The organism is Chitinophaga sp. CF418 (assembly GCF_900142925.1).
In the GTDB taxonomy this organism is placed as follows: Bacteria; Bacteroidota; Bacteroidia; order Chitinophagales; family Chitinophagaceae; genus Chitinophaga.
Map to the genome: position 1 here is coordinate 346,030 of NZ_FRCN01000007.1, position 57,671 is coordinate 403,700.

The 57,671-nt window shown below is 45.6% G+C and carries 40 protein-coding genes and 1 tRNA gene (1 of these 41 running past the window's edge); 17 read left to right on the plus strand and 24 right to left on the minus strand.

The window, feature by feature from the left end:
- Positions 1-28: 28 nt before the first annotated feature.
- Positions 29-112: transfer RNA gene (locus F3I09_RS17565), tRNA-Leu, on the minus strand.
- A 309-nt stretch (positions 113-421) separates the two neighbouring features.
- Here F3I09_RS17565 and F3I09_RS17570 point away from each other — a divergent pair.
- Together F3I09_RS17570 and cysQ are read left to right on the plus strand one after the other, a co-directional pair.
- On the plus strand, positions 422-1,267 hold the full coding sequence (locus tag F3I09_RS17570; RefSeq protein WP_149696331.1) for a universal stress protein: 846 nt from the start codon (positions 422-424) through the stop codon (positions 1,265-1,267).
- A gap of 55 nt (positions 1,268-1,322) precedes the next feature.
- Complete coding sequence (gene cysQ, locus F3I09_RS17575) at positions 1,323-2,093, plus strand: 3'(2'),5'-bisphosphate nucleotidase CysQ (protein WP_223233279.1); 771 nt, start codon at positions 1,323-1,325, stop codon at positions 2,091-2,093.
- Here cysQ and F3I09_RS17580 read toward each other — a convergent pair.
- The 10 genes from F3I09_RS17580 to F3I09_RS17625 all read right to left on the minus strand — a co-directional run bounded on the left by F3I09_RS17580 (position 2,090) and on the right by F3I09_RS17625 (position 13,009).
- On the minus strand, positions 2,090-3,097 hold the full coding sequence (locus tag F3I09_RS17580; RefSeq protein WP_149696333.1) for a hypothetical protein: 1,008 nt from the start codon (positions 3,095-3,097) through the stop codon (positions 2,090-2,092). The two genes, cysQ and F3I09_RS17580, sit on opposite strands and share 4 nt — an antisense overlap.
- Positions 3,084-3,581, minus strand: a complete 498-nt coding sequence (locus F3I09_RS17585; protein WP_149696334.1) for an ATP-binding protein — start codon at positions 3,579-3,581, stop codon at positions 3,084-3,086. Before F3I09_RS17585 ends, F3I09_RS17580 begins: the two co-directional genes overlap by 14 nt.
- Positions 3,582-3,931: 350 nt before the next feature.
- Positions 3,932-4,201 carry a zinc ribbon domain-containing protein gene (locus F3I09_RS17590; protein ID WP_149696335.1) on the minus strand — a complete coding sequence of 90 codons (270 nt, stop codon included), beginning with the start codon at positions 4,199-4,201 and terminating at the stop codon, positions 3,932-3,934.
- A gap of 18 nt (positions 4,202-4,219) precedes the next feature.
- Positions 4,220-5,341, minus strand: coding sequence for a hypothetical protein (locus tag F3I09_RS17595; protein ID WP_149696336.1), 1,122 nt, complete (start codon positions 5,339-5,341; stop codon positions 4,220-4,222).
- 76 nt (positions 5,342-5,417) lie between these two features.
- Positions 5,418-6,179, minus strand: a complete 762-nt coding sequence (locus tag F3I09_RS17600; RefSeq protein ID WP_149696337.1) for an SDR family oxidoreductase — start codon at positions 6,177-6,179, stop codon at positions 5,418-5,420.
- A gap of 282 nt (positions 6,180-6,461) precedes the next feature.
- Positions 6,462-7,148: an ABC transporter ATP-binding protein gene (locus F3I09_RS17605; RefSeq protein ID WP_149696338.1), complete on the minus strand. Its 687-nt coding sequence runs from the start codon at positions 7,146-7,148 to the stop codon at positions 6,462-6,464.
- Positions 7,149-7,155: 7 nt separating this feature from the next.
- Positions 7,156-8,409 carry an FtsX-like permease family protein gene (locus tag F3I09_RS17610; RefSeq protein WP_149696339.1) on the minus strand — a complete coding sequence of 418 codons (1,254 nt, stop codon included), beginning with the start codon at positions 8,407-8,409 and terminating at the stop codon, positions 7,156-7,158.
- Positions 8,406-9,488, minus strand: a complete 1,083-nt coding sequence (locus F3I09_RS17615; protein WP_149696340.1) for an efflux RND transporter periplasmic adaptor subunit — start codon at positions 9,486-9,488, stop codon at positions 8,406-8,408. The genes F3I09_RS17610 and F3I09_RS17615 overlap by 4 nt, the downstream gene beginning before the upstream one ends.
- Before the next feature lie 126 nt (positions 9,489-9,614).
- On the minus strand, positions 9,615-11,765 hold the full coding sequence (locus tag F3I09_RS17620) for a molybdopterin cofactor-binding domain-containing protein (protein WP_149696341.1): 2,151 nt from the start codon (positions 11,763-11,765) through the stop codon (positions 9,615-9,617).
- Between the two features lie 197 nt (positions 11,766-11,962).
- On the minus strand, positions 11,963-13,009 hold the full coding sequence (locus tag F3I09_RS17625; protein ID WP_149696342.1) for a lysylphosphatidylglycerol synthase transmembrane domain-containing protein: 1,047 nt from the start codon (positions 13,007-13,009) through the stop codon (positions 11,963-11,965).
- Between the two features lie 394 nt (positions 13,010-13,403).
- Here F3I09_RS17625 and F3I09_RS17630 point away from each other — a divergent pair, with 394 nt between their 5' ends.
- Positions 13,404-15,131: a GMC oxidoreductase gene (locus tag F3I09_RS17630; RefSeq protein ID WP_149696343.1), complete on the plus strand. Its 1,728-nt coding sequence runs from the start codon at positions 13,404-13,406 to the stop codon at positions 15,129-15,131.
- 31 nt (positions 15,132-15,162) lie between these two features.
- On the opposite strand, the gene F3I09_RS17635 is transcribed toward F3I09_RS17630, so the two are convergent.
- The 10 genes from F3I09_RS17635 to F3I09_RS17680 form a co-directional block, all read right to left on the minus strand.
- Positions 15,163-16,641 carry a TolC family protein gene (locus F3I09_RS17635; protein WP_188133851.1) on the minus strand — a complete coding sequence of 493 codons (1,479 nt, stop codon included), beginning with the start codon at positions 16,639-16,641 and terminating at the stop codon, positions 15,163-15,165.
- Between the two features lie 5 nt (positions 16,642-16,646).
- Complete coding sequence (locus F3I09_RS17640) at positions 16,647-19,694, minus strand: efflux RND transporter permease subunit (protein WP_149696345.1); 3,048 nt, start codon at positions 19,692-19,694, stop codon at positions 16,647-16,649.
- Entirely contained in the window at positions 19,691-22,894 is a 3,204-nt protein-coding gene (locus F3I09_RS17645; RefSeq protein ID WP_149696346.1) for an efflux RND transporter permease subunit, read from the minus strand. The genes F3I09_RS17640 and F3I09_RS17645 overlap by 4 nt, the downstream gene beginning before the upstream one ends.
- Before the next feature lie 15 nt (positions 22,895-22,909).
- Positions 22,910-24,031 (minus strand): efflux RND transporter periplasmic adaptor subunit, encoded by a 1,122-nt coding sequence (locus F3I09_RS17650; RefSeq protein WP_149696347.1) that lies wholly within the window; start codon positions 24,029-24,031, stop codon positions 22,910-22,912.
- 6 nt (positions 24,032-24,037) lie between these two features.
- Positions 24,038-25,240 carry a 6-bladed beta-propeller gene (locus F3I09_RS17655; RefSeq protein ID WP_149696348.1) on the minus strand — a complete coding sequence of 401 codons (1,203 nt, stop codon included), beginning with the start codon at positions 25,238-25,240 and terminating at the stop codon, positions 24,038-24,040.
- A complete protein-coding gene (locus F3I09_RS17660; RefSeq protein ID WP_149696349.1) occupies positions 25,227-25,832 on the minus strand; it encodes a hypothetical protein in 606 nt (201 codons plus the stop codon). The genes F3I09_RS17655 and F3I09_RS17660 overlap by 14 nt, the downstream gene beginning before the upstream one ends.
- A complete protein-coding gene (locus F3I09_RS17665; protein ID WP_149696350.1) occupies positions 25,829-27,025 on the minus strand; it encodes a 6-bladed beta-propeller in 1,197 nt (398 codons plus the stop codon). The genes F3I09_RS17660 and F3I09_RS17665 overlap by 4 nt, the downstream gene beginning before the upstream one ends.
- 145 nt (positions 27,026-27,170) lie before the next feature.
- Positions 27,171-27,599, minus strand: a complete 429-nt coding sequence (locus F3I09_RS17670) for a hypothetical protein (RefSeq protein WP_149696351.1) — start codon at positions 27,597-27,599, stop codon at positions 27,171-27,173.
- Between the two features lie 103 nt (positions 27,600-27,702).
- Positions 27,703-28,956, minus strand: a complete 1,254-nt coding sequence (locus tag F3I09_RS17675; protein WP_149696352.1) for a hypothetical protein — start codon at positions 28,954-28,956, stop codon at positions 27,703-27,705.
- Positions 28,957-29,071: 115 nt separating this feature from the next.
- Positions 29,072-30,574, minus strand: a complete 1,503-nt coding sequence (locus F3I09_RS17680; RefSeq protein ID WP_149696353.1) for a hypothetical protein — start codon at positions 30,572-30,574, stop codon at positions 29,072-29,074.
- A 1,251-nt stretch (positions 30,575-31,825) separates the two neighbouring features.
- Between F3I09_RS17680 and F3I09_RS17685 the strand changes: the two genes are divergently transcribed.
- The 6 genes from F3I09_RS17685 (at position 31,826) to F3I09_RS17710 (ending at position 43,461) form a co-directional block, all read left to right on the plus strand.
- Positions 31,826-34,951: a TonB-dependent receptor gene (locus F3I09_RS17685; protein WP_149696354.1), complete on the plus strand. Its 3,126-nt coding sequence runs from the start codon at positions 31,826-31,828 to the stop codon at positions 34,949-34,951.
- A gap of 20 nt (positions 34,952-34,971) precedes the next feature.
- A complete protein-coding gene (locus tag F3I09_RS17690; RefSeq protein WP_149696355.1) occupies positions 34,972-36,531 on the plus strand; it encodes a RagB/SusD family nutrient uptake outer membrane protein in 1,560 nt (519 codons plus the stop codon).
- A gap of 63 nt (positions 36,532-36,594) precedes the next feature.
- On the plus strand, positions 36,595-38,598 hold the full coding sequence (locus tag F3I09_RS17695) for an alpha-galactosidase (protein WP_149696356.1): 2,004 nt from the start codon (positions 36,595-36,597) through the stop codon (positions 38,596-38,598).
- 20 nt (positions 38,599-38,618) lie between these two features.
- A complete protein-coding gene (locus F3I09_RS17700) occupies positions 38,619-40,802 on the plus strand; it encodes an alpha-galactosidase (protein WP_149696357.1) in 2,184 nt (727 codons plus the stop codon).
- Between the two features lie 36 nt (positions 40,803-40,838).
- Positions 40,839-41,858 carry a GntR family transcriptional regulator gene (locus tag F3I09_RS17705; protein WP_149696358.1) on the plus strand — a complete coding sequence of 340 codons (1,020 nt, stop codon included), beginning with the start codon at positions 40,839-40,841 and terminating at the stop codon, positions 41,856-41,858.
- A 4-nt stretch (positions 41,859-41,862) separates the two neighbouring features.
- Complete coding sequence (locus F3I09_RS17710; RefSeq protein WP_149696359.1) at positions 41,863-43,461, plus strand: solute:sodium symporter family transporter; 1,599 nt, start codon at positions 41,863-41,865, stop codon at positions 43,459-43,461.
- Positions 43,462-43,659: 198 nt separating this feature from the next.
- Here the strand turns inward: F3I09_RS17710 and F3I09_RS17715 are convergent, their stop codons facing one another.
- Entirely contained in the window at positions 43,660-44,640 is a 981-nt protein-coding gene (locus F3I09_RS17715; RefSeq protein ID WP_149696360.1) for a GlxA family transcriptional regulator, read from the minus strand.
- A 252-nt stretch (positions 44,641-44,892) separates the two neighbouring features.
- Here F3I09_RS17715 and F3I09_RS17720 point away from each other — a divergent pair, with 252 nt between their 5' ends.
- The 3 genes from F3I09_RS17720 (at position 44,893) to F3I09_RS17730 (ending at position 48,545) form a co-directional block, all read left to right on the plus strand.
- Complete coding sequence (locus F3I09_RS17720; protein WP_149696361.1) at positions 44,893-45,783, plus strand: dienelactone hydrolase family protein; 891 nt, start codon at positions 44,893-44,895, stop codon at positions 45,781-45,783.
- 30 nt (positions 45,784-45,813) lie between these two features.
- Entirely contained in the window at positions 45,814-46,416 is a 603-nt protein-coding gene (locus F3I09_RS17725; protein ID WP_149696362.1) for a class I SAM-dependent methyltransferase, read from the plus strand.
- A gap of 173 nt (positions 46,417-46,589) precedes the next feature.
- Positions 46,590-48,545, plus strand: coding sequence for a KUP/HAK/KT family potassium transporter (locus F3I09_RS17730; RefSeq protein ID WP_149696363.1), 1,956 nt, complete (start codon positions 46,590-46,592; stop codon positions 48,543-48,545).
- Between the two features lie 163 nt (positions 48,546-48,708).
- Here the strand turns inward: F3I09_RS17730 and F3I09_RS17735 are convergent, their stop codons facing one another.
- On the minus strand, positions 48,709-49,512 hold the full coding sequence (locus F3I09_RS17735) for an N-acetylmuramoyl-L-alanine amidase (RefSeq protein WP_149696364.1): 804 nt from the start codon (positions 49,510-49,512) through the stop codon (positions 48,709-48,711).
- Entirely contained in the window at positions 49,509-50,705 is a 1,197-nt protein-coding gene (locus F3I09_RS17740) for a hypothetical protein (RefSeq protein ID WP_149696365.1), read from the minus strand. Before F3I09_RS17740 ends, F3I09_RS17735 begins: the two co-directional genes overlap by 4 nt.
- Positions 50,706-50,866: 161 nt before the next feature.
- Between F3I09_RS17740 and F3I09_RS17745 the strand changes: the two genes are divergently transcribed.
- From F3I09_RS17745 to F3I09_RS17760, 5 genes are all read left to right on the plus strand, one after another.
- A complete protein-coding gene (locus tag F3I09_RS17745; protein ID WP_149696366.1) occupies positions 50,867-54,937 on the plus strand; it encodes a glycoside hydrolase N-terminal domain-containing protein in 4,071 nt (1,356 codons plus the stop codon).
- 262 nt (positions 54,938-55,199) lie between these two features.
- Positions 55,200-55,694 (plus strand): hypothetical protein, encoded by a 495-nt coding sequence (locus tag F3I09_RS34435; RefSeq protein WP_223233280.1) that lies wholly within the window; start codon positions 55,200-55,202, stop codon positions 55,692-55,694.
- A 93-nt stretch (positions 55,695-55,787) separates the two neighbouring features.
- Positions 55,788-56,312 carry a hypothetical protein gene (locus F3I09_RS34440; protein ID WP_223233281.1) on the plus strand — a complete coding sequence of 175 codons (525 nt, stop codon included), beginning with the start codon at positions 55,788-55,790 and terminating at the stop codon, positions 56,310-56,312.
- Positions 56,313-56,392: 80 nt separating this feature from the next.
- Positions 56,393-56,974 (plus strand): TetR/AcrR family transcriptional regulator, encoded by a 582-nt coding sequence (locus F3I09_RS17755; protein WP_149696367.1) that lies wholly within the window; start codon positions 56,393-56,395, stop codon positions 56,972-56,974.
- Positions 56,975-57,275: 301 nt separating this feature from the next.
- Positions 57,276-57,671, plus strand: the 5' end (the start) of a protein-coding gene (locus tag F3I09_RS17760; RefSeq protein WP_149696368.1) for an efflux RND transporter periplasmic adaptor subunit. Its footprint extends 747 nt past the window's final position; 396 of the gene's 1,143 nt are visible here — the first part of the coding sequence; it begins with the start codon at positions 57,276-57,278; the stop codon falls past the right edge of the window.

Below are 57,671 nucleotides of genomic sequence, written 5' to 3' on the forward strand. Positions count from 1 at the left end.
TAAGTCAAATACTTACAACCTTTCAGTGTGCCCAGAACAGGAATCGAACCTGCACTCCGTTGCCGAAACAAGATTTTGAGTCTAGCGCGTCTACCAGTTCCGCCATCTGGGCAAGGCAACTGTCCTTCAGTTGCGGGTTGCAAATGTAGCTAATTTATTCAAAATACCAAATATTTTTTATACTCCGGCTCCGCCAGCCAATGCCCATTCCCGGGCCGCAAAACATATTATTAAAATCCCCCATCTCCAGACTTACCTTATAGCCCCCGCACTTCAATCATTACCCCCAATGACCAGCATCACCTTTTAAAACCATCTATATAAGTACCTTTATATTCGCTATAGTACACGAAATCGCCTGAGGCCGGCCGAGGCGGGTGTACGTAGTCGAAAACTATTTGATCGCCATAAATCCGTCGATATGAAAACAATATTAGCACTTACTGATTTTTCTGAATGTGCAAATAACGCAGTTAATTTTGCAGTACAGTCTGCGAAAATACTTCCCGCAGAAATTATCCTGCTTCATGCCTTTAATGTGCAGTCCGACCTTTATACGGAGTATGTGGGATTGGAAAAGGAATTTAACAATTCACTTCATGACGATGCCAGTAAAAAATTACTGGATATCAAAACAAGTATTGAAGAAACTGAGCAGGTTACCGTAAGCACCAAACTATTCAAGGGTACGGTAAAAGACGCTGTAGAGGAAGCTGTTGGCGTGACAGACGTTGATCTTATCGTAATGGGCGCCATGGGGGCCAGTTGGTTGAAAGAGAAGCTCTGGGGCAGTACCACTGCTTCCATCATCGGCAGTACAGACGTACCTGTTATGGCAGTGCCTCACGGATACGAATGGAAGAAGCCCGAAAAGATGTTGCTGGCAACAAATCATTTTGAGAAAGAACCTGATATATTAAATTACATCTTTGAAATGGCAGATTTGTACATGGCCCGGTTACAGGTGACTGTATTTACAGGCGAAAGTGAGAAAACCGCTTCTTCTCTGGCGCATTTCCGCAATATACCCAAGTATGAAAAATTGCTGCAACGCCACTATCCTGAAGATACACTTACTATCTCACATCTTTATGGACCAGAGTTTGAGGAAACGCTTCAGAAATATATAAAGGAAAAAGAAATAGACATATTGGTAATGATCACTTACCAAGAGGATGAAGGCATCTGGAGCAGGTTATTCCATCCCAGCAAAACAAAAAGTATGAGCTATCATACCTCGATTCCATTGCTGGCTATACCTGCATGAGGAATATTTTGTATTTTTAGTTCATATTAGATCATCAGTTTCAAAAATATCATCGTTGAAAGAATTGCTTGAGCTAGCAGAAAATGCAGCGATCGAGGCTGGAAAAGCAGTCATGGATGTGTATGACTCCGCCGGATTTCACGTGGAAATGAAGCAAGGCGAAATGCCGGTGACAACAGCCGACAGGCTTTCGCATGATATCATCACCAGGTGTCTCAAAACTACAGAACTGCCGGTGTTGTCTGAAGAAGGCAGGGATATTGCGTATCAGGAAAGAAAGGACTGGGACTATTTTTGGCTCATAGATCCTCTGGATGGTACAAAAGAGTTCATTAGGAAAAACGGCGAATTCACCATAAATATAGCCTTGATGTTAAAGAATAAACCGGTGGCAGGTGCTATCTATGCACCCTCCAGGGATCTTTTGTATCTGGGTAGTGAAGATACTGGTGTTTATAAATATGAACAGGGTGAAAGGGTGGAATTTGCACTGTCGACTCAAAGACGCAGTATGAATGATCTGCTGGATATGCGGGAAATAACCGCTATTGTTTCCAGATCCCACTTGTCGCCTGAAACAAATAAGTTCCTCGGGCAATTTTCAAATGTCACCGATACAACAATGGGCAGCTCACTTAAGTTCATGCTGCTGCTGGAAGGCAAAGCCGATATTTATCCCAGGTTAGGACCAACGATGGAGTGGGACACGGCTGCAGCACATGCCATTTTAAATGCCTCAGGCAGGGGAGTATACCAAATGGATCTGCAATCAGAACTTGATTATAACAAACGGGAGCTGACAAACCCGTTCTTTGTCGCATTTTAGGCCAGTTGGCTAACATAATGTTCCATTAAGCTGAGATACTTTTCAGTTTGCGTCAGGCATTCTTTTTTTGTAGTGATATCGGCAGCACTGCCGGCCCTTAAACTATTAACTTTTGCCCTGACATTAGCCCGGTAACTTTTATAATAGATAAAAAGCTGCGCTTCTTCCTGCGTTCTCATGGAAGGGAAAATACTGTTGTAGCGTTTAATGAACAGATTTGACAGGTCCTGCCTGTGGGAAGCATCCAGGTCCATACATAGGAAAGCAACCTCATTCAATACATCAATCTGCCGGAAATTATCATTGAATTCAATGCAGTCAAAAGGTTGAGGTGTAGATAGCAGAAAGATATTTCTCGTGTGCAGATCACCGTGACAATCCCTGAAAAATCCTTCATTCAGTCTGTTCTGTAATAATGACCTGCATTTCTTCATAAATATATCCGAAGCGTTTATTGCCTTTTCAATAATAGTATGACAATGCTTGTCAAGGTTTTCGCTTAAAAAAGGTTTAACTGTTCCCAGGTCATTAAATTCCTGCTGAATTTCCATGACATCCTTTTCGTAAATAATGTTTGTCTTTTTATGAAATGTGGCGATCTTTTCTGTCAACCGGATAATATCATCAGTAGTTACTTTATTGTCTGCCAACAATACATCCATTTGCAGGCTTCTGTCGATCTTCCGCATTTTTACCGCAAAATCAATTATATCACCTTCCTTTTGACCAATGGAATAGCAGCCTGAATTTACTATTACAGGGACTACATCCAGATATATATCTTCGGTAAGCCTTTTATTTAGTGATACTTCCCTTTCGCAGTAATATTTGCGCTTCTGAAGGGTGGAGAAGTCAAGGAACGAATATGTAATCGGCTTTTTGATTTTATATACATAATGCTCGCCTATCAAAACCCATGATATATGTGTTTCAATAAGGTCGGGCCTTATATGTAGCAACGCGTACTCCTGCTCAATTAGTTTATCAATTTCATTTTTTGTCATCTTGCAGATGGATGTAATCAATTGCTCGTTGTAGCATATCTGTTATGTTTTTATCGGTTGACTGCAATATCAGGTGTTCTCTCTCCAAAGGTTCCCACTGGGCCTTTACAATATGGTAAACTTTAAAATCAGCTTCGCTGTCCTCTCTCTTCTGTTGTAATCTTTCCTGTATCAAAGCCTCCGGTGCCTGTACTTCAATGAAAGTAATGCCGTCTTTTGCTTCCAGAATGAATTTTCTTCTGATATCCTTCCTGTAAAAAGTCCCATCTAGTACGATATCTTTCTTTCGTTGTACGGCCGCTTGCATTTTTTGTAGCATTTCATCATATACCGATAGCTTTTCGTCCGTTGAATAGGTTCTGGTGTTGATCATGGCTTTTCTAAGTCTGTCGGTATTGATATACATTGCGTTGATGGAAGTTGCCAGCCGTTCGGCAAAATAACTTTTCCCTGAGCCTGGTAGCCCCATAATAATTATAACCATAGGTTTAACTATTTCCCGAAGTAAAGAGAATTTAATGAACGGATCAAATAAGAATTGTCGATCACTTTACGCAGGGCTACCACCTGCTATTTCCGGGAGAGCCGTCGGTATGTTCGGATCCTTTACAGGAGTGATTTCAGGCTTGCCCGGGCGATACTGGTGGAAGAGATTTGTCGTTATTATTTTCAGACATTTATAAAACAGGTTAGAACGCAACGCTATGTATGCAAGGCTATTGATGAGGTCCTCCAAGGAAAGACCATATCCTTACCCTCCCAAGCCGCGGCCCAGGGGTGTCAACCTCAAAAGTAATGCCCGGGTATGAAACGGTAGCGCCGCATCGGCCCGCCTTAATAATTAAGGCCGTTCCGCCAGCGTTTCAGGTGGGGAAGGGTGTTAACGGCCATGGAGATAACATCCTGTCCTATATGCCGCTTTTCCATTTCAGTTTTAACTACAGTCCGCATTTCATCCAGCGTCATATTCGGTGTCGTGAATGCGCCGTTCTGATAGCAGTACTTACAATATTCCTTACTGGGAGATCCGTCTTTTTCAGTACCGGCCATTGCTGGATCATCAATCGGCATGCTGCAGCTTTGGCAGAATTTTGCTGTATTCATAATAGTGATTTTATATAATCAGTATCTTGTGATGAGAGAAATGTGCTCGTGCTCATCCAATGCGCCATTGTTAACAAATACTATATCCCCGCCTTTTTCTATAGCAAGTCTTAATACCTGGTCAACAGCGTCTATTACTATATGGTGTGCCTTCTTGCTTCCTCTGAGGTGTAGCTTACCGGTTTGGTCATCAATGAAAGCCGGACAGGTATAGTCTTTCTCAACTATCAGCCGGTAACCGCGGCCTTCATTGACAGCGGCCCAGACATCCCTCATGCCGTCCACCGCATGATGTTGCCATTCTTCCTGTATCAGTTGTAACATAATTGATTGTTGCTTTTCGTCTATCCATGACTTTACTGCTTGCCAAACGCGTTTTTCAAGCGTTTTTACAGCTACATTTGAGTAATTGCCATTGACAGTGGTTATAATATTCTTTTGATGGGCACTTACATCCTGCAACATGGAAATATCCTTTTGAGGCCCCACCACTACTAGAGGCAAATCTCCAAGGTAGGAAGAGAGCAACTGATCCGTCTCGCGGTAAAAGCTCTTCACACGATTGGCCTCATTAGTGGATTTATCCCCCTCAAAGCCTTGTACAGCCGATTGCCCGGAATGGAAACCGGCTTTTGCTGGTTTGTTGTATTCGTAATCATCATGGAAATGCCGGGGGAGTACACCGTCATTTACTTCCTCTAAGCTGTTAAGACGGCCCTTGTAACACTGGACTGCTTTTTCATTCACATGCAGCACCATGTAGCTGATGGCATAATGCTCCAGGTACAATAATTCCCGGACGGAAAAGGCGTCCCCGATATCAACCTTTTTCTGCACGGGGAAAAAGAACTTGACCAGTTTGCTGTAACCAGGAGATACATAAAACCCCAGCCCTTCAGCCGTAAGATCATAATGCTGGTCAAAGTCATCCAGCAATGCCCGCAGGGACTCCAGCAGGGGCGCTGCCTCCTTCGGATACATATTTTGCAGGAAATCGTCTGCTTCCTGAATAGCATTTCCTGCGATCAGTAACGCAGCCTTTTTGTCGAGGGGACCAGTTTCCTGCAGCGATACTATGATAGTCACATAAGGTGCATTTGTCCCTTGTTGTTGCATAATGCTTAATTCGTCTTTTGTCATAGCGTTTTGATTTGATAATGGTTAGGTAAAGTGTGTTAGGTGTCAGTACAGTTTACGGTCGGCTACAATGCTGTGGTCAGGACGCCAGCCATCCTCCGTCGACTGTCAATGAGTGACCCGTTACAAAAGACGCAGCGTCAGAACACAACCAGACAACTGCCTCCGCTACCTCTTCCGGTTCACCAAACCGGCCAACTGGCTCCATTTCGATGAAACGTTGTTCCGCAACCTTGTCTCTTCCCGTGATCCTATCCACCATGGGCGTCCGTATAACCCCGGGACATACGGCGTTTATTCTTATACCTTGTTTTGCATTCTCCAGTGCGGCAGTCTTGGTAAGGCCTATTACTGCATGTTTGCTGGCTACATAGGCCCCCAGATTAGGAAAACCGATAAGTCCGGCTACTGATGCACAGTTGACAATGGCGCCCTTTCCCCGCCGCTGCATATGAGATAACTCATGTTTCATACAAAGCCAGACGCCGGTAAGATTTACTGCCAGCACCTTCTCCCAGTTTTCCTGGGTACACTCATGAGTAGCAGCTGAAATGCCCTCTATGCCGGCATTGTTGAAAGCAAAGTCCAGTCTGCCATAAGTACTGAATGTCTTATCTATGAGCGTCGCAATATCAGCCGCTTTTGACACGTCGCATGGTACAAAAATGGCTTTGCCTCCCATGGCAGCTATTTCTTTCATCGTTACCTGTTCCGCGTCCTCAATTAAGTCTGCTATAACTACACTGGCACCTCTCTTTGCAAAAGCAATAGCAGTTGCCCGGCCTATACCAAAGCTGCCTCCTGTTACTAATGCTACCTGTCCATTGAAGATCTTTTCCATAAGAGTTTATTTTATTATGTTAAGGGAAAATGGCTCCGGCAGAGAACCGGAAGAGAGCAGTAATACTTAGTGATATCAAATTTATGCTTAGGAAAACTTGCAGCCAATGACAGGTATCAATGCAAATGATAATGAGAGTCATTTGATGGCGTATATAGGATCGCTTACTTTGTAATTGTCCGATATATTCATGAAAAACAGATAGTGTGATCGTTAAGAAACCGCAGAGGAAGGAGGAACGGATACTCGGCAAGCTGACATAACACCTGTTGCCATAGTCACCTAATGGACATCAGGTATGATTTTCCCATCTTCCATTTGTATTCTCCTGTGCGTACGGGCAGCAAATTCCTGGTCATGCGTCACAATCAGCAGGGTCTGCTTATACTCTTCAGCAAGCTGCTTAAAAATGTCAAATACCAGCTCACTATTTTTCTTGTCAAGATTACCCGTGGGTTCGTCGCCCATGATGATACAGGGATCGTTGATCAGCGCCCTCGCTATAGCTATACGTTGCTTCTCACCTCCCGACACCTGGTTGGCTTTCTTATTGGCCAGTTTCTCAATCCCAAGCCTGGTCAGTTTCTCCATGGCGTGATGCTCCACTTGCTGTATAGGGTACCTGTTCAGCTTCAGCCCGGGTAACATCACATTATGCAGTACACTGAATTCATTAAGCAGGTAATGGAACTGAAATACAAACCCGATTTTCTCATTGCGCACCCTGGCTAGCATGGCCTCCGGCCTGTTGACCATCGATACATTGTCGATCAGCAGTTCCCCTTCGTAATCAGTATCCATGGTCGATAGTATGTACAACAAGGTCGACTTGCCGCAACCAGACTTACCGGTCACCGTTACAAACTCTCCCTTATTAACCTTGAAATTAATGTCGCTCAGCACCTTCACATCAACCGGATCGTGAAAGTATTTATTAATATTGCGGGCTTCAAGAATGATGTCTGCCATACTTATGTTATTTACCCCTGATGATAACAACCGGATCGATCTTACTGGCCTTCCTGGATGGCAGCCAGCCGGCCAGGTAAGTGGATATGAGAGAGAAGGCGCCGCCAATGCAATAAATGAACGGATCATAACTCACCGGGTAAGTTTTCATAGTAGGTAAGGAGGTAGCATGGAAAGGTAACTGGTCTATTGCCAGCGACAACAGAAATCCCAGTATCAAACCCGCCAGCCCTCCGAAAATGCCAATGCTCATAGCAATAAAGATGAATATCCTTTTCACATCACGACCGGCAAAGCCTGTAGCTTTCAAAATAGCAATGGAATCCATTTTTTCATAGATCAACATGTTGAGTATATTATAAATACCAAAACCGGATACCGTAAGCAACGTAATGCCTACAGCATAAGAAATGAGCGACCGGATAAAGCTCCCCGTTTCAAATTCCGAATTGAGCGTATCTATATCCTGGGCACTGGTATTGAAAAGACGGCTGTACTCCCGTGCCAGGATAGGCGCCATGGTACTGTTCTTCAGCCTGATCTGTATGTCTGTAAGATAATTACGCGTCTTGCCCAACAGCTTCTGTGCCGTTGCCAGGGAAGTAAAGCTTTGCACTTTATCGAAGTCCTGGATACCCGATTGCCATAGTGCTACTACTTTCAGTGGAAATCTTTCTCCCTCCGGCGTTGTGAGTTGCACCATCTCGCCCACATTAACAAGGAGGTTTTCTGCCAGGGCTTTACCAAGAATAATGCTGTTGGGCACTTTCTCAAGCGAAGAAGCATCGCCCTCCACAATATAGTCCGCGAAATGCAATAACGCACTTTCCTGGTATTCTTCAATACCATTTACCGTAGCTGTTATATCGATTGTTCCTTCATTAAAAAAAGCCTGCATGACTATCTTGGAAGCAACTCCGGCAACCCGTTTATCTCTGCGCAACGCTTCCAGGATAGCAATGCTGTTATAAATTTCCTGCCGGTGCCCGGTCGCTTTAATGGAGTGTATAAAATGGTGATCTGAGTGATAGTCCGGCGACAACTGGACAGGCTGAATGGCCGCCGGTTTAATTTCATTATACAGGCGTATGTCGGGCGTACGGTTCAGGAACAGGGAATCCATCATCTCATTGAGCCCCTGCATAAATCCCAGCAGCGCTACAAACATGGTAATGCTGAAAGTAACGCCGATAGCGGCGATGAATGTTTGCCGCCATCGCGCCAACAATAACGACCTGGCAATACTAATGAGTAGTTTCATGGCGCAGGTTTTAAGATGAGATCGTTCACCGTTAAGCCCTTGATGATCTCTACTTTCTGATAATCCATCAGTCCTGTAAAAACTTTCCGCTTTTCCCCGCTCGCCAGTAAAACATAATTCCCCTCCAACAGGCATGCACGTGGGATAACGAGCGCGTTCTCTTTCTGGGCAACTATGATATTAGCTTCACAGGTTAGATTGGGATATAGCACAGGAGGCGGTTGCAGGAATTGTGCCTCTACCGTGAATGTCTTCGACCGTTCATGCATAAATGGTTTGACCTTTGTTACTATCGCCTGGAACAGCTGCCCCCGGTAACTATCCATGGTGATAATAATTTTCTGTTCGGGTCTTATACGCGCAATATCGTATTCATCAACCTGCAATTCCAGCAGAAAAGAAGAGGCATCGCCAATTACAGCAATAGGTTGTTGTATGTTCACCATTTCTCCCTCTTCGACCAGAATATCATACAGCTTGCCGCTGTACTCACTTTTGATTGTATAATCGCCGACCTGCGACTTCGATATCTCCAGGTTCTTTAGCGCTTGTTTTTCTCCGAAGCTGATCTCCCGTTTTAATTCTGCATAGCGAAGGCGGGCAGCGTCGTAATTGTTGCGAGAGGTCTTCCAGGCAAGTTCGCGTTGCTCCAGCTCATTGCGGCTGCCTATCTGTTGGGCCCAAAGATTGCGCTGTCGCTCCAGCTGTATAGCATCCTGTTCCAGCTTCATCTTCGCAAGGTCAATATTTAAGCGCAATTCCGCGATCCTTTGGGAATTGGCTGTCTGTGCAGCATGCTCCGCCGCAATACGGGCGTTCTCTGCCTGTAACTGTGCAGTAACACCCGAAAGTTTCAGTATAGCCTTACCCTTGTCAACCAGATCTCCTTCCTTTACTATCCATTTGTCAGCTATCCCATTGACCCGGGAGAAAACTTCATACTGATTGCTGCTTTTTACGATGCCCGAAGCATATACGGATTCAGTGATGTTTTCGAGAACAGGCGTTGTTTTTTCCTCCTGCCTTTTACAGGAAATACCTATGAAAAGTAAGCTCAGCAGAAGGAGAGGATATTTCATAAACGAAACATTGTGAGTCGCAACTATCTTCCTCAAATTAGTGTTCAAAAAGCAGTCTCCCAATGAGTCTGGTCAATATACCCGGTGATGATCATCATTTAAAAGGGCGTTTATTCTTACCTGTAATTAAACTTCCTCCAGCCTGAACGGCAATTGACGCACCCTTTTCCCCGTAAGATCAAAAATCGCGTTACACAACGCCGGTGCAAAAGCCGGCAATCCAGGCTCACCAACACCCCCAGGCTTCTCATCGTTCTCCATAATATGCACCTCAATTTCCGGGATTTCATTGATCCGCGGCATAGGGTAGGAGTGAAAGTTCCTTTCCACCGCCTTCCCTTGTTCGAAATGTGTCGCATGATTCAATGCTGCACCCAGTGCCATGACGATACTCCCTTCCACCTGGGCACGAATAATATCAGGATTTACATACCAGCCGCAGTCGATCAGTGCAAACACTTTGTCAATTTTGATGGTTCGGTCCTGCTGCCTGGATACTTTCACCACCTGACCTACCATACTGCCAAAGCATTCTGTAATCGCCACACCCCAGCCATCGTTCTTTCGTCGTGCCTCCCAGTTACTAATGGCGGCTAATTTGTCTACCAGCGCCCGATACCGGTCAAATGTAAAATGCGCTTTCCGGAATGCAAGCGGGTCCTGTGAAGCAAGATGTGCCAGTTCGTCTATAAAACACTCACAGGCAAATGCGTCAATATTTGCGCCTGGGGCGCGCCACCACATAGTTGGTATAGGTGATTTAATGGCTACACTCCCGAAGCTGTAATGCGGTATTGTTTTATAATAGTCGTAAATAATGCCACCTATCCCCCCGGTATTCTCCTTCAGCGCTTGTGGCTCGGCTTCTTTGTCTTCCCCCGCACTGGAATATTGTGTAGCTGAAATGATCTGCAACGCAAATATCTTCTTTTGTGCGTCCACACCCCCTCTGCATCTATACAATGCCCCCGGACGGAAAGGTCCCGCGCCCATATCATCCTCTCTTGTCCACATTACCTGTACGGGCGCTTTCATCTCTTTAGAAATAAGCGCCGCTTCATGAGGATAATCGAGGAATGCTTTTCTACCGAAACCTCCACCGAGAAAGGTCATATTCACTGTCACTTTTTCAATAGGCACATGAAGTCTCTCGCTTAAATCTGCCTGCACCCAGAGCGCTTCCTGTATAGGTCCCCATATCTCTATACTATTGTCCTTCACATCTGCAATACAGTTAAGTGGCTCCATACAACTATGCGACTGATACGGCATTTCATATACAGCATCTATCGCTGCCGAAGACTGCTTCAACGCTGTTTCAAAGCTCTCAGGCGACGAGAATTTATTCAGATCCTCCTGCATCCTTGCAAAAATCTGTTCTGAATCGAGATGCTCAAACCCCTCATCATCCCACTGGACCTTCAATAGTTTGCGTCCCTGCATAGCAGCCCACAAGGAATCTGCCACTACAGCCACACCTTCGCACCATATACCAAATACAGGCCGCTGCACCTTAAAAACACGCTTTACACCTTTAATGGATCTCGTTGCCGAGTCATCAAAACTCTTCACTTTCCCCCTGAACCTTGGATTCCGTTCCACTACGGCATACAACATCCCCGGCAGTTTTTTATCCAGTCCAAACACCGCTGTACCATTGGTTTTAGCGGCGGTATCATTACGACGTAAAGACTTACCAATAATTTTATAATCTTTACGCTCTTTTAGTTTGACTTCCGTAGGTGGCTTTAATCGGGCAGCATCTTTTACCAGCGTACCATAGTTGAGTCTTTTTCCCGTTCCCCGATGAATCACCTCTCCATTTTCCGCATAACATTCGGCAGGATTAACATGCCATTGCTTTGCAGCCGCTTCAATCAGCATTTCCCTTGCAGAAGTGCCAACGCGCAGTAATTGCTGATACCAGCCACGTACAGAGAAACTTCCTTCCTGTGGCTGTGGTCCATATTTCGTCGGATGGACGGCCGCATACTGAACGCTCACCTGATCCATGCTGACTTCCAGTTCTTCCGCAATGATCTGCGGAATGGATTGCCAGGTGCCTTGTCCCATTTCTGACCGGTGATTAAAGATAGTCACCTTGCCGCTGGAGTCTATTGATATCCATGACATCAGCTCCGTCACATCATCAGCGCGGACAATCTCACCTGTACTTTTCCCTATTGCCGGCCAGTAATAGCCGATAGTCAAAGCAAGGCCGGACAAGCCCGCCTGCTGCAGAAAAGCTCTTCTGGAAAGGTCCTTTTTATGTTCCATCGAGGTGAAATTATTTTACCGTTTGAAAAATCCCTAAATACCTGGCTATCTTCAAATTCAATCTGAGAGTGGTGTTTAAATGCGTCTGAAAGTGACTATAGTAAAAGATAGCATATACCTATCAAATTTAATGTATTCAATCAAAAATTGGCTGACATCTTCGATCATCGGTTATTCTACATTATGTCAGGTAATTATCAAGCCTTCGCCCTAAGCCAGCTTCTGTATAACAGAAAACCTGCAGGCATAGGAAACCAGAAAGATAAAAGCCTGTAAAGCAGCGTAACAATAACGCTGGCGCCCAGCGGTAGCCCCAGGCTGGTAAAGAAGAACGTCATGCCGCTTTCATACACTACCAGCGCCCCGGGAGATATAGGTAGGGTAGAGACGATCTTGGTGCATATAAAACACAATAACACACTAAACATAGAGACAGGAATACCCAGTCCTTCAAACAACGCCAATATGGTGAGTGCATCAACTGCAACTACAAGCAGCTGTGCAAGAAATGCATGGAACATGCTCTTTTTATTACTTTGTAGAAATGCTGATAACTGTACTTCACTTCCCTGAAATTGCTGTTGCTTTATTCTCCTGGTGATTTTTTCAAGTAGTTTCCTGGCAAACTTTACTTTGGTAAGCCTCCTGTAAAGACCGTGAAAAAACTCCTTTCTGCCCGCAAATATAGTAGCAGTGCCAATTACCAAATAGACCAGTATGCCGGCCAGCAAAACTCCGTTAAATACATATGGTATCTTGCCATGAAAGAAACTAGCCCCAAGCAGAAATATTATCAGTATTTCGAGTGTAACATAAAACGTCAGTAGTTCCGCAACTATCAACGTAATCACTTTTGCTGTTTCTATTTTAAACCGTCCGAGAAAACTGAAAATATACGTTTTGCCACTGATCCCGGCACTTGGCATGACCTGGTCGAAGAACAGGGAGATAACAGAGGCCCTGATAAGTGCTCCCACCTTAGGCAACCGTTCCTGCTTAAAAGTCCTTAACAGGAAAAAATAAACCATTGCATTGAAGAAATAGGTCATGAGCTGTGAGAAGATGGCGAGCGACAACCAATACGCATTCACCTTCCTGAGAAGTTTAAACTCTTTCCTGATTTCGGGGAAATAGTGGATAACAAGAATAAGAAGCAGTACAAAAATGGCCAACGACCACCAATAAGCGGGACGTATTTTTCTGTTCCCCTGATAGGATTTGTCATTCTTATTTTCAACTGACATGTTATAAACCAGTTTAGAACCCACCCGGGTTATACACTCACAGGAAATATCGTATTTATACCCGGCAGAAGCTGCCACGTTCGGGTATCAACCTCAAAAGTGATGCCCGAAGGTGAAACACCAGTGGGATCTCGTCCTGCAATGTCTTTTTATTAGAATTTATTGTAATTATACAACGGCATATCAGCACTACATCAATTCCATGTATGGGGCATGGATACTTCATGAATAAAGCATAGTTTCTGTACTGATAGTTTAGTATCCCCTAGCTTAATCGCCTGTAAACGTTCATGGAAAAAAGCAACCCATCCACTCAAAATCCGTAAATTTATAAACACCCAACTGAACCCATAAGGGAAGAGTTCGTATAACTAAAACAACCTGATTCCACATTATGTTTGCTAATTCATTGTTCATTAATACAAAAGGTATACAACAAAACACCTTCGACGCCATCGTGATCGGCTCCGGTATCAGCGGAGGATGGGCTGCCAAAGAACTCTGCGAACAGGGACTGAAAACACTGGTGCTCGAGAGAGGCAGAAATGTAGAACATATAAAAGATTATCCTACCGCCACCATGGCTCCCTGGGAGTTTAAGCACCGCGGACAGCTATCCAAAGAGTTTCTCCAGGAAAATCCGCTGATCAGCAAGGCAGCCGGATTTGCAGAAGACACCGCTCACTTCTTTATCAAAGACAAAGACCATCCCTACATACAGGAAAAGCCATTCGACTGGATACGTGGCTACCAGGTGGGGGGAAAATCGCTTACCTGGGGCCGTGCCTGCCAGCGTTGGAGTAACTTCGAATTTACCGCCCCAGAACGTTATGGTTATGGTATCGGATGGCCCGTGAGCTATGATACAATAGCGCCCTGGTATTCTCATGTCGAAAAATTTATAGGCGTGTGCGGTACCCGCGATGGGATAGACGCTATGCCCGACGGAGAATTCCTGCCGCCCTTTGATCTGAACTGTGTTGAAGCCGAGATCCAGCGAAAGATCCGGGCAAACTATAAAGACCGTTACCTGGTACATGCACGATGGGCACAACTTACTGCCCCTCAGGACGTCCATCTACAGCAGGGTAGGACAAAGTGCCAGGCCAGGAATTTATGCATGCGCGGTTGCCCCTTCGGTGGTTATTTCAGCTCCGTTTCTTCCACACTCCCCTGGGCGAAGAAGACAGGCCATCTTACAGTAAGACCGTTTTCCGTCGTTCATTCCATTATCTATGATGAACAAAAAAGAAAAGCTGCCGGCGTCCGGGTCATTGACGCGAATACAAAGGAAGTAACCGACTTCTTTGCCCGCATCATATTCGTAAATGCGGCTGCTTTGAATACAAACCTGATCTTACTGAACTCTACCAGCAACCGTTTCCCCAACGGCCTGGGAAACGATAGTGACCTGTTGGGCAAATATGTAGCTTTCCATAATTACCGCGCATCGGTGAATGCTGAAATGGAGGGCATGGAAGACAACTACTACTACGGACGAAATCCCACAGAGCCGATCATTGCGAATTACCGCAATTTGCACCAACAGGACACTGACTATGCTGGCGGTTTCACCACCTTTATGGGCGCCTATCGCCCACGTGCAAACGGAGAACTGTTAGATGTTAATATCGGTGCCGCCTATAAAGAAGCATTATCGGAACCCGGCGGTTGGCGTACTTACATGTACATGCAGGGCGAAACTATCCCGAAGGAAACAAATCACGTAAGACTAAGCCCCGACAAAAAAGATCAATGGGGCATGCCCTTATTGATCATGTCGGTGGATTATGATGATAATGATGAAAGAATGATCAAAGATTTTCTGATCCAAAGCGCAGAAATGATGGACAAGGCAGGTTGCAAAAACATCGAACAACACGACAACCACCAGGCCCCTGGTCTTGACATTCACGAAATGGGAGGTTGCAGAATGGGCAAGGATATCCGTACTTCCCTGCTGAACGAGTGGAATCAGTTACATCACTGTAAAAACGTATTTGTGACCGATGGCGCCGCCATGACGAGTACCGGTAATCAAAGCCCGTCCCTGCTATATATGGCACTAACAGCAAGAGCAGCTACCTATGCCGTCAGCGAAATGAAAAAAGGGAATATATAGCTGCTGTTTTCCCCATTAATAGAGAACATTGTTATCTGCTCTTATTGATCACATACTTCAATTCCCCTTTCTTTTCAAAATCATATAAGGTCAGCTTACGTATTGTAAAATACAACTGCCAGTATACTTTTAATGCTTCATAATATGCGGTCACCGAGCGTTCCCTATTGACCCGGGCAATATTGAGATCATTGAGTGTGATAGCCCCCCTGAGAAATCTTTGTTGTTCCAGTACATAATTCTCTTCGGATATTTCGCGGCTTTCCCGCGCCACACCCAGTTGCTGTGGCAGCAGACTCCAACGGGATACCTGGAGGGCGATTTCCTGTTCCAGCTCTACCTGCTCCTGTTCTATCTGATGCTCCACCATGCTGAGATCAGCTTCCGCGCGGCGTCGCTTAGTGCTGGCATTGCCCCAGTCGAGAATAGGCATACTGAATCCGATGGAAAGGTTCTGCTGGTTCTCCATTCTATCAAATAGTTTCGGAAGGTTTGGGGCCGTATTAGACAACCCGAAATTAGCTGAGATCCTGAACTGCACCTTGTTGGCCGCAGTTACTTCTGCTACATGCTGTTCTGCCTCCAACCTGTTAAGCCTGAATTTCAACACTTCCTGGCTGTTGTTTTTTGCCCGCTCAAGGGCCTCCGGAAATCCCACAACAAAAAAAGAAGCATCTTCCGGCAAGCTTATCATCCAGTTCACCTCCGGATCCAGGTTCAGATAACGGGCCAGCTCCTGCCTGGCAAGGAAGAGGTCTACACTGTCCTGCGTCAGCGCCTTCTGTGCTTCAAGTACGTTCAGCCGCAATTGCAGCAATTCGCTCTGCCCGACTGTTCCCAGTTTGAAACGCTCTTTTGCTATTTGTAATAAGGTGTCTGAATTAGCAAGGTTCTTCGCCGTTAATGCCTTTTGTGTTTGCGCTAGTAGTAAATTGAAAAACTTATCTATAGTCGATAGTCCGATATCTTCCATATCAGAAGCAAACTTCCTGTCTGCCAGTTCAAAACGAAGCGGCTCCGTCTTTTTTAACCACTTGTATTGATTATATCCCAACGTATTCTGAGTATATGCAAGAGAAACCGGTACTGAAGAATAACTAACTGAACTATTTGTACCAAATACATCAATACGGTTTAACCTATACCCCAATGATAAGATCCCACCTGTTGCCGTGATGTTCTGCTGTAGACTCAGGTATACCGAACTGTAAGCCTGATTCTGACTAACGAAGCTATCCTCGCCAGTTGATAAGGTGATCTTATTAATACTGCGGGAATAGTTGGGTACCGTACCTTCCAGGTAAAGCGCCGGCTTCCTGGAGATCTGATAACTGCGGTAATTCCATTGGCTGCTCTGATGACTATTGAGGGCAATCTTGTATGACAGGGACTGCCGTTGTGCAACAAGCACAGCTTCCTGAAGATCTATTGCCCGCTGCGCAAGCGTTAACGGAACATAAGAGGATGCCACCAAAAGCATGACGATCATTTTTCTGCAAATACAGGTCATGGTCTTCATATGGTTTTATGAGTTTCCCGCCGACGGTAGATCAGCCAGTAAAGAAGGGGAACAAAGAACAAACTTACCAGCAGCCCTAAGGTCATGCCGCCAAGTAGGGTTAATGATAATGGCTTTTGCAACTCCGATCCCAGGTCCCGCATGAAGAGCGTTGGAAGAAGCGCTCCCACAGTGGAAAGGCTGATCATGACCATCGGTTTGAGACGACGCAGGCCTCCCAGGTGAATAGCCTCGATAAGAGGCACACCCTGTCGCCTGTAACTGTTAATGGCATCTATCTTAAGAATGCTGTCATTAATAACCAGCCCGCTCATGATTACAATACCAATCATGGACATCAGGTTGAGGGAGCTGCCTGCTACATACAGGAAAATGAATGCGCCCAGTATCGCGATAGGTAGTTCTGCCAGAATAAACAGTGGCTGTAACAGCGATTCGAACTGCACAGATAATATAAAATACAATAGCACCACAGAGAGCAGTAGAATGAAAGACATCTGCCGGATCAGCGCCTGGTTATCAAAATAACTCCCTGTAAGTGTGATCGAAAGCTCCCCGTTGTTTTTCACAAGCTTATCTTCCAGTTTTGCCAGCACACTTTCTGCATTTGCAACTTCAAGGGAGATCGGATAATATTCTCCCTGTTTTCCGGCGGTGATCAACCGGTAGTCGTCATCAGGTGATGAGGTAACAAAAGTGGACAAAGGATATTGCTGATCTTTTTTCCCTTTGACAGTAGTTTGTATAAGTAATTCCTGCAGGCTGGAATACTCCCTGGATGCAACGACTATAGGCACCAGCTCCTTTGCTCCCTGGAAATTGTCTACATACAGCGGTTTAAGGGCATTGCTGAGCGTATTATTAAGATCGGGTAGGCTCACTCCGTACAGGCTTGCCAGCTCCGTATTTGTTCTCAAAATAAGTCTTTGCTGGTGCGCAATGGGAGCAATAGGTATTCCTGGTAATAAGTATGTCAGCCGGTGGCGAAATGCTTCACTCCGCCTGACCGGGGGCATAGCACGGGAATCTTTTTCGCTTATCTCCAACACCAGGGGGGCTCGCCTGTCGGCAAATACGGCATCAAACGCATTCTCCGCCGGGTGTAGCTCTATCAGTGCCTCAGGATAATACCTGACTACCTCCTGAGGTAGTTTTCCGGTCAATAGAGGCAGGTATTCGCTCTTTTTGAGGTGTATATATATTCTGGCCTGATTAGAGGCCATTTCGCGCATTTCTGATAGCAGATACTGCTGTGCACCGGTCCAGACGTTATAACGCTGAATATAGGGTTTAAATGGCCTTAATAAGCTATCTATACGCGCATTGGCAGTGAATGGATCCGTATAGCCATTCCAGTCGATCTGCACATCCAGGTCCTGCCGGCTGATGGGCGGAAGCCGTTCCTTTTTGATGTGTACGAAACAGAATGTTCCTGCCAGCATAACGGCAAGGACCAACACTACGGTTAAAGTAGTATGCTTGAATACCCAGTGTATGCCTTTCTCATACCACCCCGTTACATTCACCAGGGCGGGAATCTGGTGCTTCCCTTCCTCTTGGAATGGCCTTAATCTGTGCATGAGCAGAAATAACGGCGGAAGCAGTAATACAGATACCAGCATCGAAGCTATGATGCCGATAGTGATCGATAAGGCCTGGTCAAAGAAGATAGCCCCTGCCAGTCCGCTCAGAAATAGCAAGGGTACAAAAACAGCGCAATTGGTCAGTACAGAAGATACCAGGGGGATAATGATCTCGTTCGGACCGTCCACACTGGCCTCCTCCAGCGATTTGCCCTGTTGACGGTGCAACGTAATAGTATCAATCACCACAATGGAGTTGTCAATGATCATCCCCAGCCCAAGTATCAATCCTCCAAGAGAGATCACATTGAATGAAATATCAGAGAGATAGAAGCCAAGCTGGCTAAGCACCAGCGATACAGGAATAGTGATCCCCACCAGGATGGCAGCGCCCGGTTTACGGATGAAGATCATCATGCAGATGAACGCCAGGATGCCACCCAGCACCAGGTCCTGGTGAAGATTGCCAATGGAATAGTTCAGCAACGCTGTCTGATCCTGGCTTACCTTAAACTGTAATCCCGGGTAATCTTGTCTGAACTGCGCTACCAGCCGACGGAAAGATTTTTGAAGGTCTTCCATTCTGGCGGCTGACTGCTTGATAATGGCCATATCTATTGCTCTATGGCCGTCTGCATAAAAAGCGCCGGTAGCAGGTGCATTGTTCAGGCTGACTTCAGACAGTTCCTCGAGCCTGAAAATACGTCCATTCACCTGCAGGGGAATCTGCCTGATGTCGTCCAGATCCTGCAGACTGGCAACGAATTTCAGATAGTAACGATAATGACCATCCCTTACCATCACATTCCCTAAACTGATCCTGTTCTCCTGGAATACATTGAGCAGATTGCCTGCATTCAGTCCCAGTGTCCGCAGATAGTCTTCCCGCGGCTGCAGCTGGACCTGGGGCGTCGTAAAACCGGTGATGTCCACCATGGAGATCTCGGGCGACTGCTCCAACCGTCTCCGCACGATCTCTCGGGCAAAACTGCTGATCTCTGCAAGCCGCTGCGGACTTTCATTCCCAAACTTATCGTATAGCTGTAAATGAAATACCGGAATATCAGAAACACTGATGCGGGTAACGAGAGGACGTGCGGTTCCCGGAGGCAGGTGATTCATCAGCATATCTACCTTTTCATTCACCGCAATGAAAGCCATAGACATATCCGTTCCGTGAGTGAAAATAAGTTGAATGTCCCCACGGCCTTCACCAGAGGAGCTTTCAATCCCATCCAGGGCGTTGAGTTGTCGCATAGCATCCCGCATTGGCGAAGTGATGTTTTGTTCAATCTCTCTCGCAGACTGATTCGGAACTTGTATACGGATGTTGATATGCGGAATGTCCGTATCGGGCAATAGAGAAGTGGGTACCATATTACCGGCCACAATACCTAACAGCAGCAATGCAAAAAAACTGATCAATACAGCTATGGGCCTTTTCGTCAGAAATGCTATCATGACGGTATCCTCCTTTCTTTGTAATGTCTTTTCATGTGTTGTTTATCTTTTGGGATCAGGCACAATGGCAGGAAGACAAATGCACCAAGCACCGAAAATATTAATCCTCCTATAGTGCCTGCCGACAATGTAAACCAGAAACCCTGTTCCTGTCCGTTAAGCATGAATGGTAATAAACTGAGAACAGCCGACGCTGTTGTGATCAGAATAGGCATCGCCTTGGACCGTATAGCCCTGCCATACAGAATTACGGCCTTGTTACCCTTGTACCGCGTTTCCTCCCTGATAAAATTGAGATCATTAATGATGTACAATGCAGTGTTTGTGACCAATGCACTTACCATAAGCAGTGAAGCATATGCACCCTGGTCCATCCCGAGGTCCAGCAGATAGAATACCAGGAATACACCTGTAAAAGAAAATGGAATGATCATGATCACAGCCAACGGCTGTAGAAGTGATTCCAGCAGAACAGCGCAGATCATGTATATGATCAGCAATACCAGGGGGATAAGCCAGAGATGATGGTCTGTGTCATTACTGAACCACAGTCCACCTTTAGCCCTTCCCAGGATGCTATATCCAAAAGGAAGTGTTTTTTCATAATGATCCATCAGCCGTTCCCGTATCAGTTTATTGAGCTCATAACTTCCGGTAAACCGGTAATGAACGTGCAGTACATATGCCTGATTGACCCTGACAATATCTTCTGATGTATTGACGCTCTTTATCTCTCCCATATCATCCATACGCAGCATAACTGAATCGTTCACCTGCGAGGGATTGTGCAGTATGCTCCAGATGGGAGGGGGCATATCAGAGTTGTTTTCAAATGTTACATCCAATGTCTGGTAGATGCCTGCGGGCATCTGTCCTACATGCTCAGAAGCCTCCGCAAGGCCCTGCAGGCTCCTGCCAATATCAGCACGGGCAATTTTATATAAGCTGAGATACTGTGGATCGGTCAGCCGCACATAATACTCAGGCACCGGCTCAAAAGCATAACGGTCCCGCGTGCTGATCACTACATTGCTGATACGTGGATTTTTAAGCAGTGTATCCTGTATCTTACTTGCGAGAACTTTCAACTGTTGGTAGTTGTATCCTGCTATGCTGATATCAGCATCAAACTGATCAAGATCTACAGCATTGCTAAAACCTCTGCCTATACCGTATATCTGAAAATCAGCTGCGCCTTCTTCGATGGCCTTATTTTCCAGGATGTCTTTCAGCCGGTAAGGAAACCCTTTTTCATATTTAGGTAGGAAATATATCTGGATACTGGCATTGGTGGCGCTGGTTACCTGCGCTTCCACTTGTTTAAGCTTAGATCCATACCGTCCCAGCAATTCTTCAAAATGACGTACAACAAGGTCCATTTGCTGAAGCGTTGCTCCCTTGGGCATACTGATAGTAAGGCTCAGATGTGGGTGTTCTTGCTCATCTTCCCGGCTGTCCCTTTTTCCCGACGTTGTTTTAAACAGATAGAGACTGCCGCCCAGGTAGCGGTTCAAAGGGTCCCGTAGTTCCTGATTATAAAACTCACTTCCTATTGTACGATTGTAGACGCTGGCCCAGAATCCTTCTTTTTTGATTTCTTTTGGCAAAAGAAATAATGGTAGTCCGAATGCCAGTATAAAGAGAAAAATAAATGAAAAACGGAAGCGTAACATGAACTGCAACTGCTTGTTATACTGACCAGAAAGGCGGCTGAATAAACGTCTCCCATGCTGTTGTTTCCCGGGTGCAGCTACTGTTACAGGAAACCGGTCCAGCATGGCAGGAATAAAGAACCAGGCAATCGGTAATGACACCAGCAGATTAACAATGATAGACAATGCAAAATCCAGCAGCAGGATACGCTGTTGCTCTTCAAGAAAGAAAATGACTGATAAAGCACCTATGGCAGTCATGGTAGAGGCCAGAATGGCCGCAAAAATGCGGTTACGCCCTGTATGCCGCAAATCCTCAACAATGACGATGGCATTGTCTACGACCAGCCCTAATGATAAAGTAATACCCGCAAGGGAATACAGATGGATCTCTATGCCTGAAAAATAATACAGGATGAAAGACAATAGTATGTTGGCAAGCAAAGAGCTGATCACAATCAACAGATACTTCAGTTGTCGTGTGATAAGCAGCACAAAAGTCAGCAGGATAGCCACAGATAGTGCCGTACGTATATATACCTTATTCAGCTCCTCCCTGATGTATTCAGTATTGTCAAAACCCAGCGAAACCTCAAATCCCCGCGGCAATGTCTTCCTGATCCTGTCCATACACTTTCGCACCCTTACCGATAGATCCAACGTATTAATATGTTCAGCAGGAAAGACAGCGACGCTCACCTGCTCTTTGCCATTAACCCGGTAATAGGAGCGTTGCGGGGCAAGCCGGCGCTCAATATGGGCAATATCTCCCAATCGTACTATTCTGCCTTCCTTCTGGGCCACAGGAAACCGGGACAGCTGAACCGTATCTGTCAGACTACGGTCTGCAAATACTGTCTTTTCATCTTCACCATTCCGGAATACCCCCAGAAAGGCCGTGCTTAGGCCTGTCCTAAGTGCATACTCGACCGTATTGAAGCTCAATCCATATTCCCGCAGTATGGCCGAATTGGTCTGAATGGCATATTGGTCCGCTTGACGTCCATGTACCTCTACCCGGTCTACTCCCTGCAGATCGGCCAGCAATGGACGGATATGCTTCTCCACAATATCTGCTACCGTATTTACGCTGCCTGGACCACGGATAGCAAAATTGATGATGCTGCTACTTTGCCGGTTATTGTCCGGCTTGTTGAGCGTTACAATTGGATAGGAAGCACCTTTCGGCAGGCGCTCATAAAGTCTGCGCATCAGTACAGAAGCTTCAAAGCGGAAGATCTCAGGGTCAGTCCATTTGTCCAGCTCTACCTGTATATGGCATACGCCGTTTCCGGAAGTCGACCTCAGGCTGGCAAGCCCTTTGAGACCGGCCAGCGTGCTTTCAACGGGAGTGCTTACTTCCAGATCAACTACTTCCGAAGAGGCGCCAGGCAGGTAGCATTCTACACTCACGGACCCGTAATTGCGGCTGGGCGACAGCTGGATACGCTGCAAAGGGATAGTGGCTGCTCCGATCAGCATGCAAAGCACAAATACCAGTATTGTACTGAAAGAGGAGAATGATGTTGTGAAGCGCTTTTCCTGCATAGGTCTCTTACTTCTTTATTGCCCTTTGGTGCCGTGGATTATTTTGTCATGCGCCAGGTTAAAGTTGCCTTCATAAATAACTTTATCGCCCGATTTCAATCCTTTGCTGATAGCATACTGGCTGCTGTTCTCCCCGCCGATCTCCACATAGTTCCACTGTGCAAGACTGTCCACAAGCGTGAAGACCACCTTCCGGTTCTGACGGTCCAGTACCGCCTCCTTAGGAACAACCAATTGCCCGGCCAGCTGTTGCTGAACATGCACGCGTACGTTCATTCCATCCAGCAACTCCCTATGACCACCATCTGATAACAAGGCCTTTACTTCTATCATTCCCGCCCCATCAACCAGGGGATTGATACTTTGCACCCTGGCAATAACACCACTTTCTCCTCGCTGACTGAAAGGCATGATCGTTATAAGACCTGATCTCCGGATAAATGGTAACTCCTGTTCCAGCACTTTAAAGCTGACCTCCATGTGACTGTCATCAATCAAAGAGCAGATGAACTCATAACTGTTGCTATTGTTAAAAGGCATTGCCCTGAGATTGGCAATAATACCCGAAAAGGGCGCCACGAGCTTCGTTTCTTTCAACTCATTCTCCACCTGACGGAGATTAAGTATTGCCCTGCCAAGCCCACTCCTGAGCCTTGCTACTGCTTTAATGTCCGCCGGCAGCCGGGCAGTATCGTTTATCTTATAACCGGATCGCAATAGCTGATCCTCATAATCCAATACCGCCTGTTCATGACTCAATCTGGCAGCATTGAGCGATGCTATCGCACTTTCCTCATCAAGCCGGGCCAACAGCTGACCAGCCTGTACATGTTCGCCCTCACGCACCAATACTTCCTTTATGATCCCCGGGGTCTTGAACTTCAGGTCTGCCTTACGGGTGGAACTTAACTTCCCGTTGGCCAGTAACTCTTTGCTGAACTTTGTTTCCTGCAACACCATATACCTGATGCTTTCCTCTACGGATGAAACTCCCATCAGAACAGAATCAAGCCCCGATTCGCCTGCGCTGTTGCCACTGGTTTGATTGCAGGAAGCGTTGAGTACAGATAAAGCAAACAGGGATGCGGAAATAATGTTACCCGACTTTGAGCGGCGGGCAATTGAAAAGAATAACATGGTCGTTTATTTAAACCTGAAAGACACTAATACCTTATCATAGTTCTTCAATCCCTCAAGGGCTTTGAAACCACTATGCTTCTCCTTATTCCTGATGATCTCTTCGCCGTATAGTACCGTTAGAAAGTTCTTTGAATCCTTTGCAAAAAGAGGGTTATAGAGCGTCACCCCCAAATTACTAAGGCCCAATCCGAAGTAAGAAACCCCTAAAGACTTCCCGGTCGCTTTATCACAGACAGATGAATAGCGATGCTGAGCAAGGATGTACTCCATGATGCAATATTTATCAGATTCAATAAAGTAATTCATCGCGGGCACAGGGTGGAATTTGGTCTCCTTAATAATCGAGCGGACATCCAGCGCATTCTTTGTAGTAAGATTGAATTGCTGATATTTCAACCTGTATTTAGGCGTTAGACCAGTGTCAGAGACGGTATATATAACCGGGAACAGGGGATCAAAAAAGCGCAACTCTCCGGACGATTGGTAAAACTGCCGGTTATTTACCGGAAGCACAATAACCAGTGAAGTATCTAAAGGCCACCATGACCTTGTTTTGTTGAAATGCTTTAACACATAAAACCTGCAGGGATCCGTCTTGCCAGCATTTGTAGTAAAGTTGTTGTAGAGTACGTAGGTAGAATCGCTCAAAGGATAGAACAAAGAATGAGGATAGGTTTTAAACTGCTCCTCGGTACCGAGGAAATCCCCGTTAGCTGAAAATGTGTAGAGCGTATTCTTCATGTCCAGTATCTCGATGCGGCTACTGTACGGATTGTTCCTGATGTCCGCTATCTTAAAGTCAAACCCTATAAGCTGATTCAGGTCTAACTCCTTCTTTAATTTCCCATCATAGCTGAATATTACCAGTATGTTCAGGCGCTTATTGAAAAATATTAACGCATCATCGCTTGCAAACCTGAAGTCCAGATCGCCAATAAATGCACTGTCTCTTCTATTTTCCAGCAATGTAAATTTCAAAGATCCGGGTTCAATCAGGGAATCTATATGCAACAGGCGATCGATTTGACTGTCTCTGATCAACAATAAGGAACCATCAGTGTTGTCTTTCTGACGAATGCGGTTGCAACCGGCGGCCGTAACTACAATCACAGTAAAACAAATTGCCAGCAACACAAACAAAGGACTTGTGTTATTGCTCTTTATGCCATTTCTAATGAGCATTATAGCTGTATTATTTTTGATCATTAAAAATTAGTTTTATTCTATTCAGATAGGCGATAGTCCTTTGCTGGTCTTCTTTCACAGGCATGAAAAAGTCATGATTCAGGCCATCTTTGTCCGTTATAAATAAATAAGGATATCCCAGCGCATCGGCATTAAGGAAAGAGTTGAGCGCTGGATATTTAAAAATGGGAAACTTGATAGTATTCAGTCGCACAAACGTGCGTAGAAAAGCCTCCGATCTGAAATCTACCAGCAGGATAATGCGGGTTGAATCAATCTTTTTGCTCTTCTCCAGCACCGAGAAAATACTTTCCACACAGGTTTCGCAGTTTACTTCCGAAAACCTGACGACCAGGTAATGATCTGCCAAAAACGAAAAATGTGGTAGATCATTTATATTCACGATCGACAGGCTATCCAGGGATAAACGTTTACCCTCATCCGCTTTCATTTTTTCATCAAAGGCCTTTTCTGTACTGATCAGATCCTCTTGCATGTCTGCGATCTTTGACTTTTCCGGCAGGCTTCTCCTTGCCGAAAAAACTATGATACTGGCTATTAGCAGTATGACAATAATACCCCAAAGACCTTTGCTCTTGATTGTTTTTCTCATATCGTCTTGAATCTTATAAAGATGGGATTACTTAGAGCGGAAATGTTCAGCTTATTAAACCTGTCCTGCAGGGGAGATAAACTTTGAAGTTTACTCAGGTGTTCTTTTACGCGCATCAGGTCATCTGGATAGACAATTGAGCCCAGGAATGCTCCATCCTGGAATAATGAATACAACTCCAGGTCAAGCTCTTTGATCTTGTAATTGAAGATGGCGGTACCTAATGATTTTGAGTCAGCTTTATTGTAAATGCTGAAACGCTTCATTTCATCCACCAGGTAGGTGATGAAAATAAAGTTGTTGGTCTCATTAATCCTGCTGAGCATCGGTAGCTTTTTGTCAAATACTTCTTTTATTAATGCGGGATCATCAGGATCCGTGAGAGATGGATTAGCCGTTTTAAAAACCAGACGGTATTCCGGAACCAATGTGTCAGCATCTATGCTGTAGATTACAGGAAATATGGATTCAAAGAAACGTACTTTGTTGTCAAATAAGTAAAAAGGATTAATCGATGTAACAGGAACAGCTGTCTCCTTATCGAAATACAAATTCCTGTACTCAATATTCTTTTCCTTGAAAACGCCAAATCTGAAGTTGTTCTGATAGACCTCTTCTACAGGTGAAAAGCCATTGTAACCGGCATATATGTTACTGTCGATTGGAAGGAAGGAATTAATATGATACTTCCGCTGAAAGCTATACCCTTCGAATTTGAGCTCCCCCGAGTGAATGTCAAACTTACGGGTCTTAACAGCCATGTCGAGTACCTCCACTGTATTATTAAATGGATTATAAACAACATCAAGAGGTTTCAGGTATTCATGAGGACCTTTACCATAACTTCCGATCTTCCGGATCAGGGTACCGTTGAAGTCAAAGAGGTAAATTGACTTGGTAGAGCTGTCGAATATCAGGATACCTTCGGGCGTTGAAACGCATTTACCGATCATCCCAAGCATATTATCCTTGTCTTCCTGGAACGTGTAAATCTCCAGCGAATGCCGATCTATTATTTCGTCAAGGAAAAGATGATCCTCCAGCTGCTTGTCTTCTATGGTGATTTTTTGTGCCTTTTCAAAGTCAATGTTATTCTTTTTTCTTGGTTCCTTAATGTTGCACCCCGGTAAGATCAGTATAAGGATCATGTAAAAGAAGGACCTGGGTACAGTCAAAGTATTTGTTCGAGTCATAGTGAATTGTGTCGTTGGGTATATTTATGAAAACTGAACCTGCTCTTAATCTGTTAACAGCATTTTCTCGTGGAAATGGTAATAAAAGGATGGTGGAGTAAAAGGCATTCTCCGGAGGAGAATGACCTTTCACTGTACTCATTGATTAAAACTGTCCACAGTCCCTGTGTGAACAACTGCCAAAATAACCTGGACAGTTCCTCTCTTTGGCCTGCCTTACACCGGACGCCGAAGAAACATAGCTATATGTAGTTCCTCCGCCAACTGAAGCAGAACCAATATAGGATATGCCGGTAATGCTGACTGAGAGCTGGTAGCTGAAGTTTAATGTTTGCCCCATTGAGTATGTCATATCATATTTTTCAGGGCATGAAGTATAGGTTTCAACGCCTAAAAATCCGCTCTGTGACACGTCTGTTTCACTGGAAGAACTTGACTCACTCGAAGTAGAAGAATAATCCCGTGCAGATACGTCTGCGGCTTTATAACCGGTCAGCGCATATTGCACATTTAAAGTCAGTACTACCAATAAAACAATGGCTGCGATCAATTTGAAATTGAAGTGTTTTTTCATAGTTGTTACTACATTTAAAGGTTATTATTTATGAGAATACTGGGTGTTTATCTCCATCCTAAGGAGATCTTGAGCCTGTTGGCATGAATGGGAGTTTATGGTGTTAAGAATTAATACTGTTCTTTAAAACAGTGCTGTTCCGCCAGTCGGAAGTCCGGGTATAGGAATAAACAGACAGGAATAAGCAATAAAGTACAATGATCCTCATGGCAATAGCTCTTTGTTTGAACTTAGCCAGGTAATATGAAATGGGAAAGAGAACACCGATAGCCGATATATAGGCATACCTGTCCGCAACTATTGCTACGCGGGCCATTGGGATAAGATGGATACAGGTTATAAGGTGAAGTATAAAGAAGCAGATACCGAAGTAGATGTAATTGACCGTGAAGTTCCTGATCAGGTAAATAATAATAATGATCAGTGCTACAGGATATACATAAAACCGGATGGGAACAGCTTGGCCTGGGTTGTTCGGAAAAGGGTAGAGGTGGTGTATTCTTAGTGGAAAGATGATCTTTGTAAGGTATTCTGTTATCGCATAAGAGGCAAATATCAGGCGCTGGAATAAGGTGTAACCCTTCTGATCTATCAAGACTCCGGCGCCAAAATAAGCCTGGGAATAGATGGTCAGGATGCCAAATAAGAAGGCAAGCACCAGAAATGGAACCTTATCCAGGAGGACCTTTCCTGACAGCGCATATTGCTTTCCTTTAACAAAGTAGTCAACGATAAAAAATGCCACAGGTAGCGTTACTGCCTGTTCCTTAGCTCCAAAGGACAAGATGAAATAGACCATTGCCAGCAGGTAGTGCCCGGTCCTTTTGGTTGACATATAGTCGATATAGGAAAGTAAGGCCAGCAGGTAAAACAGTGAATAGAGCAATATTTTAGAAGCCGAAAGCCAGGAAACGGGTTCGACTACAATAGGATGAATACTGAAAAGTAATGTTGTCAGAAAGCTCGTTTTCGCGCAAAAAGCGCTATCATGCCCACATGCTTTCATCAGCTTTTCGATAAACAGGTAAACGAGAACGGTATTGCACAGATGTACCAGCAAATTGCAAAAATGAAAGAGCAGGGGGTCATAACCGTTTAGTGCGTACATCGCCGAATAGTAGAACTGATTTACAGGCGAGTATTGACCATGATAGAAATCAAACAGGATATGTTTGATATTAGAGATAGACAATCCATTCTCTGTATATTGGTTAATCACCACCCATTGATCATCCCAGGCATCCTGAAAATCCAGGTTATATATTGGAATATAGACGATCGTACAAATGCACAGAATGACAAATACAGCGAACTTCCTGTTGTATAGAAGGGAAATTGGTGAAGTCAGGGAAAACATATTCGGGCTATTTATGGTTATCAAAAAGGTACTGTCTTAAATTGCTGTCCGGTACAATGTGCTTAACCAGGTAGGCCTCGGCAGTGTAGGACCAGGTGTAGGGAAATACCAGCGGTTACAGGGAATACAGTAGAATAACCGCTCGTTTGTTGAACCCGGAATATTCATTTAAAACCGGCAATTCAAAAACGGGCATAGATTTCTTAATCAGCTTCGCTTCTATTTTCTTGTAGTGCAGGACTTGCTCGACGATATCTTTCTCATACTCCTGGATGGCCAGCAGGTAATGGCCATCACGATGGGAATCCGGCACCTCAAATTTGTTAAAATCTTCAATGGACTTACAGACAACATTTTTGTTCCTGTAAAAATGTTCCTGGAGAAATGACCAGGGCTGGTATGGGTTCGCACCCGGAGAGAAATACATCACAACGGCCTCTTTTTTAACTTTCGAATCAATGTAGTTTGTAAGATATTTCTGTCCAATCCCTGCCGGTTTCAGTATGGTGAAAACCAGGGCCGACGCATTGACCAATGCCAGAAAAATCAGCACACCGGTTATTGTAAGCTGGTACTGTTTTGCATAAGACTTGAGGTAAAGTGAATACAGGTCCTCAATCATGAGCAAAGCCATACAGGGAACCATCCAGACCAGGGGAAATAAAAAGCGGATCTCTTTATGAGGGATGATCGCATGGATCAGGATAAAGGGCACCACACACCATATTAAAGGATTTCCCGGCTTCATGATGACAAGCCATACAATACTGGCGCATATCAGTAAGCCGAAAGGAACAATAGTATGTAACAGTATATAACTTAATAATGTACTCCAGGAAGAAACCCCGTATTTGGACGCCGCATCTTCAATAATATTTGCTCTGAAGTAATTAACAAATGTCAACGTTGCCTTATGATAAAACAGGTAGTCCAGAAGGAACCCCACAAGTATCATAACGATTATTGCACTAATCGCTGTAAGCATATACCTGGGAGGATCTTTTTTTATGACTAGCATCCACATAATAAGTGAAGCCGCCAGTATGCCACATTGAAAGCGGAACAGGAAACAGACGCCTAACAGGGTGCCTATCGCCAGGTATTTTCCTGTCGTAGTTTTATTGTCAAGGACCAGAGCGAAAGCCACAGTAAAGAGAAGTCCTGACCATGTCTCAGAAGAGAACCTTACGCCCACCATTGGGATGAACCAAAGGAAATAGCAGCAGTAATAGTAAAGTGTTTTCGGAATATGCTGGAATTGAAAGTACGCATATGTTCTCCTTGCAAAGAAACCGGTTGCAAATAGGGAGCATACAGCTGTAAGGATACGCAATGAAAAGGCAAGTTGATAAGGGTTCTTTACTCCTATCAGAAGCATCAGTTTAAAATGGACCAGGCATAACCAGGGTTGTATTGTTGGCCTGATCGCCTTTGTGTATTCCCATGCCATGTCTGCTGGTTGGTTCCAACCTAACTTTAAACCTGCAAATTCTATTATCTGGTAATGCTCATCCGGGTGATAATAACCGATGTTAAAATAGGCGGCCATGCCGTATATTATTATTGCTAGCGGCCATAAAAGGGCGATACCGGGTGTGGGTTTTAACGATAGATTCATGTCTTGCTAACGGTTTAGGTATATGAGGACCTTATTGTACAATGCAACATACGGCACACTGCACATTGTATACAGCACACTGCCTTATAGTACACAGTCTATAGCAGTCTATAGCACACAGTCTATAATATGCAGTATACGGCCTACAGTATAGCGTATTGCAATTCGGTATGTTCTGTCATTGGGAATAGTATTATCAATGTGTCATTTGGTAACTTGAATTAAATAGTAGTCCTATCTGCACTATGTAGCCAGATGAAACAAACGTGATAAACAAACTTAAAATTACAGGCACTTATATTAGAAGTGCCTTGTCCCCGGCAACCGTGGTCACATAGGCATATGCGTGCCACTGGAGAATAGCCGTGAGGTATCTCCATTGCATGCAATAATCATTTCCGGTATCCCGCTTACGTGAACTTAGAGACTCTTGACCTGAGATCGCTGTTACGATGCTATATCTGTATTCAATTGACCTGACCCATTGGCGTGGAAGAAATCATAATGGTAATTGGCAAATCTGTCTTTACTGGTCCATTCTTAGGATATAGGCTCAAGGCATCGTCAACAAACTTAATAGTATATCATTTTCACGGAGTCTAACAATTGAAATACTTGCTACTTTGGTTTCAAACAGAGAACATTTTATTGGGTAATATTGAAATTTCATAGTGAATATATGAAATTTTGGATTTATAAAAAATATTATCTGGTGAAAACCTCATACATTTAAAAGATACCTGTTTTCATCATTAACCCATCCTAATCAATGAAATGTAGCCTGATATTCCTGTTCTCTCTGTTCGCATTGGTAACCGCTGCCAATGCCTAAACGTCGTTAATAGCATGCGAAACACTATGCATAAGGATGAAAAATGTGGTAGCTATGAGCGAGATAGTCCACCCGGAACCGAGGCAATTCTAATCAACTCCTGGAATTTCACCTGATCCCATTAATGAGTGTTTTAATTACCGGTGGCTAAGAAATTCACCCCCAATTTTACCAATCATAAAAAATAAGCTTTGATTATTCCAAACTAACCCTATATTTGTTTTGTAGACCAGAATAGACCAAACCAATCAAAGTCTAAAAGATTATACTGGAAATCAATTACTTAAAGATTAAGTGGCACTGTTCTGGCGCAAAGGGGACGAATTTTCGAAATGCAAGTTTCACGTTTATTGGAGATTGTCAACTAACATTATACCTGTCATTAAAAGAATCTTTACAAACACTTTATGCTTCACGTTATGCATGTAAAAAATGCTTTCAAGAGGCTATGGTCGCTCCTATGCATCATAGCCATGCTGACCGGCTCAGTGTCCGTTTTTGCCCAGAGTGGCAGAATTTCCGGTAAAGTCACCGACACCAAAGGAGAACCACTTCCCGGCGTATCGGTGAAATTAACCGGCACAAAAACCGGTACCGTTACAGACATCACTGGCGCCTTCTCCATTACTGCTGAAAGCAACAAAGGCGCACTGGAATTCAGCTTTTTAGGTTTCGAAACGCAAACCGTACCCTTTACCGGCTTTACCGCACTGAACATCAAAATGCAACAGGCCACCGCTATTGTAGATGAAGTAGTAGTAGTGGGCGCCAGCATGAAAAAGTCAGACCTTACAGGTTCCGTTGCAACAGTCGATTCAAAAAAATTACTGGAAAGACCTGTTACCAACATCAACCAGGCATTACAAGGTAACGCTGCCGGTGTATTCGTTAGTGCTGGTACCCGTCCCAGCGACGACGCTACTATCAGGATCCGCGGTCTGAACACCATCAACGCCGGTTCTTCACCTATCTATGTAGTGGACGGTGTGATCATGGAGAACAACCAGGGTGGTTTTAACGCTGTGAACGTAAACGATGTCGCTTCCATTCAGGTGCTCAAAGACGCATCTGCAACAGCGCTCTATGGCTCCCGCGGTGCCAACGGCGTGGTGGTGATCACTACCAGGAAAGGCCAGCGTAGGGGAGGAGATGGTCTGGTAACCTACGACGCCTGGTTCGGTACCTCCGACTTCACCAGGATCCCTAAAACCATGAATGCTGAGCAACTGTTTGCCCTGCGGACAGATGCTTACGCCAACGGTTACATGAAAGATAATCCGGGTGCGAACCGCCAGGATTATATCGATAACACCCTGATGAAAACGAATATCGCCTTCTCTAATCAGGAATTCGATACTTACAATAAAAAGCAAAGCTTCAACTGGCTGGATCAGGTTACCCGTACCGGGCTTCAGCAGAACCATGCAGTGAGCTTCTCCGGTGGTTCCGACAGAGGAGTCTTCTATCTGAGCCTCGGCTACGCAGGTAATAAAGGCGTAGTGGAGAATACCAAACAGAATAAATACACCGGCCGTTTCAATGCAGAATACAACGTGAAGAAATGGTTGAAAGTAGGTACCAACACAGGCTTCACCCGTACTAATGATGTTATGCCTTCAGACGACGTATACGGCAAAGCGCTGAATGCCAACCCGCTGCTGGACTATGCTCCATACCGCGACCCGGCTACCCGCTTTACTTACGACTACCTGACTATCTACTACCGTTCACACGGAGAGCAGAACAATAATGACTTCAACCCTTTCAACTCATTGTTGATGCAGCGTGACAGATCACGTAATCGTGTAACCACCGCCAACTACATCAATATCAATCCGATAAAAGGACTGGATTTCCGTTCCAGCTATTCACTGGACTACGGTGCGCAGGACTGGTTCGAGTTCACACCTCATAACATCCAGGAAGCAGTACGTCACTACAACGGTGATGCACGCGCTAAACATGAAAGATGGAGCGATACTTACTGGCAATGGGATAACACCCTGACTTATAATACCACTATCGCAAATGATCACAAATTCACTGCTTTAGTCGGTACCAGCTCCAGCAAGCGTTCTTCTAACTATACGAAAGCACAGGGCGACCGCTTTGCCAGCGATGATCTGGGTTACTACGACCTGGGTGGCGCCGCAGCTATTGAGAAATCAGTACTCGGTTCCGACTTCTACGCCTACTCCCTGATGTCTTTCATCGGTCGTGTAAACTATAGCTATAAAGACAAATATCACTTAACTGCAACTGCACGTTACGACGGTTCTTCCCGTTTCGCTGAAGGCCATCGCTGGGGTGTCTTCCCGTCTGTATCCGCAGCATGGGATGTGACCAGGGAAGATTTCATGAAAGATGTAACCCTGTTCGACCAGTTGAAACTGCGTGTGGGATACGGTGTCGTAGGTAACCAGGATATCGGTAACTATGCTTTCCAGACCCTTTATGGTTCCAAAGTTGATAACGGTAACGCGCTGATCTCCAACGATGGCCGTCGCGGTAACCCGAATATCACCTGGGAAAAACAGAAACAGAGCAACATCGGCCTGAACATCGGCCTCTTTAAATCAAGATTGCTCTTTACTGCCGACTTCTTCGACATCAACAACGACAATCTGTTGGTGGACCGTATACTGACCAACACTATTGGTTTCAATAAACAATGGGATAACATAGGCCGTGTAAACAACAAGGGTATGGAATTCTCCGTGATCGGCGAAGTGATTCAGAAGAAAAACTTCAACTGGACAGTATCTGGTAATATCTCCTTCGATAAGAACAAAGTAACAAAACTGTATGGTGACGTTACTGAGATGTATAATATCAATGAAAACGTTATACAGCGTGAAAACAACATCTTCCTCGGTAAATCACTGCATACTGTTTACACATACGTTTCTGGTGGTATTGCACAGGAATCTAACCGTAAGGAATGGGATGGTATAAACTATAACGGTAAGACCGTAAATCCTGGTGATCTCTTCGCGAAAGATATCTCCGGTCCTAACGGTGTGCCCGATAAAGTGGTAGACCAATACGACAGAACAGTGGTAGCAAAAACAGATCCTGAATTTTATGGTGGGTTCTCTACTAACCTGAACTACAAGTCATTTGGTCTGAACGCAATGTTCACATACTCTTACGGAGCTAAGAAAATCAGCAGCTACTATGAAGGTCTGATCAACAGTACCGGTGAAAGTATGGCTACTGTTGACCTGTTGAACCGCTGGACGCCAACCAATACCAATACTGACATTCCTCGCGTGATCGCAAATACAAGCTACAACCGCTTTGCGCCATCCGAGCTGGATTACTCTCTCCAGAATGCATCTTTCCTGCGCCTGTCTGCAATGACATTCTCATACACACTGCCGGGAAAGACACTGAGCAACTGGAAACTGAATAACCTGCGCTTCTATGTAACAGGTTCTAACCTGTTCTGCATTACGAAGTACAAGGGGATGGATCCGGAAACCGGCGACTACGGTTATCCTCCGATTAAATCGTATGTATTTGGACTGAATGTAGGTTTTTAAACTTCAACTATTAGATCGTTATGAAACGCAATATATTAACATGGAGTGTGGTAGCAGGTGTTGTAATGTTCTCTGCTTCCTGTAGTAACTTCCTCGATGAAAAGAGCAAGATCAAGCTTGACCAAAGTCAGGTATACTCCGATATAAACCTGGTAGAAACAAGTCTGAAAGGCATTTATGCTAACTGGAAAGCAGTGCGTACCGATGAACAGGGGCTCATCATGATGATGGGTACCGACGAAACACAACAGGGCGCGCTGCAGATGAAGAGTGATGCTGCTAAAGGAGGTCTGGACCGCTACGATGGTAATCTGAACTCCACCATCAACCACATCGCTAACCAGTGGAACATCCGCTGGCCGATTGTGAATGAAGCTGCAAGGATCATCCAGGGTCTCGGAGAAGTGGAAGCAGGTTCCCGCGAAGCAAAACTGGTTGGTGAAGCCTCCTTCGTACGCGGTTTTCTGGATTTTCAGATGGCCATGTACTGGGGTGAAATCCCTATCCGTGATCTCGATCGCGAAGCAGAACTGGGCATCGGACGCCAGCCTTTGAAAGATGTGTGGGCTTTCATTATCGCTGACCTGCAACGCGCTGCTGACAACTGTCCTAAGGCCAACGATCCCGGACGTGCTACCTCCGGCGCTGCATGGGCTATGCTGGGTAAGGCATATATGTCCGCTCCTGTAAGTACAGGTCTGCGCGATTTCTCCAAAGCCGCTGCTGCTTTTGAAAAGATGATGGGCGATTACTCCCTGGTGCCTTATAAAAACCTGTGGGATTACAATACTCCAAATACTGCGGAAGCAATCCTGGAATTCCAGTTCAATCCGGTTTATCCAAACAATAACAAGATCCAGTTCCAGATCGGTTCCCGTGCAGTACAGAGTTTCTTTGGAGATGGTTGTTTCTATTCCGGATATGATAAGATCGTTCCTACGCGGTACGCTTACTCTTCAGTAGATAGTGGTGGTATCTGGGAACCAGGCGACCAGCGCCGGTTCGAAAGCATCCGCTACGATTTTACCTATTATGGTGAAACACCTACACTGGAACATATCCTGTGGGAAGACCTGGGCAATGACTACGATGAGCTGATGCCGCACCTAAAGAAGTATGAAGACTTCCGTACAGACAAGCATGCAGACAATAAGATCAATAACATGTGGAACTCCGGTAAGAATATTCCGGTACTTCGCCTGGCAGATATTAAACTCTGTTACGCAGAATGTCTTAATGAACTGAACCGTACAGCCGAAGCAGTAAATGTGGTGAATGAAGTACGTACACGTGCATGGGGTGGTACCTTGCCCGACAACAGGAAATGGACTGCTATGGGGCAGGACGCTTTCCGTACAGCTATCATGGACGAGCGTATGCGTGAACTGTTTGCAGAAGACTGGCGCCGTATTGATCTGATCCGTACAGGTAAATATGTAGAGTATGTGAAGGCCCGCAACAAATGGACAAAACAGTCAGGAACTATACAGCCTTTCAACGTTCGTTTGCCAATTCCGGATACAGAAATTAAGTTGAATGACGCTATCTCACCTGCTGATCAGAATGAAGGTTATCATTAATCGTCACTTTTAAAAGAGGCAGGTCCGCTGATTACAGGCAGCGGGCCTGCTTTTATCATTACTATGAGGAAGATACTACGAATAGCCCCGCACATGCTATTAGCGGTGGCCTCGCTTTTTTGGTTGCGCGTAGCTCATGCTGCTACGCCCGCCGACTGGAAGATCGTGTACGACAAAAACAATAAAGTCCTGCATCTTACACGAACTGCAGGTAATGTCGGCTTTCAGTTGTATGCTTCCTACAAATGGAACGGGAAGTTGATCACTACAAAGGATTATGCCGGTGGAATACAATCAGTGAAATCGCTGAAGGATGCATTCGGTAAAGGTACCGTGATCCAGGTAACTTATAGGGATGAGCAACTACCGACCCTGGTACAGTCTTTCTATCAATATCCAGGCAAAGACTACCTGCTCACTGATTTTACGTTGGAAGCTTCCTCAGGTAACATCGCTTCCAACTACATGGCGCCGGTGAATCTGGGCGATGTTTCCAATGTATTGGGTAACGGAGACAGACGTGCACTGTTCATACCTTTTGACAATGACAAATGGATCCGTTTTCAGTCTCACCCGCTGAACTTCACAACCCTTACCAGTTACGAGGCTACAGCCGTTTTCAATAGTAATAGCCGTAAAGGAGTAGTGGTGGGTTCAGTAGAACATGATTTCTGGAAATCAGCCGTGATCATGAACAAAGACAACAATGGTACTGCATATACACTGACCTGCTATGGAGGTGCTGCGGATTCTACTACCCGCGACCTTATACCGCATGGCGCCAGAGAAGGTCATCTCATCAAATCACCTAAAGTGATGCTGGGTGTCTTCAATGACTGGCGTACAGGTATGGATGCCTACGGAGCAGCCAACGCAATCATCGCTCCTCCAAGGGCCTGGAAGAAGGCCCTGCCAATGGGATGGAACAGTTGGGGCGTATTGCAGTTTAACATCAGCTATGAAAAGGCATTGGAAGTATCTGACTTCTTCCATGAAAATCTACAGCCCAACCATTTTGTAAATAGTGATGGAGAACTGGTGATAGGGCTGGACTCAGGCTGGGACCGTTTCACAGAAGAACAGCTGAAAGACTTTGTGCAGCATTGTAAAGCCAATGGTCAGATGGCAGGTATTTACTGGACACCTTTTACAGACTGGGGCAAACGTCCGGAGTCTGATATAAAGGAAGCGCCACAGTATAAATTCAAAGATGTTTACCTGTATGCTAATGGCCAGCCACAGGACCTCGACGGCGCTTATGCGATAGATCCTACACATCCGGCTATCGAAGAGCGTATGAAGAAAGTGTCTGCTCTCTTTCACCGTTGTGGCTTCCAGTATGTAAAAGTTGACTTTATGGCGCATGGCGCTATTAACGCAGATAAGTGGTACAATCCCGGGATAAAATCCGGTATAGCGGCGTATAACTATGGTATGCAGTTGCTGGATAAATACTTCGGCGATATGTATATCAACCTCTCCATTGCGCCTATATTCCCTGCTCAGTATGCCCAGTCCCGTCGTATAGCCTGCGACGCCTGGAACAAGATCAAGGATACTGAGTACACCCTCAATGCGGTTTCCTATGGCTGGTGGATCAATAAGATCTATCGGTTCAATGATGCAGATCATGTGGTGCTGCAACAGGCTTCAGAAGGAGAGAACCGCGCCCGTGTAACTTCTGCCGTCATCACCGGGCTGTTTATTTCCGGTGATGACTTCAGTAAGGAAGGTAGCGAAGAAGGCAAAGCTAAAGCCAAACAGTTCCTGACCAATGCCGAAGTGAACGCTGCTGCTATGGGCCGTAGCTTCCGTCCGGTAGAAGGAACCGGTGAACGCTCGGAAGATCAGTTCATATTCGCAGATGCAAAAGGCAATACTTATTACGCGGTTTTCAACTATACAGAGAATGCCCGTAATATGCAGCTGCCACTGGAAAGACTGGGACTTGATCCCCATAAGCGTTATACAGTGCGCGACCTCTGGTCGCATACCGACGTTGACGCTGCCGGTACGATCAGTATCCCGGCAAAAGATGTTCGTTTTTTGAAAATCAATAGCAAATAAGCAAGCAATAAATTGTATCAATGAGGAAGAAGATATTATCCATTTTGTTTTTCCTGGTTGTTGTAACCCATACAGCAGTGCAGGCGGAGACGATCCATATCTCCACCAATGAAACAGCGCTCGTACTGCAGACTGCGCAGAACGGCCGCCTCTTTCAATTGTACCTGGGACCACGCTTGTCATCTCCTGACGACTATGCGTATCTCAGCGCTAAAATGAAGTCCAAAAACGATGGACAGGCATGGGAAGTGTACCCCGTATCCGGTACGGAAACTTACTTCGAACCAGCCTTTGGCATCAGGCATAACGATGGCAATCTGGCTACCGTATTGCAGTACGTTTCACACAGTGAGAGGAAAGTGGCAGACGGTGTTACTGAAACTGTAGTCACCTTGAAAGATCAACTGTACCCTGTGCAGGTGAAACTGTATTACAGAGCCTATGCAAAGGATAATATCATCCAGGCATGGACAGAGATCAGCCATAACGAAAAGCAGGCGGTGAATATCAGTCGTTATGCCTCTTCCATGCTGTACTGGAAACGCGCTCAATACTTCCTCACTGAATTCAGCGGCGATTGGGCCAAAGAAGTGAATATGAGCACTACCCAACTGAACTTCGGTAAAAAAGAAGTTGATACCAAGCTGGGCGCCAGGGCTGATATGCATGTCTCTCCATTCTTTACCGTAGGACTGGGAGAAACGCCCCGTGAAAACGAAGGACAAGTGCTGATGGGTACCCTGGCCTGGACAGGGAACTTCCGCTTCACCTTCGAAGTAGATAACGAGAACAACCTGCGTGTGATCTCCGGTATCAATCCTTATGCGTCAGATTATACGCTGGATCCGGGGAAAACATTTACTACGCCTTCTTTCATCTTTACGCTGAGTAACCAGGGTACCGGTAAAGGCAGCCGTGACCTGCATCGCTGGGCGCGTAATTATCAGCTGAAGGACGGGAATGGCGATCGCCTTACGCTGTTGAACAACTGGGAGTCTACCGGTTTTGATTTCAATGAGACTAAACTGGAAGGACTGATCGAAGAAACCAAATACCTGGGCGCAGATATGTTCCTGCTGGATGATGGGTGGTTTGGTAACAAATATCCCCGTCATAGTGATACACAAGGTCTGGGCGACTGGCAGCCGACCGCGGATAAACTGCCTAACGGCGTGCCTGCATTGGTAAAGGCGGCAACTAAAACCGGCGTGAAGTTCGGCATCTGGATAGAACCGGAAATGGTGAACCCGAAAAGTGAGCTTTTCGAAAAGCACCCCGACTGGGTGATCCTGCTCCCTAATCGCGAGCGTTATTACTTCCGTAATCAGCTGGTACTGGATCTCAGCAATCCGGCTGTACAGGAGCATGTATTCAACGTCGTAGACCATCTGATGACTGAGAATCCTCAGCTGGCCTACCTGAAATGGGATTGTAACAGCCCCATTACGAATATCTATTCGCCTTATCTGAAAGACCGGCAGAATAACCTGTACGTTGAATATGTACGCGGATTGTATAAGGTACTGGACCGTATCAAGGCTAAATATCCTAATCTGCCGATGATGCTTTGCTCCGGTGGCGGAGGTCGCACCGACTACGAAGGCCTCCGTTACTTCACTGAATTTTGGCCCAGCGATAACACAGACCCTATAGAGCGTCTGTTTATTCAATGGGGCTATTCCCAGTTCTTCCCTTCCAAATCTATCGCTGCCCACGTGACCAGCTGGAATCACGATGCCAATATCAAGTTTCGTGTGGATGTGGCTATGCAATGTAAACTGGGCTTTGATCTCAACATAAAAGAACTGCCTAGGGACGAACAGACCTTCTGCCAGTCAGCAGTGGCTACGTACAACCGGATAAAAAACATTAATTTCAGCGGCGACCAGTACAGGCTCGTTTCCCCATATGAAGGAAATCACGCTGCGACAATGTATGTGAGCGAATCCAAAAAACAGGCTATCCTGTATGCGTATGATATTCACCCTCGCTTTGGTGAAAACCTGCTGTCGGTGCAGTGCCAGGGGCTTAACCCTGCAGCTAAATACCGCGTGAAGGAGATTAATCTTATGCCGGGAAAAAATCCTGATGAGGCGTTCAGTGCTAAGGTCTATTCCGGCGATTACCTGATGAAGGTGGGATTAGATGTATTTACGACAATTAAATTACATAGTCGTATATTGGAACTGGAAGCAGTGGAATAACAGAGATACACTAAGAGAACAAAACAATCTGTTGGAATGAATGCGATTTTTGAAAAGATACAGGAACTGGATGATATACCTTCTTACTCCAAGCATGAGCGGTTTGTACAAGGTATTGTCAATGCTATCAATGAGAAAATCATCAGTGTAGGTGATCCTTTGCCTTCTGTGAATGCCATGATCTCTGGTCTGGGCTATGCCCGGGAAACTGTGATCAAAGGCTACCGGGAGTTGCAAAACCGCGGGCTCATTGAGTCCAAGAATCGCCTTGGGTACTTTGTCTCTGACGACAATACCCAGCAATCACTTAAGGTAGCCCTGCTCATGTATACGATCGATACTTTCCAGGAACAGTTCTACCGCAGCTTCCGCAATGAACTGGGCGCTAATGTGCTCCTGGACGTATTCTTCCATCATGGTAACATAGAGGTGTTTGAAACCATGTTCTCTATGGTGAAGAATCGTCACTATGGTATGTATGTAATTTCTCCTATTCATCATCCCCGTACAAGGGAATTGCTGAACACCATACCCCGTCAGAAGCTATTGATGTTTGACCGTTATGAGCCGCTGGATGGAGATTTTCAGTATGTCGTGCAGGAATTTGAGCAGTCTTCCTATGCCATCTTCGAACAATTGGCCCCTGAGATCAGGAAGTTTGATAAGATGGTATTCTTTCATAATCCGGACTCGCTGTTCCCGCCCGAAATTGTCAGATCCTTCCAGCGGTTCATTAAGGAGCATCATATCAAAGGCAAGGTGTTACGCGAATATGAACCTGGCTCCGTAGAAAAGGGAGTTGTATACTATGTAAACGAGAACGCAGAGCTCTGGAACCTTTTAAGAGACTGTGCCGCAAAAAAAATAAGACCGGGTAAGGATATTGGTATACTTTCGCACAACGACGAGCCCGTAAAAGAGCTCGTTGGCAATGGTATCACTACCTATTCTGTCAGCTTCAGTGAAATGGGAAAACGGGCTGCCCAGGCAGTCCTGAGCCGGGAGGCGGTACATGAGGTACTGCCCACAAAGCTGATCAGACGTAACTCGCTTTGATCATATGAATGTTGGCGCCTTATTGAGTTTCCTGTTGGTTACCATCCTGGTGGCGGTGATCTCCTGGTATAAAACCCGGAAAGAGAACCTGCAGACTGCTGCCGGACTGTTTTTCGCCAACCGTAACCTGGGATTTCTGGTAGTAGGAGGGGCGCTCTTCTTTACCAATATCAGCGCAGTGCAGTTCATCGGCGAGAATGAGCTGGTATACGCCAACAATATGAGCGTCATGGCCTGGGGATTATCCTCCGTCCTTGCCATGCTCCTGGTCTCCGAATTTATCATGCCGGTCTATCTTCGCAGCGGCATATCCACTACCCCCGACTTTCTTGAAGAGCGTTACGACATCGGTACCAAACGTTTTGTATCCGTTATCTTCCTGATCAGTTATATCGTGAACATGTTACCCTCTGTCCTGTACAGTGGGGCTATTGCATTTAATGGTCTGTTTGGTTTGTCAGATGCACTGCACATCAGTTACTGGGCCACCATCTGGATACTGGTCTGGCTCATAGGCCTGATTGGCTGTCTCTATACGGTGCTGGGCGGATTGAAGGCCGTAGCCATTTCAGATACTGTCCTTGGCATCGGCATGTTTGCAGGAGGTATACTCTTACCTTACGTAGCGCTGAAATACCTGGGCCATGGTTCTGTGAGCACCGGTATTGAGCAGCTGCTGGCATCACGTAGGGAGCATTTTAATGCCATTGGTGGCCCTAAGGATGCTGTGCCCTTTGGCACCATCTTCACCGGCATGTTCCTGGTAAATCTCTACTATTGGGGTACGGAGCAATACATCGTGCAACAGGCACTGGCCTCACGCAGTCTGGCCGAAAGTCAGAAGGGAATTGCTGTCGCAAGCCTGGGAAAGATCATCTCGCCATTACTATTGAATATTCCGGGCCTGATTGCTGTGCAACTCTATCCACATCTGAACAATACGGCAGAGGTGTTCCCCAGAGTTGTCAGTGATGTCAGTTCTCCGGTACTAACAGGTTTTATAGCTGCTATTACCTTTGGAGCAGCGCTGACTACTTTCAATGCAGGGCTAAACAGTACCAGCACCCTCTTCGTGCTGAATCTATATAAACCATTTAAGGCATGGCGTCAGGAGTCCGTGAGTGAACGTGAAGTGGTGCGAATAAGCCGACGCTTTGAATTGATGGTATGTCTGTTGGCAATGCTGATAGCACCTTTCATTGTCTTCGCGGAGCAGGGGCTGTACACGTATATCCAAATGGTAAGCGGCTTATTCAGTGTGCCTATTTTCACCATCCTGGTAGTAGGGTTGTTACATAAGCGTATGCCCGCCATTGCAGCAAAGATCGGGCTGACGTTTTTCATTGTTAGCTATGCAGTTTCACAGTTGTTTGTAGATACAGGTTTACATTTCCTGCATGTACTCGCTATCTTGTTTGTACTTACTGTGCTATTGATGTTGATGATAGGGGCCTTGTTCCCCCGTAAAGAACCCTTTGTGCAACAATGGAACAATGTAGTGGATATCCGGCCATGGAAACGACGGCATGTATATACAGTGTTGCTCTTGCTCGCCATGCTAGCGTTGTTTGTGGTCTTTTCCCCACTGGGACTGGCCCGTTAGCCGGCTTTAAACCGCTGCTTTCATTTTCCCATTGGACCATCCTGTTGGCTGGCTTTAAACCACTGCTTTCATTTTCCCATTGGACCGTCCTGTTAGCCGGCTTTAAACCGCTGCTTTCATTTTCCCATTGGACAGTCCTGTTGGCTGGCTTTAAACTACTGCTTCCATTTTCCCATTAGACAGTCCTGTTAGCCGGCTTTAAACCACTGCTTCCTTATTGTATTTATTCCTATACTCCAGTGGGGACATCCCAGTGATCTTTCTGAATACTTCCCTGAAGGCTTTTACATCGGAATAGCCGACTTCGTACATCACTTCATTGATGTTCTTCCGGGTATTCTCAAATGCTTTTTTAGCAGATTCAATTCTTACCCTTTGTGAGTATTCTACAGGCGTATTGCCGGTCGCTTTGATGAAGCGCCTGTCGAAGTTCCTTCTGCCAATAGCAAACCGGGAAGACAGGTCTTCCACGCTTATTTTCTCCTGCAGATTATTCTCAATATATGCCTGCGCTTTCTTTATCATTTCATCTCCATGCAGCTTCTGACCCGTAAATATGGTAAACGCCGACTGACTTTGCCGGTCTATTTCAATCTGGAATACCTTGGAGCAATAGATGGCTGTCTGCCTGTCGTAATACTTCTCTACAAGATAAATGATCAGATTAAGGAAAGAATAAGCGCCTCCATTCGTATAGATACCATTTTCATCTGTGATCAGTCTGTCAGCCTGTAGATGCACTTCCGGGAACATACTTCTGAAGCTATCAGCAGCAGCCCAGTGTGTAGAACAGTTTTTCCCATCCAGCAACCCTGAAGATGCCAGCATAAACGCACCTGTACATATACTGGCTATTTCGGCGCCTGCTTTGTATTGCTTCGCAATCCAGTCGATCAGTAATTGGTTCCCCTTCACAGCTTTATGATAATTATGGTTCAGTGACGGAATGATAATGAGATTGGTCTTGATGACAGCGGAAATATGGATATGCGGCTTCACTGTAAACAAGCCTCCATAGAAATCCACTTCCTTTGAAATACCTGCCAGCTCGATCTTAAACAGCTCCTTTTTACCAAGTCCTTTCCAATACTCATTGGCACGCGTAAAGATCTTATAAGCGCCAACGATGCTGCTCAGGTTGTTCTCTCCATCAGGGACGATTATGGTAAGGTGTTTCATGGAAATACTTTTATCAAATATAGAATTTTATGCTGTCCGGATCAACCCCTGAGGATGCTGTTTTGTACTATGCCGTGATGATTCGCTTCAATCGGCTCCGTAGGTGCCGTGTGTTAGTAGCGCGGGGCTTCAACCCCGGGCGAAACGGATACAACCCCAGGAACGTGTTTGTTCCCCGGTACCCCCACAACCCCCAGGGCCCCGAATATTCCCGTTTTTTATGATTAATTTTAAAACAAACACCCAATCCATATGAACCCAGACCAGATCAAAAAAGAAGATATCAAACAGGAGGTATTCGACCTTTATGACGACTATGCACATAACCGCGTAAACAGGCGGGAGTTCATAGAAAAGCTGTCCATCTACGCAGTAGGAGGGCTTACGGTCACTTCCCTGATGAGTTTCCTCATGCCCGATTATCAGGGCTCCATTCAGGTAAAGGCAGACGATCCGCGGTTGAAATCTGAATATATCTATTACAATTCGGACAAGGGTGGGGGAAAAATGAAGGCACTGCTGTCCAGGCCTGCTGACGCTACAAAAAAGCTGGGAGGTATTGTTGTCGTGCATGAAAACCGTGGCTTGAATCCGCACATTGAAGACGTGGCCAGAAAAGCCGCCCTGGCGGGATTTATTACTATTGCCCCTGATGCTTTAACACCTTTGGGAGGCTATCCCGGTAATGACGACAAAGGCCGTGAACTACAAAGCCAGCGGGATAGGAACAGTATGTTGGAAGATTTCATAGCAGCTTTTGAATACCTGAAAACACATTCTGAGTGTAACGGGAAAGTAGGCGTGGTCGGTTTCTGTTTTGGTGGCTGGATCGCCAATATGATGGCAGTTCGCGTACCGGACCTGGCCGGCGCTGTACCTTATTACGGCGGACAGCCGGAAAAGGAGGTGGTTCCGCAGATAAAAGCACCGCTGCTGTTACACTATGCAGAACTGGATACTCGCGTGAATGAGGGATGGCCTGCATATGAAGCTGCTTTAAAAGAAAATAACAAACAGTACACCGCTTACATTTATCCGGGTGTAAACCATGGATTTAATAATGATACCACTCCCCGTTACGACAAGGCGGCGGCAGAACTGGCCTGGAAGCGTACGATAGAGTTCTTTACAAAGGTGTTATAGCGTATAACCGACACTGATAATGAGTTAGTCATGGAAAACAAGAAAAACAACGCCTTTGAAACATACAATATCATTGCAGGATGGTTTTCTGAAAACCGCTCCCAGGGCCTGATAGAAAAAGTCTATCTCGATAAGCTGATTGATATTGTGGGAAAAGATGCAAGTGTGCTCGACCTGGGCTGTGGCACAGGGTTGCCTGTGATGGGGTATCTCCTGGACCTGGGACTGCAGGTCACCGGGGTGGATGCCAGTTATCGCATACTGGAAATCGCCAGGAATAATTTCCCATCGGTAACATTCATAGAGGCTGACATGCGCGCACTTTCACTCAACAGGAAATTTGATGCAGTGATCGCATGGCATAGTTTCTTTCACCTCCCTGTAGATGATCAGCCCTCTATGTTCAGGATTTTCAAAGATCATTTGAACAGGAACGGCGTCCTGCTATTTACGGCTGGCAGTAAGCATGGTGAGGTATGGAGCGAGAATGGAGGAGAAAACCTGTTTCACGCATCCCTGGATAAAGATCATTACCAGTCGTTATTGGAGGTACATGGTTTCCGTATGCTGGAATACAAGGAAGATGATCATGAATGTGGCGGTGCAAACGTTTGGATGGCTCAGTTGGGCTGACTTCCTGTATCGGAACAGGTTGTTTGAAACATGTTAATAGTCCCCGGCCGCTCCTGCAGCCGGTAATACTTCAAACAGCTGGTATTAAATCTTATACCAGCTGTTTTCTTTTATGGAATATGTGAAATGGGTGTAGTACATTTATAGTTAAATTATAATTTGTTATAGGGACTATGAACAACTCACACAGCGGAGCTGACGAACATGCTCCGGACCGCTTTAAATGGGGTGGCGTATTGCTTGCCTTAGGCATCGTTTTCGGAGACCTGGGCACATCTCCTCTTTATACTTTCAAGGCAGTTATCGGAGAACGGCCTATTTCAGAACCATTGGTATTGGGAGGCGTGTCGGCTATCTTCTGGACATTGTTCTTTCAGACAACCCTGAAATATGTCTTTATTACAATGCGGGCAGACAACCATGGTGAAGGTGGCATCTTCTCCCTGTATGCGCTGATCCGCAGATATGGCAAGTGGGTATTATGGCCGGCTATTATCGGTGGTAGTTTCATGATTGCAGATAGTCTGATAACACCGCCTATTTCAGTTACATCAGCTATCGAAGGACTAAGGGTGCTTAACCCGGATGTTCCTATCATGCCTATAACCATCGGTATCCTGATCGTGCTGTTCCTCTTACAGCAATCGGGTACAAGTCGTATCGGTGCGTTTTTCGGTCCTGCAATGATCCTCTGGTTTGGAATGATCGCCATTTTGGGGATCACTAATCTCGCTGGTCATTTTTATGTATTGAAAGCCATTAATCCTTTATATGCTTACCAGTTGGTGGTCAACTATCCCGGTGGCTTGTGGGTGCTAGGCGGTGTCTTCCTGTGTACAACCGGGGCCGAAGCCTTATATGCGGATATGGGCCACGTAGGCAGACGTAATATACAGGTAGCCTGGATATTCATTAAAATAGCATTGTTGCTTTGTTATTTCGGAGAGGCCGCCTTACTGCTGAAGTATGAAGGTCAACACCTGACAGCTGTGGACGCGTTTTACGGTCTGGTGCCTGAATGGTTCCTCGTTCCCAGTATTGTAATTGCTACTGCTGCTACTATCATTGCCAGCCAGGCGTTGCTTTCCGGGACATTTACCCTGTTCAATGAAGCTATCAGACTGAATGTCTGGCCAAGGCTCCGTATAGAGTTCCCGAGCGATATGCGGGGACAGGTATATGTACCTGCTGTCAACTGGTTTATGATGCTTGGTTGTATAGGCATGGTGCTGCATTTTAAAGAGTCATCCAACATGGAGGCTGCTTTCGGCCTGTCTGTTACTTTAACCATGTTAATGACTACAATCTTATTGAGCGTTTACTTATATACACAAAGGGTACACGTAGTCATTGTTGCCCTGGTGTTCCTGACCTTTACCTGGATTGAAGTAACATTCCTGGTAGCGAACCTGAGCAAGTTTGCACATGGCGGCTGGCTTTCATTAATGATTGGTCTTGTACTGATCAGCATTATGTACATATGGTATGCCGGCAGGATGTTAAAAGCGAAGTACCGGAACTTCGTGGATCTTAAAAAGTATATTCCGGTGTTGACGCAACTAAGCAATGACACCGATGTGCCCAAATATTCTACCCACCTCGTTTTTCTCACCAGCGCCAGTAAACCTGACAAGGTGGAAGACCGTGTGATCGCCTCTATCCTGCATCAGCAACCAAAAAGGGCGGACCTTTATTGGTTTATCCATGTGCATGTGGACGATAAGCCTTATACCGCTACTTATACTTCCCATGTTATTGAGCCGGAAGAAGTGGTGCATGTTAATTTCAGGCTCGGTTTCAGGATAGTACCACGGATCAATATCCTGTTTAAGAAAGTGGTGTACGAAATGGCAAAGAATAAGGAAATCACGATCGTAAATAAATATTTTGATCCGGAAAATGGCAACCTGCTGGGAGATTTCCGTTTTGTGATATTAAAGAGTTTCTTGTCAGTAGAAAATAACCTTTCCCTGTGGGATAACATTGTAATGAGAATACATTTCATGCTCGATAAAATAAGCCTGCCGGATGCCAAGGCGTACGGGCTGGATTACAGTAATGTAGTGACAGAACAGGTGCCGCTGATCTTAGGTAAAACAGAAAACATTACCCTGAGGAGAGAGCATTAGTACTTTCATCATTTAAGCAGTTCGGCTCCTCCATCAGGTGCCCGGACATAAATAGGCTGTATCGCATGAACGATACAGCCTATTCTTTGTTTATAGCCTGAAGGGAAAAATCTGCTTCAGGTAAAGGCAGGATAGTGTTGTATTACAACGCGGCCCGATTGTATCATGCAGGCTGAGGCTGTGCCGCTACCTGATCAAATACTTTCCACGTTTTAGGCCCTACTATTCCGTCAGGCACAAGCTGATGGTTCCGTTGAAACTGACGGACAGCTGCTTCCGTTTTAGGACCGAAAATACCATCCTTTGTAAGACCTAGTTTTCCCTGGATAGTCTTAACAAGTTCCCCCTTGTCCCCACGCCGGGTAGTTTTTCTTCCCGGAGGGGTTTGTTCTTCATCCGGAATTGGAACCGGTGGAGGTGTGACGTTGTTGAGAATATCTGAAACTCTTCTACGGAAATCATCCATATTAAAGTCCGGATCAGGTTTACGCCCTTTGGGAAGTGCATATTCCTTGTGCCCGGCACAGAAACTGGCGTCTTTACCAATGTGTTGCAGTATGGCTGCAACGCCGCGGCAATAAGCATCTACCTGCACTTCCGGCCAGGGAAAATCGTCCGCCTTTCCCGTGTTTTCAGCTTCGATGCCAATGAAATGTGTATTACCGTTAGTGATGCCTTTCCATATGCCCTGTCCGGCGTGATTACACCTGCCGGCAGCCACTATATAGAAGGTACCATCCCTCCCCAAACCCAGCTGGGCCAATGGACCAGGTATATTATTGGTACCTCTGACAAGTGTATTCAGACTGGGCATATTGCCTGCTTTGGGGCCTGCCGTATGATGACAGAGCACGCCAAGTACAGTGCCCATAGCGCTCACACCTCTTTCTTCCCATCCATCAACGGTGGCCACTTTAAGTCCGGCATTTTTAAGGACTGCCGGTAACCATGTTAATTCGCGTATCATTTTGAAATTCCTCCTTCTGCTTGTGGTAAATCTTCATCTGAAGTAACGTCTGCAGTCTCCAGCAGACAGTTGTCAATATCACTTTGCGGATCAGTCACCGCGCCTTCTGCCGGAACAGGTTGGGTTCCGTTGCCCAGGGCTGGTTTGGCAATGTTACCATTCCCCATGCCGTTGCCTCCTGCCATTTGAATGGTAACAGTGTTGGGCTTGGCGTTTTGGCGGTCTTCAGAGCCTTCTTCGGGACTCTTTTCAGCAGGTTTAACAGTACCTCTGATCACCATGATCTTGTTAAGCATGTCAAACCAGAAAGGAGCACCCATCGTTGCTGCCAGTGCTGTCAGCAGCCAGCCCAGAACGTAGATAAAGAAGCCGTTCCACGCAATGCTGTCGCTGTTGTCTTCCTCAGGATTAATCCCGTTTGCCCAGCCAATAGGCAATTTGAGTTCTGCCAGATGACCTTGGGCCTGAGCGAAAGATTGTTGTGTGAACGTTGAATCTTTGGATGCATTTTCTGCTTCCGCTACAATTAACTTTCTCACATCATCATTGCGGAACAGGTAATCCGCAATCTTTATCGTGTTGATGTTCAAGCCAACGGCGAGAACCAGTCCAATAAAGAACAGTATCCATTGGGTAGAACGTTTATACCAGCCGGATACCCTGTCCATACTGCTGTCGAACCACTTTTCCAGGTTCTGCTGCAGGCGTTCAAGATCTCCCTGAGCACTGTCCAGCGCTGTCAGCATAGCCCGCTGTACAGGAACATTCTGTATATTCAGAATATTTGCCCGGATAGATGCCATCGACATTTCTACTGAATTCGGATCGCTGGAAACAGCATTGTTCTTACTACCCCTGGCGGCGATGTCCATTAAGGCCAGCGCAAAATTTTTGGCTGGTATATAAGAGGGCAACTGCTTCCCTCTGTCGAGCAGCCCCGGCTCTTTAGTGTTTTTGCCGGGCGTGTAGTCAGAAGTATACAAGGAATTGATCATAGGGTGCTCGAAAAAGCTTTTGGCGATATTCTGCGCCCCACGGTCGTGGAGCAATTCACGTATACCTCTTTCCAGGTACGCTGCACGGGTCTTGGTAAGCGCCTCTATGCCTTCACGGATACCAGAACAGATCATGCTCACCAAACCAAAGAGGAAAATTATGCCGATTGCGACTTCGAGGATAACTGAGTTAAACATATGTGGGGTATTTAAACGGTTCAAATATATCCGTTTATGAATCGGCCAGCAATACCAAGTAGTTGGTATTTTTCACTTTGACGTAACATTTATTATTTTGGGGAGCCGCTTGCCGCTTTAGAGGGTAAACAGGCGATTCCGCGTAAATAAAAACTGATTCGATGACAAAACCGCTTTGGTTCTATTTGGTAATGTGGCTTGGGGAGACAATAGTGTCGCCAGCACCAACACCTGTACCGTCCTCCATAAAAGGATTGCAACTATGGGAGGCTAAGCCTGCCCGGACCTGGATGACGGATGCTTATCCTATTGGGAATGGCAGGATGGGGGGGATGGTATTCGGAGGACTGGCAGAAGAGCATATCCAGTTTAATGAGCAGAGCCTGTGGACAGGAGATGAAGAAGAAACAGGTGCTTATCAGGCTTTTGGAGATCTGTTTGTCCGGTTTGACGGATTGGATACGGTGAAGACAGTACCGGCTGATTACCGCAGGGAACTGGATATTAGTACTGCGGTACAAAAGATCACCTATACCATGAACGGACTTGCTTTTAAACGCGAATATTTCTGTTCCTTCCCCAGAAAACTCATGGTATTGAATTATACCTATAGAGGCAAAAAGAGTGGTGCATATTCCGCTACTATCCGTCTCCGCGATGCGCATCAGGCCCGGACAACTGGCGCAGATAATACCCTGACTATAGCCGGTAAATTGGAAAATGGCTTGTCCTATGAGGCCGCTGCCAGGATAGTTACCAATGAAGGTGCTACTCTCGCGATTGAACAGGACGCTGCAGGAGGCGCTGTACTCCGGATAAAGAATGCAAACAGCTTTACAATATTCCTATCTGCTGCAACAGACTATAGTAATAATCGCGCTCAGCATTGGAGAGGTGGAACACCTGATCTTGATGTGAAATCAGCGCTGAAAGCAGCTAGTACGCCTTATTACCAGTTGTTGGAAGAACATATGTTCGACTATCAGTGGCTTTTTAAGAGGGTGGAACTGAAGCTCGGTAAAACAGATGAGGCGATCAGTAAACTGCCCACGGCTGAACGTTTATTAAAGAACCGGGATAAAGCAGATCCTGAGCTGGAATCCCTCTTATTCCAATACGGCAGATATCTCCTCATCAGCTCCTCTCGCCGGGGAGGCCTGCCTGCCAATCTGCAAGGCCTGTGGAATGAAAGTAATACGCCTCCCTGGAGATGCGACTACCACTCTAATATCAATATCCAGATGAACTACTGGCTGGCAGAACCGGCGAATCTTTCTGAATGTCATATCCCTTACCTCGATTACATTAACAGTATGCGTGAGGTGAAAAAGGAAAGTACGCAGAAAGAATATCCCGGTGTAAGAGGGTGGACAGTGAAAACTGAAAACAACATCTTCGGTGGCTCCAGTTTTAAATGGAATACGCCGGGTAGCGCCTGGTATGCACAGGACATCTGGGAGTACTACGCCTTTAGCAGGGATGTGAACTATCTCAGAGACTACGCTTATCCTATACTAAAAGAAATTGTAAACTTCTGGGAGGATCATCTGAAACGCCGTCCTGATGGAACGCTTGTCGCGCCAATGGGCTGGTCGCCTGAACATGGGCCCACTGAAGATGGCGTTACCCACGACCAGGAAATAGTCTACGATCTTTTTACCAACTACATAGAAGCCGCTGATATCCTGCATATAGATATTGCCTATCGCAATCATGTGGCGGATATGCGTGAGCATCTCCTGAAACCTAAGATCGGCAAATGGGGACAGCTGCAGGAATGGGAAACAGACAGGGATGATCCCAATGATAAACACAGGCATGTATCTCATCTTTTTGCATTGCATCCTGGCAGGCAGATAAGTGTTACACAAACGCCGGAACTGGCGCAGGCAGCAAAAGTAAGCCTGAACGCCCGGGGTGATGAATCTACTGGCTGGTCAATGGCCTGGAAGATCAATTTCTGGGCACGCCTGCAAGACGGTGATCATGCATACAGGATACTCCGTAACTTCTTCAGACCGGTAGGTAACGATAGCGTAAACTATGATAAAGGAGGAGGACTGTATAATAACCTTTTCTGTGCGCACCCACCGTTCCAGATAGACGGTAACTTCGGTTATACGGCCGCCGTTGCAGAGATGCTGGTACAAAGCCAGACAGGGGCGATTCAGTTACTGCCTGCCCTTCCGCAGGCATGGAGCACAGGTAGCGTATATGGGCTCCGCGCCAGGGGAGACTTTTTGATCGAAGAGATGAAGTGGAAAGATGGAAAAATAACAAGCCTGTCGATCAGGTCAAATAGCGATGGTCCATGCACACTGATTACTCCTAATCCGTTAAAATCCCATGTTACATATGCTGCGAAGCATACTGTTAATGGTTACCAGTACAGCTTTACAGCACAGCAGGGTAAATATTACTCCTTCAAAGCCGGAGAGTCCACGGTGAGTCAGGTATCTTTATATCCTGCTCTTAAAGACAGACAGGTATCTCCCGGCAATACAAACTATTATATAGACCCCGCTAAAGGCAACGATAACAACAGTGGAATACTACCCGGACAGGCATGGAAAACATTCCTGCCGGTGAACCAGTTGCAGCTTGCTGCCGGTGATATAGTAGAAGTACTGACGCCCGGTGCATTTCACGAATCCTTAATGCTGAAGGGCGCAGGAAACGACGCACAACCGGTAAAGATAAAATTCGCTCCCGGAAAGTATGATATCTACCCCGATGCAGCGCTGAAGCAGGCATTGCATATCTCCAATACCAATGACAAACCGCTTGAACGGAAAGCAATTGCGCTGATGTTGGATAGCTGCAACTTCGTACAGGTAATTGCAAAAGATGCAGCATTTGTATTGCACGGTAAAATGATAGAAACCTTCGTTAATAATTCTCAGAATATTACCCTCGGGGGATGTAGCTATGATTATCAGCGTCCCACTGTTTCTGAATTTAAGGTGATAGACAGCGGAGCCGGCTACGTAGACGTAAAAATGCACCCCGACTCAAAATTCAATATCAAAGATAGCTCGCTTACCTGGATAGGAGAGGGCTGGAGCTATCAGCCTGGTAATTACTGGCAGGTCCTTCATCCGCAGACAAACGATCTGTCGCGTATCGACATCGACATGAAGGGCGCCCGCTTTGCTTTATTGCCCGACAGTACGGTACGTATTTCTTTCAGGAAGAATCCCGGATTTGACACCGGCGCCATCTACCAGAACAGGGACGTCTCCAGGGATTGTGCCGGCATCCTGATGCAATACAGTGCCAACATCGAACTAAAGAATATCCGCATCAACTTTATGCATGGTATGGGGGTGGTCAGCCAGTATTGCAGGGAGATAAAAATGGATAGCATCACTGTCAGACCGGCGGAGAATAGTGGCCGTACCTGCGCCGCCTGGGCTGATATCCTGCATTTCTCAGGATGCAGTGGTAAAATAGAAGTAGCCAACGCATACCTGTCAGCTGCTAATGACGATGCTATTAATGTACATGGCACTCATCTGAAGATCACAAAGTTATTAGCCCGTAATAAAGTACAGGTACGTTTCATGCATCCGCAGACATTTGGTTTTAACGCTTTCGCAGCGGGAGATAGTATCACCTTCATTAATACGGAGAGTTTACTGGCTCTTGAAAATAACCAGGTGATCAGTGCGCGGCAGCTAAATGATAAAGAGATCCTGCTTACGTTGAAGCATAATATCTCCAACGTTGTAAAGTTGGGAGATGCTGTTGAAAATACTACGGCTACGCCGGAGGTCTGGATACATCATAGCACCATCAACAGGATACCGACAAGAGGTATACTGGCGACGACCCGCAGAAAAGTGGTGATAGAGAACAACACCATTGACCGTACACACATGAGCGGCATCTTTGTGAACGACGATGCTTCCGGCTGGTATGAATCGGGGATGGTAAAAGATATGACCATCCGTAATAACCGTTTTGTCAGTTGCGGTGAACCCGTGATCAATATCCATCCTGAAAATAAAATTGTCTGTAAGACAACAGTACACAACAATATAGCCGTGTGTGACAACTATTTTATACTGCAGAAAGATGCACTGCTGGCTGCAAAATGTACTTCCAACCTCAAAATTATTGGCAATACCATTGAAACATCACAGACACAAAACAAAATAGACGATATCGTAAAACTCGAGGACTGTAGTTTTATTGATATTACGGACAATAAGCTGGCCGCCCTACAATAGGTTACTTTCCCTGTGCTTTGCTACTAAAAATATCATCAATCTTGTTGATATTATTTCTTTTTTTTCTCAATATTTTCTATATTTCGTTTGCATTGATCACATTATCAACCAATATCATACACTGGAGTTTATTTATTATTAGTCGGCATTAAAGAGCGCTATATCTTAAAATTTAGTCATGTGGTGAACAATTGAATTCAAGTTACCCGTAGTAGCTATTGAACAATGAATTACGTCTTCTTATTATTACAAATAGAACAGTATGAACAGAATTTTATCAACCGCTTTCTTGTCGGCGGTCTTTGCCTGTATTTCCTACCAGTCAAAAGCGCAGGGATGTGTTGCTATACGCAGCACCGGTGCTCCTTCATGTATGCTGGAACACCCGGAGACAGGGCAGGAAAGCCGGAGCGACAAATGGATCTTCAACACAGGAGCGAGGTATTTTAAATCTTACAAACACTTCAAAGGCTCAGAAGAACAAAAGGAAAGGGTGCTGAACGGCACAGAAGTGATCAACCACCAGACGGCCTTTGACTTCAGCCTGACCCGTTTGCTGGACAAACATTGGAGCGTAATGGTAGACGTGCCCCTGCTCATCAACTCCAGGTCTTCCCTGTATGAACACGGCCTGGTGAATGGCGTCAATAATTACAACCAGCGCCACAGTATGCATTCCTACGGCCTGGGAGATATCAGGATAGCTGTTTATCGCTGGCTGCTGGACCCCGAAAAGCATAAAATGGGCAACATCTAGGCGGGACTGGGTATTAAGTTTGCCACCGGCGACTACGACTACAAAGACTATTGGTATAATGTAGGTCCGAACGGCACCAGGGAACTCCGTACCGTGGACCAGTCTATACAGCTGGGAGATGGCGGTACCGGGCTTACTGTTGAATTAAATGCCTATCAGTACTTCTCCCGTCATTTCGGCGTATATGGTAATTTTTATTATCTGATCAATCCGAGAGAGCAGAACGGCACCCGCACTTACAGGGAAACCCTGTCGCCGGCCCTCGCCAATGAGGCTATCTCCAGCGTGCCTGACCAGTACATGGCCAGGGTGGGGGTAAATTATATGGCCGGCCATATTGCAGCTTCCCTGGGCGCCAGAATAGAAGGCATTCCGGTGCATGACCTGGTAGGAGGGAGCGGCGATTTCCGCCGGCCGGGATATGTACTGTCCCTGGAACCAACTATTTCCTATACCATGAAAAAGACCAGTCTGTATGTGGGAGTACCCATCGCCCTGCGCCGCGACAGGCTGCAGAGTGTTACAGATAAGGAAAGAAGCACCCCCACCAACAAAGTAAATGGGGACGCCGCCTTCGCTGACTACACCATCAACGTGGGTTTCTCAGTAAGATTATAACATTATAGATCTGGACATAACGGGGTATAAAGAAAATTTATTTTGAAACGACCGTTTCAGAATGTAACTTTGTCCCCGTTATGGCTAGAGATAAAGAATTCATTCCTGAAGAAAAAATAGCGAAAGCACTGGACGTGTTCTGGGAGAAGGGCTACAATGCCACTTCCATGCAGGATCTGGTGGATGCTATGCAGATCAACAGGAGTAGTTTGTATAACTCTTTTGGCGACAAACATAACCTCTTCCTGGAGTGCCTGAGAACTTATGGATACCTCGCAGCCCAGGATTTTGAATCAGTTTTAAAACTGAAGGACCTGACGCCCCTGGAAACGTTGGAGAAGATCATTGATGTATATGTAGAAGGTACAGTCTATAACTGTAAGTGCTGCATGGGAATAAAGTCCTCCTTTGAACTGGCAGGCGACGATGAAGACGTTCGCAGTATTATTAAACAGGCCAGTGATAGAACAATCGGCCTTTTTACCGATTTATTACGTAGGGCGAAAGAACAGGGAGAAATCTCTCAGGATAAGAATCCTGCAGTCCTTGCCCATATCATCTTTAATGGCTTCTGTGGCTGGAAACAATCATTTATTCAGTTCAAAGATGCCACCTTGATAAAAGAAATGGCGATGTACACAAAAAAACATTTGAGAAATTGATTTGCATTTGAAGATTTTTTTTGTGTAATTTTGGAACGCTCATTTCAGAAATATCTGCTAACGATGTTAGGATAGTTATATAATAAATGAGAATGCCAGCCCTTCACGGGGTAGTTCTGTTCAGGTGATGATCTGACAATCACACCTTAATCGCTCGCTTTACCTTCAACAACAACACACTGTGATCATTGCTCCCTGAGCATCGATTACGGTCTTGCATTGCATTTACTGTTCATGTCCGATTTGCATAGTACTATGCGAACAGGGAATCTCTTTGTCAATTACACACAATCAATAGATCATGAAAAAAGACGTATTAATTTGGAGCTTGCTTGTAGGAATAATCCTTTCAGGGTTATACAGCTGTAAGTCTTCGTCTGCCCATAATGAAGCCCCTACCGCTGTGCCGGCGGAAGTTGTGACGATTGGTGCCGCAGACGCCAACACACAGAACGACTATACAGCATCACTGGAAGGAAAGGTAAACGTAGAGATCCGTTCACAGGTAGACGGCTACCTGGAAAAAGTATATGTAGATGAAGGCGCTTACGTAAAAGCTGGTCAGCCGCTATTTAAAATAGACGAGCACCGTTACCGTGAGCAGCTGAACAATGCAAAAGCTTCCCTGCACGCAGCAGAAGCAGCCGTACTCAATGCACAGCTGGAAGTAGATAAAGTAACGCCGCTGGTAGCCAAC

Bases quoted from the DNA above. Each gene is read 5' to 3' on its own strand.
- F3I09_RS17645 (WP_149696346.1), bottom strand. From the start codon at position 22,894: ATGCAGGAAAAGCGCTTCACAACATCATTCTCCTCTTTCAGTACAATA.
- F3I09_RS17665 (WP_149696350.1), bottom strand. From the start codon at position 27,025: ATGACTCGAACAAATACTTTGACTGTACCCAGGTCCTTCTTTTACATG.
- F3I09_RS17730 (WP_149696363.1), top strand. From the start codon at position 46,590: ATGAACAACTCACACAGCGGAGCTGACGAACATGCTCCGGACCGCTTT.
- F3I09_RS17705 (WP_149696358.1), top strand. From the start codon at position 40,839: ATGAATGCGATTTTTGAAAAGATACAGGAACTGGATGATATACCTTCT.
- F3I09_RS17605 (WP_149696338.1), bottom strand. From the start codon at position 7,148: ATGGCAGACATCATTCTTGAAGCCCGCAATATTAATAAATACTTTCAC.
- F3I09_RS17675 (WP_149696352.1), bottom strand. From the start codon at position 28,956: ATGTTTTCCCTGACTTCACCAATTTCCCTTCTATACAACAGGAAGTTC.
- F3I09_RS17625 (WP_149696342.1), bottom strand. From the start codon at position 13,009: ATGTCAGTTGAAAATAAGAATGACAAATCCTATCAGGGGAACAGAAAA.
- F3I09_RS17670 (WP_149696351.1), bottom strand. From the start codon at position 27,599: ATGAAAAAACACTTCAATTTCAAATTGATCGCAGCCATTGTTTTATTG.
- F3I09_RS17610 (WP_149696339.1), bottom strand. From the start codon at position 8,409: ATGAAACTACTCATTAGTATTGCCAGGTCGTTATTGTTGGCGCGATGG.
- F3I09_RS17725 (WP_149696362.1), top strand. From the start codon at position 45,814: ATGGAAAACAAGAAAAACAACGCCTTTGAAACATACAATATCATTGCA.
- F3I09_RS17755 (WP_149696367.1), top strand. From the start codon at position 56,393: ATGGCTAGAGATAAAGAATTCATTCCTGAAGAAAAAATAGCGAAAGCA.
- F3I09_RS17690 (WP_149696355.1), top strand. From the start codon at position 34,972: ATGAAACGCAATATATTAACATGGAGTGTGGTAGCAGGTGTTGTAATG.
- F3I09_RS17695 (WP_149696356.1), top strand. From the start codon at position 36,595: ATGAGGAAGATACTACGAATAGCCCCGCACATGCTATTAGCGGTGGCC.
- F3I09_RS17635 (WP_188133851.1), bottom strand. From the start codon at position 16,641: ATGACCTGTATTTGCAGAAAAATGATCGTCATGCTTTTGGTGGCATCC.
- F3I09_RS17700 (WP_149696357.1), top strand. From the start codon at position 38,619: ATGAGGAAGAAGATATTATCCATTTTGTTTTTCCTGGTTGTTGTAACC.
- F3I09_RS17570 (WP_149696331.1), top strand. From the start codon at position 422: ATGAAAACAATATTAGCACTTACTGATTTTTCTGAATGTGCAAATAAC.
- F3I09_RS17600 (WP_149696337.1), bottom strand. From the start codon at position 6,179: ATGGAAAAGATCTTCAATGGACAGGTAGCATTAGTAACAGGAGGCAGC.
- F3I09_RS17580 (WP_149696333.1), bottom strand. From the start codon at position 3,097: ATGACAAAAAATGAAATTGATAAACTAATTGAGCAGGAGTACGCGTTG.
- F3I09_RS34435 (WP_223233280.1), top strand. From the start codon at position 55,200: ATGAACAGAATTTTATCAACCGCTTTCTTGTCGGCGGTCTTTGCCTGT.
- F3I09_RS17585 (WP_149696334.1), bottom strand. From the start codon at position 3,581: ATGGTTATAATTATTATGGGGCTACCAGGCTCAGGGAAAAGTTATTTT.
- F3I09_RS17740 (WP_149696365.1), bottom strand. From the start codon at position 50,705: ATGTTTAACTCAGTTATCCTCGAAGTCGCAATCGGCATAATTTTCCTC.
- F3I09_RS17615 (WP_149696340.1), bottom strand. From the start codon at position 9,488: ATGAAATATCCTCTCCTTCTGCTGAGCTTACTTTTCATAGGTATTTCC.
- F3I09_RS17620 (WP_149696341.1), bottom strand. From the start codon at position 11,765: ATGGAACATAAAAAGGACCTTTCCAGAAGAGCTTTTCTGCAGCAGGCG.
- F3I09_RS17640 (WP_149696345.1), bottom strand. From the start codon at position 19,694: ATGATAGCATTTCTGACGAAAAGGCCCATAGCTGTATTGATCAGTTTT.
- F3I09_RS17680 (WP_149696353.1), bottom strand. From the start codon at position 30,574: ATGAATCTATCGTTAAAACCCACACCCGGTATCGCCCTTTTATGGCCG.
- F3I09_RS17595 (WP_149696336.1), bottom strand. From the start codon at position 5,341: ATGACAAAAGACGAATTAAGCATTATGCAACAACAAGGGACAAATGCA.
- F3I09_RS17715 (WP_149696360.1), bottom strand. From the start codon at position 44,640: ATGAAACACCTTACCATAATCGTCCCTGATGGAGAGAACAACCTGAGC.
- F3I09_RS17710 (WP_149696359.1), top strand. From the start codon at position 41,863: ATGAATGTTGGCGCCTTATTGAGTTTCCTGTTGGTTACCATCCTGGTG.
- F3I09_RS17735 (WP_149696364.1), bottom strand. From the start codon at position 49,512: ATGATACGCGAATTAACATGGTTACCGGCAGTCCTTAAAAATGCCGGA.
- F3I09_RS17650 (WP_149696347.1), bottom strand. From the start codon at position 24,031: ATGTTATTCTTTTCAATTGCCCGCCGCTCAAAGTCGGGTAACATTATT.
- F3I09_RS17655 (WP_149696348.1), bottom strand. From the start codon at position 25,240: ATGATCAAAAATAATACAGCTATAATGCTCATTAGAAATGGCATAAAG.
- F3I09_RS17745 (WP_149696366.1), top strand. From the start codon at position 50,867: ATGACAAAACCGCTTTGGTTCTATTTGGTAATGTGGCTTGGGGAGACA.
- F3I09_RS17720 (WP_149696361.1), top strand. From the start codon at position 44,893: ATGAACCCAGACCAGATCAAAAAAGAAGATATCAAACAGGAGGTATTC.
- F3I09_RS17660 (WP_149696349.1), bottom strand. From the start codon at position 25,832: ATGAGAAAAACAATCAAGAGCAAAGGTCTTTGGGGTATTATTGTCATA.
- F3I09_RS17590 (WP_149696335.1), bottom strand. From the start codon at position 4,201: ATGAATACAGCAAAATTCTGCCAAAGCTGCAGCATGCCGATTGATGAT.
- F3I09_RS17685 (WP_149696354.1), top strand. From the start codon at position 31,826: ATGCATGTAAAAAATGCTTTCAAGAGGCTATGGTCGCTCCTATGCATC.
- F3I09_RS17630 (WP_149696343.1), top strand. From the start codon at position 13,404: ATGTTTGCTAATTCATTGTTCATTAATACAAAAGGTATACAACAAAAC.